Below are 51,864 nucleotides of genomic sequence, written 5' to 3'. Positions count from 1 at the left end.
CGGTGCACGGGTGGCGAAGACTCCGTGCTCCTCATCGTCCATGTACGGCCTGACGAGGAGCTTTCCTGGCTCCGCAAGGTGGAAGTGGTAGATTAGTATGATGTGCGAAAACCCTTCGATGTCCTTCAGTCCTGGCGAGTATTCCGGAAAGACCTCAACGGTCCCTTTAACTCCTCTGGCTGCAGAGGGCTGTATTGGAACGCCCTTCGGCCCCTTGAATGGGCTGTGGATGACTCCGATGAAGCGGTAGGTTACTTCCCTCACTTTCTTCCCCATGTGTGTTTGGCGGGAGAAGTTTAAAACCCTTCCAGCGATACGTTGCATTGAGGGTATAAACAAGGGGGAATGGTATGCGCCTTCTCGTCCTTAACGACAACGCCCCTTCGAAGGGCTTCCTCAACGACTGGGGCTGGAGCCTTCTCGTTGAGGGAAGAACCCGCTTCCTCTTCGATGCCGACACGAGGGGAGGAATACTGCTCCACAACGCTGAAGTTCTCGGCGTTTCCTTAAGGGGCCTTGACTTTGCCGTTCTCAGCCACTGGCACTACGACCACTACGGGGGCCTCTCCCTCGTCGGTGAGTTGAATCCGGGGATTCCCCTCTACGCCCCACCGGGAAACAGAATGAGGGGAATGCATTGGGGATTTCGGGTTAGGAAGGTCACGAAGGCCGGTGAGATCGAAGCCGGAGTTTGGAGTTCGGGACCATTAAATGGGTTCGAGCAAGCGGTTGGGGTGGAAACGCCCTCTGGCCTCGTCGTCATCGTTGGCTGTTCTCATCCGGGCGTTGACAGGCTTACTAGGGTTGTCCTTGATGTCTCCGGGTATGAGAAAGCCCATCTCGTAATCGGAGGCTTTCACGGTCCTTCGGCCAGGACTCTTGATAGACTGGCGAAGCTGACCGAGCTAATAGCCCCCGCCCACTGCTCCGGGGAGGAGGCGAAGGCGTACGTGCGGAAGAAATATCCCGAGAAGTTCGTGGAAGTAAGAACGGGGAGTGTCATCGAGCTTTAAACCCCGAGGATTCCCACAGCCGCCTGAAGAACTCCGTCTTTCTGCCCTTCTCAGTTACGAAACGGAGAACCCTCAGCTCTTCGAGGGTCTCACCGTCAATGCTTACCTTTCTGCCCGCTTCATTTACATCCCTGCTTTCAGCGAGGGCCTTTACGACCGTCCACCCGTTCGATATGAGTCTGTCGAAGTATCGCTTGAGCCACTTCTCGTCAATCGAACGGACGAAGAGCTCCCCCTCTCTGGAGAGGCGGTAGTAGGTGTGGTGCTTGTGAACCTCGAAGGCCTTCTTGAAGCGTGCTTTGCTTCGTTTTACCGCGCTCCCTGGGTCGCGTTCTATCAGGCCAATTTCAAGGAGGTCGTCGATTGCATCCGTTATGAGTTCAAGCGGAAGGCCGCTAATCTTCCCTATCATCTTCGCGTAATCAACGCCCGCTTTTTTCAGGTGGATTAGGACGTAGAGGTGAACCGGGAGGAGCTCAAATCCTCGGTAGGAACCTGCCCGTTCTTTTCGTGTATTCTCGCCATTCATCGCCGAACCTCTCCTCCAGAGCGTTCTCTTCTTCCCCTATAAATTTCACCAATGCGAGCCAGTAGAAGAGTGGTAGACCCAGCATAAAGCCTCCGATGGCGAGCGAGAAGCCTGGCACTATAAGAAAGCCCCAGATTGAGTAGATGGGGTGTCTGACTCTGGAGTAGCATCCCGTTGTGAGCAGCTCGCCCCTTCGGTAGGCCTTCGAAATCTGCCGGTAGCAGAGAAGCCAGAAGACTATGCCGGCTGTGAGAAGGGCAAATCCCAAGGCCGGAAATCTGGGAAAAGAGAAGTTGAGCCTCGAATTTAAGTAGAATGCCAAAACCGCGTAGGGAGCCGTGAAAAGGGAAACCTTGGGAACTATCCCAAGGAACTCCATCGCTCACTCCTCTATCGGGGGCTTTTCGGCCTTTTTCGCCTGGACCTGGCTGTAGAGATCGTCGAAGTTCTCAACGACGCGCTGGAGGGCGAGGTTTAAGTCCCTCGTTCTCGTGAAGAAGGCCACCTTGTTGGTCTTGTCGCGGATTCTCAGGAAGTTCGGCCCCATTCTGAAGGCCGCCAGGACGTCAACGTCGAGGAGCTGGCTCACGACGGCCTTGAACTTCCTTGGATCGCCGTGGCTTTCGTCTTCTTCCTCGAAGTCTTTGGCTTTGTTGTGTCTTTTTTCGAGGAGCTTAACGCTCCCGTCCTCGCAGACCTCGTATATCGCGAAGAACTCCGAGTCCCCGTAGTGGGCATCTATGAGCGTCTCATCGTTCTCCATTCCAAACGCGACCTTCAGGCACCTCATGAGCATCACCGTTTTGAGCGTATGCACAAAGCTTAAAAGCTTTTAGGTTAGCCTAATTCTGGAGGTGAGAGCTTGCAGATAGCGGTGAGTGGTGGAAAAGGTGGCACCGGAAAGTCCACGGTCGCGATTAACCTAGCGATAGCGCTCAGGGAGCGCTACGACCTTGTCTTGGCGGATCTTGACGTTGAAGCTCCCAACGACCACCTGCTCCTCGGCGTGGAGCTGGCCAATGAGGAGCCGGTTGAACTGTTCATGCCGCGCTTCGACTATCAGAAGTGCACCCGTTGCAGGAAGTGTGCGGAGGTCTGTGAGGAGCACGCGATAATAACCATGCGCGATGGGACGCCCTTCCTGATGCCGAACCTCTGCTCCGGCTGCGCCGCCTGTGAGATAGTCTGCCCGGTTCCGGGGGCGATTCTGCCGGGCAAGAAGCTGATGGGGCACACTTATCTTACTGAAACTCCCTACGGCTTCCCGCTTGTCACGGGAAGGCTCCTTGAGGGTGAGGAGAGGGCGATGCCGATAGTTTCCAGGGCTAAGAAGCGCGCCCAGGGGCTTGAGAAGGAGCTTTTGATGGTTGATACCGCCGCGGGAACGAGCAACACCGTCTCGAAGGCCCTTGAGGACTCGAGGCTCATCATAGCCGTCACCGAGCCAACTCCCCTCGGAATTCACGACGGCGAGTTGATTCTCAGGCTGGCGAAGCTGATGGACATTCCCGCGATGGTCGTTGTGAACCGCTCGGACCTCGGCGACGTGGCCAAGGTGCGCGAGATTGCCGAAAAGTACGGTGCGGAGGTAATCGCGGAGATTCCGTACAGCGAGAACATCATAAGGAGCTACGTTGAGGGGAAGCCCATAGTCCTGACGGATTATCCCGAGGCGGGGCTCTTCAGGGAGATTGCTTCCAGGGTCGTTGAGTTCCTCGGAGGTGGTGAGTGATGCAGCTGGTCATAGCGAGCGGCAAGGGAGGCGTTGGAAAGAGCACGGTTACTGCCTCGCTCCTCTACCTGCTGAAGGACGAGTACCGGTTCGTTGCTGTTGATGCTGACGCTGACGCGCCGAACCTCGACCTGCTCCTCGGCGTGGAGCACTGGGAGGAGGAGAGGGAGCTGGTAGGGGCGAAGGTGGCGAGGATAAACACGGAGAGCTGCATAAGGTGCGGCATCTGCCAGGAGCGCTGCCCCTACGACTGCATCAAGGTTATTGATGGGGACTACGTTGTCAGCGAGCTGACCTGTGAGGGCTGCAACGTCTGCGGTCTCGTTTGTCCGGTTCCAGGGACGATAAGCCTTGACGAGGTTCGCTCTGGAGTCGTCAGGAAGACGACCACCCGCTACGGTTTCCCGCTGATTTCGGCCCAGCTCGACGTTGGCAGGCCCAACAGCGGAAAGCTCGTCACAGAGGAGAAGGAGTGGGCGAAGAAGCTCATGGGCGAGCTTGGCCTGAAGCACATGGTGGTTGACAGCGCCGCCGGAATCGGCTGTCAGGTTATAGCGAGCATAGGTGGAGCGGATCTGACGATACTCGTGGCGGAGCCTACGCCTGCTTCCCTCAGCGACGTGCAGAGGGCCTACAAGGTTGTCCAGCACTTCAGACAGCCGGCTTACCTCATCATCAACAAGGCAGACTTCAACCCCGGTTTTACTGCCCTTAGGGAGTGGGCCGAAGCCGAGGGAATCCCGATACTCGGCGAGATACCCTACGACAGGGCCATTCCGAAGAGCATGAGCATGCTCAAGCCCTTTGTCGAGGCCTTCCCCGACTCGAAGGCTGCCGATGCGATGAGGGAGATAGCGGAGCGGATAAAAGAGGAAATCCTGAAATGATTACTACGGATTTCCGAGGGGGAGGTTCACCCCTTCCCCGTTCACCACCACTGCAATCCTCATGGAGATGGGGAGGTTTTCTTCGTCTTTCACCGTTTCGTTGAGGATTATCACGAAGGAACCATAGGCCCCTTTTGCCCAGATTCCAATCGAGTTTTTGTCGTCGATTACCGCAGGTATGAACGTCTCCGTTCCGTCTCCCTTACAGGAGCCTATCTCTGCCCCGTTCTCGGTGTAGTGCCAGCACCTCCAGGCTATCTCGCCGGTAGTCTCGGCGATGCTGAGGTTCTTTGGATAGAAGAATGAGATGCCCTCAACTCTTTCAACAGTCTCGGGATTCGACAGATAATACAGGAACACAACTCCTTTTCCGTCGATCTCCGTGTATATCATGCCGTAGAGGATGTCAAACTCTTTAGTGTTGGGGGGTTATCTCTCTGATCGGAGGGACAACCAGGTAGCGTTCTTCCATATGCCAACCAGAGGAGGCGCTGACGGTCTTGGAACAGCTGGCGAAGGAGTAGGCATACCTCTGATAGACCCTCTCCGCCTTTCCGTCGTCGATCAGTTTTTTCACGAGGGCAATGGGATAATTCGGATCGAGCGAGGCGTTGAATGACTTCATCAGAACAGTCCCGAGGCTTTCAGGGCCGCTCACTTCCTTGGCCAATTCTTTAACGTACGCTGGATTCACGAAGGGGCATACCGTGTACGAGATGTGATTTGGTGGTTGGGTGCTTTCACCATGATTCTGGATGTCTGAGAATGATAAGACGAGTCCGGCTGCAATAACAAGGATCATTCCAACAACCAGTAGCTTCCCGAAGCTCATGTCAATCACATAATTTCGTCTTGCACACGGTAAATAACTTTTTCGCCTGCTTGGTAATCCGGACCCAAACCTTAAAAGCCCCGTTGCATAGTCCCTTCGGTGGTGTAAAATGGCCGAGACCAATGAGATGGAGAGGCTCGCTTACGAGTACCAGCTCCTTCAGGCGCAGGCTCAGCTCCTGGCCCAAAACCTTGAACTGCTCACCCTTGGGAGGAACGAGTTTCAGGCTGTGAAGGAGACACTGGAGGAACTCAAGAAGGTCGAGGAGGAGAAGCCGGAGATACTGGTGCCGATCGGGGCCGGTTCCTTCCTGAAGGCGCACATAGACGACAAGAAGAACGCGATAGTCAGCGTCGGCGCCGGCTACGCCATCGAGAAGAACCTCGACGAGGCAATAACTTATCTGGACGCGCGCATAAAGGAGTACGATGAGGCGATAGCCAAGACCCAGGAGGCGCTCAGAAAGCTGGAGGGACAGCTGGGAGAGCTCGCCCAGAAGGCGCAGGAGCTCCAGCAGAGGCAGGCCATGGGTTTCAGCGTGAAGAAGTGACGGCGATTCCTTCTTCCTCCTTTTCGGGGCGGAAAGCGAAGCCGAGGGGATAAGATTTTAAACTTTTCTCGCGAATGAATTGTTTAATATGAGGCGGCTGAGAATAACCCTCCTCTCACTTGCGCTCTTGCTGCTGGTGTTGACCGTTGGGTTAGCCGTTCCCAGCATCAATGTCAACGTCCAGGAACTCGGTGCTGGAAGCCAGAGGGTTGTGAGTCCCACAGGGGAGGGAGGGTTTTACGTTACAACGTATTTATTTGGCCTCGTGGTGTACGATGTCCATGTGATATTCCCCATCAAACTTGAAGCGGGCACAGTAGTCAACGTTTCCCTCTACAGTTCGAATGGCCGTCTTTTGGGCTCCAAGGGTGTCAGGCTCACGGGCGACCAGCCCGCCAACACGCCGCTCGTCTTTGATTTTTCCTCGGATCTCATATGGAGCAGTAGTGTCGATCTTAGCAAGACCACCGTAAACATTGTTGATGGCTATTACAGCGAGGCCGGTACCGGAAGCATCGAGGTGATAACGCAGAAGATCGGGGTCGGTAAACCGGAGGATTATCCTGAATACGTGAATCCCATCAATATCACGTATTCCGGCTCGACGACGCTCACAGACTGGCCCGTGAAGGTCGTTCTCTCCGGCAGTGATGTTGTATGGAGCGTTCTGGATAGCAATCCCAAGAGCCTCTACTTCATGGATCCGGATGGAAACCTGCTCAACTACTGGATAGAGATACTCGATACCACCAACGACTACGCAGTCGTTTGGGTGAACATCCCCAGGATTCCTCCCGGAGGCACCGTGGTCTGGATGTACTATGGTAACGGTGATTACTCCTCCTACAACGACGGGGGCAGGGTTTTCCCGTTCTTTGACGACTTTGAGGGCTACGGCAGCATAACGGACGGTGGGTGGGAGTGGTACAATCCCAACAATCCGGGTGTGCGGATGGGTTCCGATAATTTTGAATACGGCGGCTCCCAGTCTGCGGAGAAGTACCAGTATTTTGACAGGCAGGATGGGGTTCTGAAGGCTCTGGGCTTCACGGTGGACAGGGCCTCCCAGAGTGTTGTCCTTGAATACTGGGACAAGAGGGTGAACGTCACGAGGGGGTCGCTGGATAGGGTTGGGCTGGTGGACGCATCGGGCAACGGATTCGGGGCCGTTCTCGATGTTCCGGGCGATGATATCCGCATAGACACCAGGACCAGCTATCTTGGGACAACCCACGCTAGGGTGAACAACGTGGGTCTCAGCACCGGAACTTGGTATCTGGTGCACCTTGAAATCCTGAGCAATGGAACCGTTAGGCTGCTCGTCTACGATGAGTCGGGATACCTTACGGACAGCCCCCTGGGGAGCACTGAATACGATGATGATGCGAACTTTCTGTTCAATCGCGTGTACATCAAGGGAGGGAGCACCTACCGTGTGGATGCCCTCAGGGTAAGGCCGTACGCCCCGAATGAACCCCAGGCTCAGGTGGATGAGTGGTACTATCATCTCGTGTTTCATCCGCGGCCGTGATCTCTAGGCGGGACTGATTCTCGTTACCACGTTTCCGTGATCCCGCGGGAGTAAGGTTTTAATCCCTACTCGTCCTAGTATGCAGTGATGAAATCCAGAATGCGAATGCTGGCGGTCTCGGTTATCGGCGTCATGCTCTTCGCGGCCATAGGGTTAGCGGTGCCCAGTATCAACGTCAACGTTCAGGGGGTTGGTGGCGGACTGGGTGGCATCTTCAGTCCAGTCGCCAGCGGTTCCGTGTGTATACCCTACGCCATATACGTGCTCACGTTTCCTTTTCCGCAGATTGTACCCCTCAACGTGACCTGGGTCTATCCTGGAAACTTCACCGATGACCTTTACGCCGGCACCAACCTCTCCGTTTCTGTTTACTACTCCTCCGCGCAGATTTCCTCCGGGGGGATAACGCTCAACAGCACCCTCGCGGCGGGCGGATGGACGTCCGTTGAGATATCACCTCCGATAACCGCCTCACAGGTCCTTGGGGGAGAGTTCCATGTGGTTGTTCAGACTCCGGAATACGTGCAGTCCTCATCGGGGCTTATTTCCGTTTTGACCCAGGAGCTGGGCGTAGGACTCCCGAACGGTAACTACAACGATTATGCTTTCTTGGTCAGCACGTCCCCTCTGGCGTTCCTGCTGGTTAGGTGTTACGACGTGACGTTTACACCGCCCGTATTCTCCGGAAGCGGCGTGGCGGTCGTTGCTCCGCTCATCGCGGAGAACGTTCTCTGGGTAGAGAGTTCCATCCCCGTTGGGCATCGGGGGGTTAGAGTTATCCGGCCAGAAAGATGTCACCGTTTGAGGGGCCTGTACGTTCTCTTGATGAATTCACCGTACGTTAAGGAGATCCTTCCGAAGATACTGGAAGAATTGGAAAATGGAAGCTTTAGCTCTCCGTTTGGGACGAATACCACTCCACCGTTTTCTTCAGCCCTTCCTCCAGGCTCCACTCCGGTTCGAAGCCAAGCCCCTTGATCTCGCTTATATCCGCTAGACTGTGCCTTATGTCCCCGGGCCTGGGCCTGTCGAAGAGCACCGAACTGTTGGCGCCGGTTATCTCGATTACCTTCATCGCCAGCTCTAGGATGGTCGTTTGTTTTCCTGTTGCGACGTTGAAAACCTTTCCGCTGCTCCTACGGCTCTCTGCGGCCAGTATGTTCGCCCTAACGACATCCTTCACGTAGATGAAGTCCCTTGTCTGCTTGCCGTCCCCGTAGATGACGAGCGGCTCGTTCTTCAGGGCGCGGTTGATGAATATACTTATGACCCCCGCGTACTGGTTGGCGTTCTGTCTCGGGCCGAAGACGTTGAAGTAGCGCAGCGCGACGGTTGGAACTCCGTAGAGCTCATTGAATACCCGCAGATACTCTTCGGCGGTCGCCTTGGTCACGCCGTACGGTGAGAGCGGTCTCGGCCTCTCGGTCTCCCTCAGGGGCAGGTTTGGGTTGTCTCCGTAGACCGCCGCGGAGGATGCAAAAATCAGCTTTCCCTGTCCTTCCAGAAGGGCTTTCAGAATGTTGAGCGTGCCGATGACGTTGACCTCCTCGGTGAAAATCGGGTCCCTGACGCTCTCGACGACGCTGACTTGAGCAGCTTCGTGGAAAACGTAATCTGCGTGACTTATCAGCTCGGCTATTGATTCGTAGTCCCTTATATCCACCCTCACGAGCTTCGCTCCCGGTGGAACGTTCTCCTCCTTTCCGGTGTAGAGGTTGTCTATTATAACCACATCGTTGTCCTTGACAAGCTCCCAGGCGATGTGGGAGCCTATGAATCCCGCCCCTCCGGTGACGACTATCAGTTTGTTCCTCATCGCTACCCCCACAGGTAGTGTTTGCCACGGGTTTTAACCTTTTGCCGGCCCGCGGTCCAATCTTTTAACAAATTTATGTTAAATTCGAAACCGTTATAAGCCCCCTATTGACTTAAACCTGGGTAAGGAGCCATGCCGAGCTACATCGTTGTTGGTGGTCAGTGGGGAGACGAGGGCAAGGGCTCTGTTATCGCCTACCTTGCCCTGAAGGACGAGCCTGAAATCATAGCTCGCGGTGGAGTTGGAACGAACGCGGGCCACAGCGTTTTTATCAACGGTAAGAAGTACGCGGTCAGGCAGCTTCCGACGGCGTTCATTCAGAGAAAGGCCAGGCTTCTCGTGGGTGCGGGCGTTCTCGTTGACCCGGGAGTGTTCTTCCACGAGCTTGAGCACCTCAAGGACTTCAACGTCGCCGAGAGGGTTGGCATCGACTACCGCTGTTCCATAATTGAGGAGGAGCACAAGAAGCTCGATAGGAGCAACAGCCACCTCCACGACAAGATAGGAACCACCGGAAGCGGTTGCGGGCCGGCGAACGCCGACAGGGTTATGAGACGGGCGAGACTGGCGAGGGATATTCCCGAGCTTGAGCCCTACCTGACGGATGTCGCCGCGGAAGTGAACGACGCCCTGGACGAAGGGAAGCTCGTACTCGTCGAGGGGACGCAGGGCTTCGGCCTGAGCCTCTATTATGGAACCTACCCCTACGTGACCTCGAAGGACACGACCGCTTCTGCCATAGCGAGCGACGTTGGAATAGGCCCGACGAGGGTTGATGACGTCATAGTCGTCTTCAAGAGCTTCCCGACGAGGGTCGGGGCTGGACCGTTCCCGACGGAGATGAGCCAGGAGGAGGCTGAGAAGCTGGGTCTCGTTGAGTACGGGACCGTCACGGGGAGGCGGAGGAGGGTCGGCTGGTTCGACTTCGAGTTCGCCCGCTACTCCGCGAGGCTCAACGGCGCGACGATGATAGCCCTTACGATGCTGGACAAGTATGACAAGGATGCCTTCGGCGTCACGGACTACGACAAACTGCCGAGGAAGGCCAGGGAGTTCGTTGAGGAAATAGAGGAACGCGTCGGCGTTCCAGTTGGGCTCATCAAGACGGGTCCCGAGCTTGAGCACATAATAGACAGAAGAGACGTGGTATAAATTCTTCAAAACTCCCAGTTTTCTTCTTCCTCCAGCCTGACCTCGATGGGATACTCGAGTATTTTCCTAGCCCTGGGTTTCGGTGACCGCAGCTTTACCAGAAACTGCCCGTGTCCCATGACTGCACCCGTGCGACCGAGGGTTCTGAGGATATTGTCCACGTCGAGGTTGCCGTAGGGACAGAATATGACGGTGCTCTCTTCCGGGAGGAGGGGGTATTCAAACCCCTGCATCGAAGAATCGGCTATCCTGACGTTGACTTCGGGGCTTTCGGGGGCGCTCATGGTCATTTCAAATCTGCCCCTTCCTCCTGGTGGCGTGTAGAACCTGCCGATCAGCCTCCCGCCGCGTCCTTCAATCTCCACGTCAACGTGCCCCTCCGTAAGGGCGGCCGTGAGGAGCCTTTTACCGCTGACCACTCCCCTGCTGGTCATGAAGAGTATCACGGTCCTCTCGTAAGGTCCGCTGAGCACCCTTACCGCCGGAAAGCTGGCGAATCCTCTGCCGACTACGGCTGAGAGCTTGAATTCCTCAGGGGGAAATTCTATGGAGGAGGACCTCTCTCTTTTCAGAATCTGGAAATTCCTCGCCGAACGCCTTTTTTCCGGATGGCTGAGAAGGGTTACCCTGCCGTACTCGAACTCAAGCTCGAGGGGGAACGTTAGGCGGTTTCCTTCGGGGGTGCAGTTCCTTGCAAGCGTGGTGGCCTTCCTGGGTCCCTCTTTCATCTTTTTCAGGCAGAACAGCATGAGGCCTATCACGATCAGGGCGAAGATTAGGTACATGGAGATGCCTATGAACGCCTCCCTGGAGGCGCCACCACTCACGAGGGTCAGAAGGATGAGGATAATGACTGAAACGAAGAGAACCAGAAAGGCCGTGATCAGCTGAGTGAGGAATCTGGTCTCATAGACCTCCATCACCACAATCCTCATCGCCATCATCTTCATTCGCTTTGGCGGAATGTTCCACAAGCCAATTCACTATCACCTCGTGGAGTTCATCCGCCCACTCCGGGTCCTCGAATATCTCGTGGTAGGCCCCTTCGAACTCCTTAATCGCCTTGTCCTCAACTGTAAGCGCTTCCAGGAGCCTTCTTGAGCCCTCTGGGGGTGTTATCACGTCCCCCGTACCGACTATGAGAAGCGTTGGAACCTCTATCCTTCCAGCCTCTTTGTGTGCCAGCTCCATGTTCTCGAAGATGCTCCTTCCGAGCTTTGCGGAAATCCTGTCGTGGACGAGTGGGTCTTCGACGTAGCGCTTCACGGCCTCGGGGTTCCGGGATAGCAGTTCGGGCTTCAGTCCGTTGGAGAGCGTTACGCTTGGGGCGATCTTTCCAAGGAACTTCGCAAGGGTCACCATAAAATCCGGCGTTTCCGGGCTCTTGGCGAGGGCGGGTGAGGACGCTATCACTCCCCTTATTCTATCGGATCTGGTTTCGGCGTAGCGGATTACGGTCAGGCCGCCGAGGCTGTGGCCGAAGAGGAAGGGTTTTTCGCCGATTTCATCTATAATGCCGTCTATTATCGCCATCGCCTCTTCAACGCTTGTATGCCCCCTCCTGCCCGGGCTCTTTCCGTGGCCGGGCCAGTCGAAGGTGTAGACGGCAAAGCCGGCATCGTTGAGTTCTCTTATTAATCTCTCGTACCTTCCGCTGTGTTCCCCTAGGCCGTGGACGAGAACCACCCAGCCGAGCCTCGGTTCGCCGAAGCTGACTTTATAGACATCCATAACATCCACCGCCCTAGAAAATGAATGGAAGGGGCATTTAACGTTTTCCCCGGGGGTAAAAAAGGTTCATGAGGAGAACGGGCTCTCCTTGAGCCTCTCGTTGACGAAGCGCACTATCCTTCTGATGTCGTCCTCGATAGTGTCCGGTTCGGGCTTCATTAGGACGTAGAAGACGTTGGTGCTCGGGGTGAGGGAGACGTGCTTTATGTTCTCCGGCTTTGACATGCTCTCAACCAGGTACTGGAGCATCTCGATGTCGCGTCTCTTCTCGTATAGAGCCTCGTACTTCTTGCCCGCGATTTCGATGATTTCCTTCTTTAGGAGTTCTTCGTCCTCTATCGTGGGCCTCATGCGGTAGTAGCCCTTCTGGATGAGGTGGGCTTCGTGCTTTATATCGTTGAACGGCCTCACGACAACGTAGAGCTTGTCGTGCCTGCTGGTGATGAGGGCTATCGGGAAGTAGAGAATGCTCTGCCTGGGGAGAAGCGTAAGGGTGTACTCGAACTTCCTGATGTTCTCCCTGTTCACCTTGTAGTAGGCGCGGAAGCCGATGTAGCCGCCGAGCCAGACGTATTCCTTATCCTCGGGCTTGACGACGTCCTCTATGGAGCGGAGGTAGTGCTGCATTATCCTGAGGTTGAGCTGTCTGCCCTTGAAGAACTGGAGCGATGAAATGGCCGCGAGAACCATCACCGCAAGGATAAATCCGGACGTTATCTCCATGATTAGACCTCCTCAATCGGATAGTATCGTTGCAACGTCATGTCATCAACTATCTCAAAGTATCCCAGCTTATCCTCTAAAACCTTTACCATGTCTCGGATTATCTTCGCTTGGAGGGGCCAGTTGACGGCCATGGAAAATGGGGTCGAGGGGGTGCTCCTGGCGAAGGCGACGTATATCGTCGTCATCTCCTCCTCAACGACCACCTTGGTCACGAGGCCCTCGCTGACTATGTCCATCTCGGTGAATGGATTCTTCACGTTCCTGAGCAGCTCAAGTACCTCCTCAGCCCTCAATAATCAGACCTCCGAGCATCTCCAGCCATTCCATGCCCCTCGGTTCCTCGGCGAACATGGGTATCTTGATGACCTCTATGCCCTTGAACTTCTTTCCTATCTCCGCGAGGACCTTCTCCTGGGCTTCGAGCTTGACCTTCAGCTCGGGAATGTCCTCCTTCAGCGTTATGACCTTGTTGACGACTATCAGGTTGAACGGTACCTTGAACTTCTTCAGGCTCTCGTGTGCCCTCTCGGTCTCGTATAGCGGGAGCATTTCGGGGTTCATAACCGCTATGACGCTCGTCTTCTCCGGGTCGGTGAGGACCTTCTCGACGAACTCGACTTCCTTCCTGTACGCCTTGAGCTCCTTCATGACCGCGTCTTCCTCCTCGTCCTTTGGCAGTGTGAATTCCTCGCCGTCAACGACGAACTTCTGCTCCCCCTGTATCTTCGCTATGGCGCGCCTCCTGTCGAGTATCTTGCGCCTTATCTCGATCAGCTTGTCGGCCCAGATGAGCGAAATCCTGGGCAGGGCCAGGACGCGGAGTGTGAGTCCCGTCGGCGGCGTGTCGAAGACTATGACGTCCCATTCATCTCCCTCGGCCAGTATTTCCCTCACTGCCTCCAGTGTCGCGTACTCCTCTATGCCCGGCGAGAAGCTGAGCACCTCGAAGTACTTCTCGAGGTTTATGACGGTCAGGTAGCGGTACATGTGCTTCAGGTTCTTCTCGAGGTGCTTGAGGTAGTCCCTGATGAGCTTCTCCATGTCCAGCTCGCTGGCGTAGAGGTTATCGGAGAGCTTCTTCGGCTTGTCATTGAGCTTGACCATGAAGACGTCACCGAGGTTGTGTGCCGGGTCGAGTGAGACTATGAGCGTCTTGTAGCCTTTCTTTGACAGTGCCACGGCCAGGGCGGCGCTCGTGGTGGTTTTTCCAACCCCGCCTTTACCTATGACGAACACGGTTCTGAAGCCTTTCTTCGGAAGGAGGAACTCCCTCATGCTCTCACCTCAGTCTATATCGAACATGCCTGCCACTTCGGCGAAGACGTCGTCCAGGTCAACGGCCCTCTGGTGCATCACCTTGATCTCCCTCACCATGTGGGGCATGAGCCGTATGACCAGCGTCGTCGGTGGGGAGGGTATCCCAACGAAGGCCCCCATCAGCACGAGGGCGAAGACGTTCTCAAGCTCCCTCAGCTCGAACTCGATGTACTCAGTGGACTGGTGCTTGAACGACTCCATGAATCCCCTGAGAAAATGCTTCACGGGTTCCAATGTTTTCACCTCCAAAAGCGAAAGGAAAGAAGGAAAGGGTTCAAGCAGCTGCGTACTCCGCTGCCGGCCTCTTCCAGGCTGCGTACCAGTCGAAGACCAGGAGCAGGTTGAGGAGCAGGCCGACGACGGTGATGAGGCTGACCCAGAACCCTGGCCTGATGACGACTAGGAACCAGACCAGCGCGGCCGTGACGGTGATCCACAGGAACAGTGCCGGAATGACGACAGCCCACTTCCAGGCTCCTGCCGGTCTCTGAACCTTGGCAACCCACAGCGAGGCCGTCATCATTGCGATGCTTGCGAGCATCTGGTTCATGCCGCTGAAGGCCGGCCAGATGATGAGCCAGCTGCCGCCCCAGGCCATGTAGATACCGAAGGCGACGAGGATTATTGAGGCTATCCACTTGTTCTTGAGCATCTCTGGTCCGTGGACCATCTCCATGATCTCCTGCCAGGCGAACCTTCCGAGCCTCGTCGCGGTGTCGAGGGTCGTCAGGGCGAAGGCAGAGACCCAGAGGCTGGCGAAGACCGCTCCCGTCTTGAACGGTATTCCGAAGGCGTCCTGTAGACCGTAGGCGTAGCTCTTGGCGAAGATTCCGACCTTTATTCCGTGCTTGACGACCTGGATGGCGTACTGCTGTCCCCAGTTGTTGTAGTCAACGGGGATGTTCATGCTCTGGAAGACCTGGAGACCGTAGATGGCTATCGAGGCTATGACGATGGTTGAAAGGAAGCCCTCGGTGAACATGCCGCCGTAGCCGACCATCAGGCCGTGGAGCTCGTTGTCGAGCTGCTTGCTCGTCGTTCCTGAACCGACGATGGAGTGGAATCCGCTCAGCGCTCCACAGGCGATAACCAACGGTATCGTTGGCCAGAACGGTGACGGCTGCCCGCCGACGACGTTGGCCGACCAGGTGGTGAAGGCTGGAGCCGTGAAGGTTCCGCCGCCCTTGACGCCGACGACTATGAAGGCCAGGCCACCGAGTATGAGGCCGAACCAGAGGATGTAGGCGTTGAGGTAGTCCCTGGGCTGGAGCAGTATCCACACCGGAAGCGATGAGGCGACTATGATGTAGAGTCCGAGGACTATGTACCAGGTCTGCTTGCTTGCCTCAATCGGGAACTTGAATCCGAGCCACACTGCGATGACGAGGAGCACCAGGCCGATTATTGTTCCGAGCTTGAAGTCTATCTGCACCTTGTAGAGCAGCCATCCGAGTATCACGGCGACACCGAGGAAGAGCAGCGATGCCGTTGCCGCCTCCGGGGTTCCGACGAATATTCCGCCGATGACTGCCGCGAATGCCGCGATGACGAGCACGAGCGCGAACCAGACGTAGAGCTCGAAGGCCATGCTCGTCCTCCTGCTCATGAGCTTTCCTGCTATCCACTGGACGGACTTACCATCGTAGCGAACCGATGACATCAGTGCGAGATAGTCGTGGACGGCACCAATGAAGACGTTGCCGAACCAGACCCACATGAGTCCCGGCAGCCATCCCCATGCCATTGCCACGGCTGGACCTACTATCGGCCCTGCACCGGCTATTGAAGCGAAGTGGTGTCCGTAGAGAACCATCGGGTGCGCTGGAACGTAGTCAACGCCGTCGTAGAGCTTGTGGGCGGGTGTTGGTCTGTTGGGGTCGGCCCTGACGACCTTGCTCTGAAGGCTTCTACCGTAGGTCATATACAGTCCAACGTATATCGCCGCTGCTATCAGGATTATTACAGCGGAGTTCATAGTTGCACCCCCGTGCGGGTTTTCGGCCTAATGTAGATTTGTGTCCATATAAATGCTTTTCGGCAAAAGGCTGAAATTTTTTCGTTTTTAAACTGAACGTTTAAAACTCCGTTGCGCTCCAGCGAGAAGACTTTTTGTGCAGGGAGTTGAAAGAAAGAAGGGTGGAGAAGGTCTTTTCACTCCAGCTCCATCAGTGTTTGTCCGGTGTCGACGGTGTCGCCTTCTTTTACGAGGATTTTCTTCACTACGCCATCCTTTGGTGCTGGAATCTCATTCTCCATTTTCATTGCTTCGAGGATTAAGAGTCCTTGGCCGGTTTTGACTTCATCGCCTTCCTTGACGAGGATTCTTAGAATCTTGCCCGGCATTGGGGCGGTGACTGCACCCTCCCCGGCTGGGGCGGGAGTTGGCGTCGCTGGAGCAACCGGAGCTGGGGCGGCAACAGGTGCGGGCGCAGGCGAAGGAACAGCAGCTGTTTTTGGAGGGCTGGGCGGGACCGAAGTCCCGGCTATCTGGGGCAGGTACCTGAGGGCGCTCAGGTCGACGCCCTCAACGCCGACCTCGAATTCGACGCCGTTAACGTAGAGCTTGAACCTCTGAACCGCCGGCGGTATCTCGGGCTTTCTCCTGCCCTCCTTCCTTGCCCTGAAGAACTCCAGCGCCACCTGCGGGAAGAGGCAGTAGGTCAGAACGTCCTCCTCCTTCTCCAGGTAGCCCAGTTCCTCGAGCTCCTTTCTGCATTTCTCCAGCGCGGGTTCGAGCAGCTCCCCGGGTCTTACGGTTATGGGCTCCTCATCCCCAAGGACCTTTGCCCGCAACTCGGGGTTTATCTCCCCCGGCGGCCTTCCGTAGAGTCCCTTGATGTAGTTCTTGACCTCCTCTGTTATCCTCTCGTATCTTCCAAAGAGGACGTTGAGAACCGCCTGCGTTCCGACTATCTGGCTGGTGGGCGTCACCAGCGGCGGCCATCCAAGGTCCTCCCTGACGCGCGGAATCTCCTCCAGAACCTCCTGGAGCCGGTCGAGGGCCTTCATTTCCTTCAGCTGGCTTATGAGGTTGGAGTACATCCCGCCCGGAACCTGGTACTTCAGAACGTAGGGGTTCACCATGAGGGCCTCCTTGTGCAGCATCCCCGAGTACTTCTCATCGAGGAGCCGCTTGAGGTAGCGTGAGACCTCGTGGATGAGCTCCCTGTCGAGGTGGCTCCCGACGGCCTCAGGTAGGGCGTGCCAGATGGTCTGTATTCCCGGCTGGGCGGTTCCGAAGGCGAGCGGGCTTATGGCAGTGTCTATGTAGTCCGCCCCAGCCTCGACGGCCTTGAGGTACGTTGCGACGGCCATTCCGGTTGTGGAGTGAGTGTGAACGTTGACTGGGACGCCGTAGCGCTCCTTTATCTCGCTCACCAGCTCGTAGGCCTTCCAGGGTGTCAGCAGGGCCGCCATGTCTTTGATCGTGATGACATCAACGTCCAGCGCGAGCAGCTCTTCCACTTTCTTCATGTAGTACTCGAGCGTGAACACTTTGCCCGTCGTGTAGGCTATCGCACCCTGAACCTCCGCCCCGACTTCCTTCGCCTTCCTTATCGCCACCTCCATGTTCCTGACGTCGTTGAGGGCGTCGAAGACGCGGAAGATGTCTATTCCGTTCCTGTGAGCCAGCTCGACGAAGCTTTCAACCACGTCGTCGGGGTAGTGGCGGTAGCCGACAACGTTCTGCCCGCGCAGGAGCATCTGGAGTTTGGTTTTGGTGATGTTCTCCCTCAGGAGCCTCAGTCTCTCCCAGGGGTCCTCGCGGAGGTAGCGGATGCAGACGTCGAACGTTGCTCCTCCCCAGACCTCCATCGAGTAGAAGCCGATTCTATCCATCTTCTCAGCTATTGCCAGCATGTCGTCCGTCGTGAGTCGCGTCGCTATGAGGGACTGGTGAGCGTCGCGGAAGGTCGTGTCAATTATCTCAACGCGCGTCATTCTCTCACCTCCATTTCGGGGCTAATTCATGACATTTAAAAGCCTAACGACGTTCTGTGGGCAAGAATTCGACAATCGTCTATGGAAGGGGTAAAGGGAGAAAAACGCAGGGTCAGAGAAGCCCCTCCGCCTTTGCCGCCTCCTCCGGCTCCTCATTGCGGTGTATGACCCTTATGAGGGCCTTTATGAGGGGCTCCGGGTTCTCGCGCTGGAAGATGTTCCTCCCCACGACGGCTCCGGCTCCGCCAGCCTCAACGACATCGTAGACCACCTCCAGGAAGTCAACAGGGTTTTCGGCCTTTGCCCCGCCGCTCAGGAGAACCGGAACGCCGGCGGCGGCATCAACGACCTTGGCGAAGGTCTCCCTCGAGCCGGTCCAGTAGGTCTTTATCATGTCCGCGCCGCTCTCGACCGCGGCCCTGGCACCGTACATGACGACGCGGTAGTCCTCCTTTTTCCCGTACTTCTCGTTTATGTACGGCCCGCGCGGGTAGGCGAACTGTACAACCGGGAAGCCAAGGTCGTGGGCGTAGCTCGCTATTTCAGCGAACTGGCGCATCATAACGTCTTCCTGCGGGCTGCCCCAGTAGACGGTCGCGGCTATGGCATCGGCGCCGAGCTTTATTGCGTCCTCGACGTAGCCGAGCTGGCTCTGGAGGAGCTGGTCGTCCTTCGGGCGGAGGTTCGTCTTGCTGGTGAGCTTTATCATCAAACCCCTGTCGGGCTTCACGTCGTTCCCGGCTATTCTCGCTAGACCGGGGAGCATCATAACGCCGTCAATTCCGGCCCTCATAACTTTCCTCATGATTATCCTAGGGTTGACGTGCTCCCAGTACTCCTCAAAGTCCGTCGGCCCGTGTTCGAAGCCGTGATCCATGGCGAAGATGAGCGCCCGTCCGTCCCTTCGGAAAAACCTTCCGAGGCGCCTCTTAATGCCAACGTTCTGGTATGCGTCCATACTAATCACCGGGAGTGATATATGATTTGGAGGATTTAAGGTTTTCCTTGACGGAAAGGTGTTTAAGGCTGAGGTCGAGTTTTTGGTGGTGGTTCGATGGATGAGGGCATGGAAGCCACGATAGGCACCAAAGTCATCAAGCTTGATGAGACGGATTCCACGAACGAGTACGCGAAGGGGATAGCCCCGGAGGTTCCGGAGGGCACGGTCGTCATCGCGAAGAGGCAAACTGCTGGGAAAGGTAGAAAGGGCCGCTTCTGGGCTTCCCCGGAGGGCGGCCTCTGGATGAGCGTCATTCTGAAGCCCCAGAAGGTGGACCCCAGACTTGTCTTCGTCGGAGCCTTGGCCGTCGCGGATACGCTCTCTGATTTTGGCCTCGCCCCGGGGATAAAGTGGCCGAACGACGTCTGGGTTGCGGGCAAGAAAATAGCCGGCATTCTGACGGAGGGGAAGGCGGGCGAGTACACGGTTCTGGGAATCGGGCTGAACGTTAACAACCCCATTCCCCCGGAGCTTCGGAGGGATGCGATTTCCATGATGGAACTGATCGGAACCCCGTTGCCCCTGGATAGGGTTCTTGAGAGGCTGCTGTTCCATCTAAACGCCTGGTACAGAATTTTCAAGGAATGTCCGGATATAATGATGGCCAAAGTTCGCGAGAGGACCTTCATCCTCGGGAGAACCGTGAGGATTGTTGAGGATGATAATGTCCTAATAGGTCGTGCAGTGGACGTTTTAGATGATGGATCTCTCCTGCTCGACATTGACGGACAGTTAAGGAGAATTTTATACGGAGATGTTTCGTTAAGAATTCCCTGATTTTTCTGACGTTTTGACACATATTTGCCCGGAAAGTTAATATACTTACAGCCTGTAGCCTTATACTGCTGTCGTTCGAAATCCGGAGGAGGTGCTCCAAATGGGGCTCCTGAGGAAGTATCTGGACTACCCTGTTCTGTGGAAGATACTGTGGGGTTTAATTCTCGGTGCAGTTTTTGGTTTGATAATGGGCTATCTAGGCTACGCAGAGTTCGTCAAGACCTACATCAAGCCACTGGGTGACCTCTTTGTCCGCCTGTTGAAGATGTTAGTGATGCCGATAGTTCTGGCATCGCTTGTCGTCGGTGCCGCCAGTATCAGTCCAGCAAGGCTCGGAAGGGTCGGTGTGAAGATAGTGGTCTATTACCTCCTCACGTCAGCCTTCGCAGTGTTCTTCGGCCTGCTGATGGGCAACCTCTTCAGGGTCGGAACGGGCATAAGCCTGGGAACCGGCGAAGGAAAGGCAATCGAGGCGCAGCCGCCCTCCCTCGTAAAGACCCTCCTCAACATAGTGCCCACGAACCCCTTCGCCTCCCTGTCCAACGGTGACGTTCTGCCGGTGATATTCTTCGCCATAATCCTGGGCATAGCCCTGACGTACCTCATAAACAAGGAGGACGAGAGGCTCAAGAATGCGGGAACGACGCTCCTCAGGGCCTTTGATGGCCTGGCCGAGGCAATGTACATCATAGTCGCCGGTGTCATGCAGTACGCGCCGATAGGTGTCTTCGCCCTCATAGCCTACGTCATGGCCTCCCAGGGACTCAAGGTCGTCGGTCCGCTCGCCAAGGTCGTTGTCGCGGTTTACATCGGCCTCGCGGTGCAGATACTGCTGGTGTACTTCGTCCTGCTCAAGATATTCGGCATCGACCCGGTCAAGTTCCTCAAGAAGGCCAAGGACGCCATGCTCACGGCATTCGTTACGAGGAGTTCCAGCGGAACCCTGCCGGTTACGATGCGCGTCGCCGAGGAGGCAATGGGCATTGACAGGGGAATATTCTCCTTCACCCTTCCGCTGGGGGCAACGATAAACATGGATGGAACGGCACTCTACCAGGGTGTCACGGTCCTCTTCGTTGCCAACGCCATCGGCCATCCGCTAACGCCGAGCCAGCAGCTCATCGTTGTTCTAACCGCCGTTCTGGCCTCGATTGGAACCGCCGGTGTTCCTGGAGCCGGAGCGATAATGCTAGCCATGGTCCTCCAGAGCGTTGGCCTCGACCTCACCGCGGGAAGCCCGGTTGCCCTGGCATACGCCATGATACTGGGCATTGACGCCATCCTCGACATGGGTAGGACGATGGTCAACGTCACCGGCGATCTGACGGGAACGACCATAGTGGCCAAGACGGAGGGAGAGATAGACTTCTCCAAGTGGGAGCAGTAATTTTTGATTCTTTCTGCTCTTTTCTTGCCTTTTGCCAGGTTTTTCTTTCCCTACTTCTGGGATAAAGTTAAATACTCCGATGCGGCGCTAGTTACCAGTACAGATGGAATGGAGGTAGTGTGTAATGAAGAGATTGCTTGCGGTGCTTTTCGCCGCGATTCTCCTGACACCTCTCATCGGCCCGAGCCTGGGCCTTGCGGAGGATTTTCAACCGAAAACGTACAAGCAGAACTTCGTTTTTACAATAGTGGTTATGCCCAACGGGAACGCCAACATAACCATGAAGACCGTCTGGCTTGAACCGAAGGACGAGATTCAGAAGCAGATAGAGCAGATTCTCAACGAGACCCAGAACGGCAACATGACCCTCGAGGAGGCCATAGCGAAGTTCGAGGAGGAGCAGCTCCAGCGTTACATCCAGAGCCTGAGCCAGTCCGGCATGAACCTCACCAACGAGAGCATAAAATCCTACGGCATCGAGGAGGGCAACAACATAACCCTCGTCTTCAACGCCATAGCCCTCAACTTCTCCAAGTACTACTCCTATGGCGACTACTGGGAGGTTCACCTCGACCCGACCCGGGGCTACGCGACGATAAACGTCCCCGACACGGGCCTCCCGTTCGCGGTCGACATAAACAACACTTTCATCATAAAGCTCCCCGAGAACGCAACCCTGATTGCGTACCCGAAGGCCTTCGCCCAGCAGTACAACACGAGCAAGTTCTTCGTAACCTCGCAGGTCGAGGGTGACACCGTGATAGTGAAGTCGTACATTTACCTCGAGCCCTTCCTGCCCCCTGATGGCTACAACGCGCTCTTCGGCAGCTACAAGGACTACTACATCCGCTACAAGGCGCCCTACAAGGGTGAAGAGCACTACCAGAGCAGCGTCATGAACGAGTACGTCACCCTGGACATATACAACAACGGGAGCGTCAGGCTCCACATGAGGGACGAGTACGTGGAGCCCAAGTCGGAGGTCGAGGCCAGAAAGGCCGAGATAATCTCCTACGGCGTCGAGAACGTTACGGAGTACATCCTCAGAACCTACTCGATAGCGCTCGGCTACAGGGGCGCCATCGTTGACGACGGCAAGGTCAAGATACTCGGTCTCAACGAGACCGACTCGCCGCTGATAATAGACGCCGAGTACATGCTCAGAAACTTCACGACCTTCGAGAACGGCTCCTACGTCTATCAGTTCGACCCGACGCTCGGTCTCAGCAACGGGCTCACCGACAGGCTGGAGTACGAGGTTAACCACACGCTCTACCTCACGATAAACCTCCCCGACGGTGGGAAGTTCCTCGAGGTGCCGAACAACATAAGCGAGGAGCTCAACGGCAACCGGCTGGTAATGACCGTCGTGAAGGAGGGCAACAGCCTGAAGATAACCTCCCACGTCTTCCTCCGCTACGGTGCCACGGCAGAGGACGTCACCAAGATGCTCTCCAACCACACGACGGCGACGATAAGGTACACGATTCCGGGCGAGAAGAGCGGGGGTCTGACCGGAACCCAGCAGATGGCGGCTGTGGTAATCGCGGTTCTCCTCATAGCCTTCGCTGTGTTCTTCTGGAAGAGGCGCTGAGTCTTTCCTCTTTTTCGATATTCATTTAAATGTCAAAGCCCAACACTTCTGAGGTGGTAAAGGTGACGCGCAAGCTCTACTACGAGGATGCATACCTTAGGGAGGCGAAGGCTAGGGTTCTTGAAGTCAAGGAGAACGCCCTTCTCCTCGACCAGACGGTATTCTACCCTACCGGTGGGGGCCAGCCCCACGACAAAGGCTGGATAAACGGCGTTGAGGTTCTGGACGTCTACAAGGACGAGGAAGGAAACGTCTGGCACGTGGTAGCCGAGCCAGAGAAGTTCAAGCCCGGCGATGAGGTCGAGCTTAAACTCGACTGGGATTACCGCTACAAGCTCATGAGGATCCACAGCGCGATGCACCTCCTGGAGCACGTGCTGAACGAGGTTCTCCCCGGCGAGTGGGAGCTCTACGGCAGCGGCATGAGCGTCCAGAAGGGCCGCTACGACATAACCTACCCTGAGAACGTGAACCAGTGGAAGGAGCAAATAGTCGAGCTCTTCAACAGGCTCGTCGACGAAGGCGGCGAGATGAAGATATGGTGGGAAGGGGAAACCAGATACACCCAGATAAGGAACTTCGAGGTAATTCCATGCGGCGGAACCCATGTGAGGGACATAAAGGAGATAGGCCACCTGAAGAAGTTCAAGCGCTCCAGCCTCGGAAAAGGAAAGCAGAGGCTTGAGATTTGGCTGGAGGACTGAGGATCAAACGCAGTCTTCTATCTTGGTCTCCATTTCTTTTCCGTACTCGGCAACGTTCGGGGATTTTATGACTCTAATGACGATGGCGTTCTCCTCGAACCTGACGCTGAAGACCCTGCTGGCGTGCTCCCTGAACTCTTTGAGGGTTCTCTCGCTGAAAAGCTCCGTGTTGATGAAGTAGACCGTCGTCCTTCCCTCGTCGCCAAGGTACGGCCTGATCATGTAGCCGAACAGGGACTCCAGGTCTCTTCGGTCCTCTTCGTGCATCGCCAGAACCTTGTCGAAGCCGAGCACGATCCTGATGGTGTAGTCCGCGTTCACCTTCCTCAGGGCTTCCTCGTAGTGCTTCTTCCTTATCGGGAACTCCTTGCTGAGGTCAACCCTGCCGAGGACTTTTCCGGTCTTGAGCAGTCCACCTATTTTTATGACGTTGGCGGTGTCTATGAGTTCGGTGTCAACACCGGCCAGCTTGAGTTGCGTCCTGAAGACGTGGAGCTGGTCCAGTTCGTCCACTATTATAACGGGAACCCCGTTCTCCCGCAGGCATCCCAGGAATAGGTGGAAGAGTATATGAACAGGTTCCCCTGAGGTGTATTCGATTAGAACGTCCTCTCCCGGCTTTATACTCCTGAAGTATTCAACCAGCGGCTCATCACCAGCGCTCGTCATGGCCATCCCCGTTTTAAAAGAAGGATGGTTCAATGTAAAAAGGTTTTGTTGAGTTGCCAGCTGGGGGATTGCTCTGTTCTTTCTCTACTTCTCAAACACGTAGAAGTACCTCTCCAGGCTCTTGTGCACGCGCTGGTAGTACTTTCCTACCAGTTTGAAGCCTACCCTTTCAGCCTCCGCCTCCCCATCAAAGCTCGCCGGAAAGGCTATCGTCAGCCTGCCGCCATCATTAAGAACCCCGTAGATGCTCTCCAGCACCTTCTCGTACAGCTCGTCCCTCTTTCTTCCCGCGAGCGTCGCTGAGGTTCCGTAGGGCGGGTCTGTGGCCACGGCCTCGAACTTCTTCCCCGGAAACAGCTCCTCCAGCTTTGTCGCATCGCCGAGCTTGAGCTCGTAGTCCCTTATCCCGTAGTGCCTGAGGTTCATCTCGGCCCCCTCAACCATCTCCGGCCGTATGTCCACCCCGTAGACCTTCAGGCCGAGAAGGCCCGCCTCCATGAGGATTCCGCCGGCGCCCATCATGGGGTCCAGGATTTCCCGGGTGGCCTTCGTAAGGTTCACGAGCGCGCGTGAAACCCTCGGGTGGAGAGAAATCGGCCTGAAAAACGGCCTGTGGTGGGCTTTTCTGCTCTCGAAGTCCTTGGGGTCGAAGAATCTGAGTCGTATCCCGGCGTAGAGCTTCTCGCCGCAGTAAACCCGGACGAGCGTGTCCGGCTTCGAGAGGTTCACCCTGAAACCCTTGGCGTGAATAACCGCGCCGAGCTTCCTGGGGAGGTCGAGAACATCGTGTCTGCAGTTGGCCATGGTCTCGGTGTCGACCTTAAAGGTCCCTTTAATCGGCCAGTCCACATCTTTGGCCTTCTGGAGGAGCTCCTCTATGGAGTTCGCCTCCACTAGCAGCATCCCGTACTCGTGGGCTAGGCCGAGGCGGTTTAAGTATGGGAACGCCCCCTCATCGGCGTCTATCTTGAGGAAGAGGTAATCCTGGCCGGCTATCCTTCCACCGGCCAGCTCCAGCATGGCCTTTGCCTCATCCCTCGCCATCTCAGGCAGGTTTCCAAGTATCTCGAGGTAGAGCATGGTTGGAGCTTTTCGGGGAGGTTTTTAAGTTTGTTCCCCGGTCAGCAGTTCCACCAGGAACTCGTTAACGTCCCCCACGTCTCGCCCCACCATGACGAAGTTGAACTCCTTTCCGTATCTCCTCCGGTAATTCTCGATGAAAATGCCGTCGTTGATTGTATCGCCGACATAGATTCCAGGTTCGCCCCTTACGAGCTCCCATAACGCCCTGGGGTCCGGCTTGAGGTAGGCCTCCCTCGTGACGGCGTTTTCGAATTTGAACCCGATTATCCTCTCCGCGAGCTCCATCTCGAGGACGCTCCTCCCGGTAACGACCCCAATCTTGAAGCGCTCGGACGCTTCCTCCAGCAGTTTTCTCCTGACGATGGGCGTCTCCCTTTTCCACAGCCCCGGGAAGTCAAAGAGCCTCTCCGGATACTCCCTTCCCAGGTAGAACGTGTTGAAGACCTTCTCTATGCTCCCCCCGTAGACCTGAAAGCCAAACTTCTCGCGAACCCACTCTATGGTTTCCCCCTCCGGAAACTCCTCGATGAGGCCGTCAACGTTTCCTGCGAGGGCGAAGAGTATCAGCGCCTCGCTGACCTTGAAATCATCGCCGAAGGAGCCCTTTCTCCTGAGCTCCCTGACCCACTCGGGCTTTATCTCCCTCTCGATTCCAAAGAGCCTGAGGAAGTACTCCGCGGTGAGCTTCGTGGCGGTGTCGTAGCTCTCCCGCACGTCTATGAGCACGCCGTCAACGTCGAATACTATCCACATCCCTTTACCTCCAAGAATTCTCTGAGGGCCTCTATCAGCTCCCTGTTCTCCCACTTCCTCCCCACGGTCACCCTGATGTGACCATCGAGCCTTCCCGATAGCTTTCTTACGACTATGCCCTTCTCCAATAGGAACTCGTAGGCGTTCAGCCGCATCAGGAGGAAGTTCGCGTCGCTCGGATAGGTGAACTCCCGGAAGGCCTTCCTTATCCGTTCCCTCTCCTCGATTATCTTCGCCACGCGCCTCTCCACAAGCTCGTGATGCCTGAGCACGACCTTCACCGCCGCCATCGTCATGACTCCAACGCTGAACGGTGACTTCACCCGGTAGAGAGCATCCACGATCTCCTCATTCGCCAGGAGGTAGCCCGTTCTGACACCTGCCAGGCTGAACGCCTTGGAAAAAGTCCTCAGCACGATGAGGTTGGGGTAATCCTCTATGAGCCTCCAGAGGCTCTTCCCCGCGAATTCGGCGTAGGCCTCGTCGAGAACGACGGGTCTTCCGGTTTCCAGGACTTTGATTATTTCCGCCTCTGGCTGAAGGTTGCCGGTCGGGTTGTTTGGCGAGGCTATGAAAATCACCCTCGCGTTTTTGGACCTCTCCGCTATGGCGTCGCCGTCTATCGTGAAATCCTCCAGGAGGGGCACTTCAACCACTGGAATTCCGTTCAGCTTCGCGTAGAAGTTGTACATGCCAAAGGAAGGTGGCGTCGTGACTACCTGCTCCCCCTCGAAGAGCCAGACCAGGTAGCTTATCAGCTCGTCCCCTCCGTTTCCAACGGCAACGTTCTCCGGGGACAGGCCGTAGAAGTCGGCTATGGCCTCCCTGACCGGCATCGAAGTTATGTGCGGATAGCGGTTGAAGCTCAGGTCCTTGAGCTCCTCAAAGATTTCCTCCTTCACCCACCCGGGCAGATCGTAGGGATTCTCGTTCTTATCGAGCCATATCCGATAGTTCCCCTCCACAACTTTATACGGCTGGAACGACTTCACAAACTCCCTAATCATCCCCTCCGCCTCCTCAGCTCGGCCATAACTTCGCCGAGGGTAACGTCATTGTAAACCAACAAAACGAGCAGGTGGTAGAGCATGTCGGCCGTTTCGTAGATTAAACCCTCTCTAGTTTCAGCAACGAGAACTTCTATTGCTTCCTCGCCAAACTTCTTGTATATCCTTTCCCGGCCTTCACGGAACAGCCTTGAGGTGTACGAGCCCTCGACGGGCTTCTTCTTCCTCGTCCTTATCAGCTCCTCAAGCTCCCGAAGGATGGTCAGCGAGTAGTCCATCGGCAGAACCCTCTCCGGCTCGCCCAGCTTCCTGTAGAAACAGGAGTAGTTCCCCGTGTGGCAGGCTGGGCCCTTCTGCTCGACGATGAAGAGCAGCGCGTCGCTGTCGCAGTCTATCCTAACCTCCCTCACCCTCTGAACGTTCCCGCTCACCTCTCCCTTCATCCTCACCCTTCTCCCGGAGCGGGAGTAGTAGTGGGCGTAGCCGGTTTGGAGGGTCCGCTTCAGGGCTTCCCTGTCAATGTAGGCGAGCGTCAGCACCTCACCCTTCGTGTCCTGGACGATAACGGGAACGATTCCGCCGTTCTTTTCCCAGTCAACCTTCTCGATGAGTTCCTCCATGCTATCACCTCAGTAGTCCAGCCTGACGGGGATTCCTCTCTCGGCCAGGAATCCCTTCAGCTCGCCGACGGTGTATTCGCCATAGTGGAAGATTGAAGCCGCCAGCGCTGCCTCCGCTCCGGCTTTGAAGGCCTCGTAGAAGTGTTCCGGCTCCCCCGCTCCCCCCGAGGCTATGACCGGTATATCCACAGCCTCCGCAATGGTCCTCGTCAAAGGTATGTCGAAACCCTCCTTCGTTCCATCGGTGTCCATGCTCGTGAGCAGTATCTCGCCGGCGCCGAGTTCTTCCACCCTTTTCGCCCACTCAACGGCATCAATCCCCCTCGCCTTCCTTCCCCCGTGGGTGTAGACCTCCCAGAAGGAGCCGTTCCACTTGGCGTCTATCGCCACGACGAGGTTGGCCGTTCCCACGAGCTCAGCTATCTCCCTCACCAGCTCCGGCCTCTCAACGGCGGCGGTGTTGATGAAAACCTTGTCGGCACCGCGCTTGATTATCTCTCTCGCCTCCTCAACGGTCCTCACCCCTCCCCCGACCGTGAAGGGGACGTATATCTCCCCGGCTATTCTCTCGACGAGCTCCAGCAGGATCCCCCGCTTTTCATAGGATGCCGTTATGTCGAGGAAGACTATCTCGTCTATCCCCTCCAGCTCGTACCTCTTGGCGAGCTCGATCGGGTCGCCCGCATCGCGAATGTTCCTGAACCTAATCCCCTTGACGACGCGGCCCGCTTTGATGTCCAGCGCCGCTATTATCCTTTTGGCAAGCATTTCGCCACCTCCAGCAGTTCCTCAAGGGCCACGTGGCCTTCATACAGGGCCTTCCCGACTATGGCCCCAGAAAAGCCCGCTTTCGAGAGCTTTCTAAGGTCGGCAGCACTCGAAACTCCCCCCGCGTAGATGAACTCCTCGCTTCCCCAGAAGTGCTCTATCTCATCTATACCCGTAAGCGTGCCGTCCCTCTCAACGGATGTGTAAACGAACCTGTCCACGTAGTTCCTCAGCAATTTGTAGGCCTCTTTGACTTCCATCCCGCTCTCAAGCCAGCCTCTCAGGGCCACCCTCCCATCCTTCGCGTCGAGGCTCGCTGTTATGCCCTCGAACTCGGAGGTAACCTTTTCAAGAAACTCCAAGTCAAAGGCCTTGGTTCCGATTATCACGTTTTCCACACCGATTTCGTAGGCCCTCGCAACGGCCCCGTAGGTTCTGAAGCCGCCCCCAAGCTGGATCCTGAGGCCGGTCTCCTCGATGATCCTCGCGACCACGCCGAGGTTCCTTGGGAAACCCTCGAAGGCACCGTCGAGGTCAACGATGTGGATTTTGTCAACCAGCTCTGCAAAACGCTCCGCTATCTTCACCGGATCGCCGTAGACCTTAACGCTGTCCCTCCTGCCCTTGTAGAGCCTTACAGCCTTCCCGCCCATGAGGTCAATGGCAGGATAAACCTCCATTTCAGAGCCCCCTGAAGTTTCTCATAACGGCCAGCCCGTTCCTCCCGCTCTTCTCAGGGTGGAACTGCACAGCGTAGACGTTCTCCCTGCAGACCGCTGATGTGAAGACTATCTTCCACCCCTTTGATTCGTAGTCGGTAACGCCAGCGACAACATCCTCTTCCGGAACTGCGTAGTAGGAGTGGACGAAGTAGAAGTACGCCCCATCCTTGATTCCCTCGAAGAGTTTGCAGTCTCCCCTCTTCCAAAGCTGGTTCCAGCCGATGTGCGGGGTTCTGACGCCCTGGAACCTGACCACCTCTCCCCTGAAAACCCCAAGGCCGGGCTTTCCGGGGCTCTCCTCGCTTCCATCAAAGAGGAGCTGAAGACCGAGGCATATCCCGAGGAAGGGCTTTCCGTCGTTTATCGCGTCGAGTATGATCCCCCTCAGCGGTTCGAGCCTCTCCATGACCGCCCCGAAGTTGCCGACGCCGGGAAGGACGAGCTTCTCTGCTTTTTCAATCTCGTAGGGGTCGCTCGTGACGACTCCTCCCAAAGCTTTCCTCACGTTGGCGAGGTTTCCTATTCCGAGGTCGACTATCGCTATCACCATCACACCTCCAGCAGGCCCTTCGTGCTCTCCAGCTTCTCGCTCTCCCCGATGGCCTTGCCGAGGGCCACGCCGAGCCCCTTGAAGACCGCCTCAATAACGTGGTGCGCGTTAGCCCCGCTCAGCGTTTTCACGTGGATCGTTGCCTTCAGCGAACGCGCCAGCCCCCAGAGGAACTCCCTCACTAAGGCCTTCTCGAAGCTTTCTTCACCCTCCTCAAAGGAGAGCTCAACGCTCGCGTAGGGCCTTCCTGAAATATCAACCACCACCAGCACGAGCGCATCGTCCATCGGCATCACCGCGTTCCCGAAGCGGGCGAACTTCTCCGGGAGCTTGGAGCGCAGCTCCTCGCCGAGGGTTATCCCGACGTCCTCCCACAGGTGGTGTCTGAGGTCGTAGCTGGCCCTAACCTTCGCCTCCCGGCCCATGTAGAAAAAGAGGGCCGTGAGGAGGTGGTCGAGGACTTTGTCGCCAGTCGATATCCCTCCGGCCGCGTCGAGCTCCACGGTTACGTCCGTCTCCCTCGTTTTCCTGTTCATTTCCTCACCTCCATGCTCCTCCTGTGGAAGGCCATCCCCTCTATCTCGGCCAGCCTCAGTCCAAGCTCCCTCTCGGCGAGGAACTCCTCCCTGCTCACCTGGGCGATGCTTATCGGCTTGAGGAAGTCCCTAACCGTCAGAACACCGCTGAATCTCGCCGCTCCCCCCGTCGGCAGGACGTGGTTGACGCCGAGGAAGTAATCTGCTGCCGGAACGGGCGTGTACGGGCCGAGATAGATTGCACCGGCGTTCTCGATCAGGTCAACGAGCTCCATCGGCCGGGCGGTGATTATCTCGAGGTGCTCCGGCGCGATCTCGTTGGCCTTCTCGGCGCAGTCCTCAAGACTTTCGCATAGTATGGCCTCTATTCCCTCGCGCGAGCAGTATTCGGCAAGTTCCTTTGAAGTGGTCAAAAGCCATGCCCTGCTGTCCTCCCCATGCTCAAGCTGGCTGAGGAGGTCCGCTAAGACGTATTCCTTCTCCGCCGTCTCGTCCGCTATCACCGCTATCTCCGACGGCCCGGCGAGGCTGTCTATCCCAACGACGCCGAAGACCTGCCTTTTGGCCTCATTGACGAACTTGTTTCCGGGGCCGAATATCTTGTCCACCTTCTTCATGCCGACGCCGTACGCCATCGCCCCTATGGCCTGAACGCCGCCCAGCTTGTAGACCTCATCGATGCCGAGTAGCTTGGCCACGTAGAGCACGTAGGGGTTCACCTTACCGTCTTTCGGCGGAATCGCTACTGCTATCTCCTTAACTCCCGCTATCTTCGCCGGCACCGCCACCATCATCAGCGTTGATGGCAGAGGCTTCCCGCCGGGGACGTAGATTCCTATCCTCCTTATCGGGCGGTATATCAGCCCGTATAGGGAGCCTTTTTTGAGGAACAGCCTCTCCTTCTCCATCTGCCTCTCGTGGTACTCCCACAGGCGCTCGATAGTGCGGAGGATTATCTCGCGGTCTCTCTCGGGAATCGCTTCCAGCGCCTCGTTGAACTCCTCATCAGTTACACGAAAAGGACCATCATACCCATCGAACTTGAGGGAATACTCCCTGACGGCCTCGATTCCCCTCTCCCTGATGTCCCTCAGCATTCCGGCAACGTAGCCCTCAAGGTCAAAACCCATCCCTAATCACCTCCTTTATCGCAAAGACGAGACCGTTTATCTCCTCGAACTTCGTTTTCTGGGCTATCCTGTTCACGAGGAGCAGGGCAGAGACGTCCATCACCTTCTCCACCTCGACCAGACCGTTGGCGCGGAGTGTGTTCCCGGTCTCTACGATATCCACTATCGCGTCGGCTATCCCTATCTTCGGCGCCAGCTCGATGCTCCCGTGGAGCTTCAGGATTTCCACCTCAACGTCAAGCCCCTCAAAGAAGCGCCTCGTTATCCTCGGGTACTTGGTCGCTATCCTGTAGCCGTCCATATCCTCGGGCTCGACAGTGTCCTCAGCGGGCATGGCCAGGCTCAGCCGGCACTTTCCGAATGGAAGCTCAAGGGGTATGAGAACGTCGCTCCCGCGCTCCTCAACCACATCGCTCCCGGAGATTCCGACGTCGATTCCGTACTCGACGTAAACCGGAACGTCGAACGCCCTCGCCAGAAGGACCTCGTAGTTACCCACACTCTCGATGAGCCTCCGCTCGGCCGGAACCCTCAGCTCGATTCCAGCCTTTTTCAGGACTTCCAGAGAACCCTGGAGAAGCCGCCCCTTGGGGAGAACGAACCTTACTGGAGAGCCGTTGGAACGCTTCATTCACTCCACCTCCACAGGGATGCCCATCCTCACGAGCCTCTTGGCCTCAGCAAAGACCTCCCCCGGTTTCCCGCTCAGCTTCTTCCGGTTCCTGTCTCCTTTTTTCTTGAAGAGCTTCGAGAGTGCCCCCATATCGAAGGCAAAGCCGAAGGCCGCTTTCCCCTTGAACGTGTACTCCCCGCCACCGCCGAGGGGCTTCCCGAGTTCCGGCGAGTAAACCTCGAAGAGTACGTCGCGGTAGTAGGGCAGCGGCCTGACGGTGCCGAAGTCAATGAACAACCTCTCGTCGTTGACGGCCTCGACTATTCTGTCCAGCTTCCGGTAGCCGCTCTCCTTCCCCCAGAAGTTGAAGAGCTCCCAGAGCTCCTCCTTCTTCTCCCCGCTTATCGGGAGGCGCTCGATTATCTCAAAATTCCTCCTCACGAGTGCCCTGTAGACCTCCCCTCTGAACTCTGCTATTTCTTCAGTGGCCTCCTCCCAGACCCTCAGACTTCCGACGTCTACGTAGAACTCATCTATCCCAAGGGCTTCGAGAGCGGTTACGGCGGTTAGGATGACCTCGGCGGCCATCTTAGTAACGTCCCCACCGATGTATTCCACCCCTGCCTGCCACTGCCCCCTGACGCCCCCGTCAAGAACCTCGCTGATGTAGTAGAGCTTGAGCCTCCCGGGGGGCTCCTTGATGTTCTCCAGTATCTGAGACGTTATGTCGGGTTTTATAACGTAGAATCCGTTGTTGTAGGCGAATCTTGTACCCTTCCTCAGATTCTCGCTGTATTCCTCAATGGCGGGCAGGAAAATCTCGCGGTAGCCCCACAGTTCGAAGGTTCTCCGCAGGTACCTGCCAACCTCTGACAGCTTCTCTGACTCCACTAGCAATCCCTTCCTCATGCTAACCCCTCCAGATTCGCTCTCAAAACAGCCCTCACCGGGGTCTCAACAAAGGCATCAGAACAGACGATGATGACAGTAACCCACCGGAAGGGGCACTACATCGGTGCTCGACAGGACAATCTTTCGAATTTCTTTCGGATTCTCTGCGCTCATTCTTGCCACCTCCACCGATGCCCGCTTCTGGTTGAACGTTTAAAACGTTATTCGAAGATTTTCTGTCTAAATTCATTATAATTGCCTTTTAGTTGACGTATGTTCAAGCAACATGACTGGATATGGCTGATATATGCCGAAATGATAACGTTGACCTTCCGCAACGTTAATATCCCCTTCCACCGATGTTCTATCGGGTGATTCTTTATGGAGATAACTGACAAGGAAGTTTTTGAGATTGCCATAAACGCAGAGATTAGGGCCAAGGAGGCCTATGAGAAGCTGGCCTCGCTCGTCAAGAGTGACATCATACGCGACGAACTCATCTTCCTGGCCGGCGAGGAGGACAAGCACCGCGAGATAATATCGAAGATGGCCGAGAAGTTCGAGGGCGAAAGAACGGAGGCGAAGACGATAGACATAGACTTCATGGGCGAGTTCAAGGTCATCGCCGAGAAGATGGGAGAGGTTATCAAGAAGCCAGACGTCAACATAGACGAGATCTACGAGGTATCCATGCAGGCAGAGCTCGTCAGCGAGAAGCTTTACAAGGAGCTCGCCGGCTACGCGGCGACCGACACTACGAGGCTGATCCTAGAGATGCTCGCCGACATGGAAAGGAACCACTACAACATCCTCCGCAAGCAGTACGAATACATAACCCGCTATCCCGACATATACAAAGAGGAGTTCTACGACCAGCTGATGAAGGACATAAACTTCAACTTCTGACCTCTTTCCATTTCAGGACCACGAACTCCTTATAGTCCATCACCTTGACGAAGCCCTTTCTCATATAATATGAATAAGCCTCAAGCTTGGGGAAGGTTATCACGTAGGGCACCTTGCCGAGTTCACGAAGCCTCTCAATCGCAAACTCCAGCAGCCGGGAGCCGTAGCCTCTGCCCTTGTACGAGGGGTCGACCATGAAGAACTCGATGAGTCCCGTCTCCTCGTCGTTGATTTCATCCGGCACCCACCAGACGTCCTTGCCTTCAAGGTTGTAAACCAGCGCCACGGTGCCGATTATTCTCCCGTCACTATCGCGCAGGACGTAGAGCTCGTCGAACTCCTTCCCCAGGCGGAACTCGAGGAACGGCTCATAGACCTCTCTGAATCCATCGAAGTCATCCGTGCTCGGCTTGTTCTCCACCCACTCCAGCGCGGGATACGCTCCGTTCGTGCCCTGGTAAACCCTGAAAACGAAGCGAACCAGCTCATCCTTCAGTGAGAGCGGCTCCCCGACCCTTTCAATACTCATCTCTGTCCACCAAAGGTTATTAGGGCCCGAAACCTAAAACGTTTTGGTGATAGCATGAACGAACTCCAGGCTTTGGCCCTGGCCCTCGAAGTCGAGAAGGCTGAGTTGAAGTTCTATATAAGGCTGGCGAAAAAGGCCGGCGACGAACGGGCTAGGAGAATGTTTCTGTTTCTGGCAAACGAAGAGGCAGACCACTGGGAGCTGTTCGAGGAAAAGTTCGTCGAGAAGCTCATAGAGAAATGCGAACTCCCCGCGGTCGACAGGGCTGCCCTTGAGAGCCTCCTGGTGGAGGCCGACGAAAGGAAGCTGAGCGAGGTGGACGCCGTAAGGATAGGAATGGAGCAGGAAAGGAAGACCTGGGAGTTCTACGAAAGGGCCGCGAAGGAGGCCGAACACGAGGACGTCAGGCGCGTGTTTGAGGAGCTGGCAAAGGTTGAGAAGGGCCACTACGAGCTCCTGAAGGCCCAGTACGATTCGGTGATGAAGACCGGCATCTGGATGGACTACCAGGACTTCAGCCTCGAGGTGGACTGAATCCTACTCTCCATTGCAGGGGCGTAAACTTCAGAGTCCCATAATATCGGGCAGAACTTCGGGTGCTTCCAATAATTGAACATCATGCCTTTTACGAAGCTCCCTGCGCAGCCAGTACGAGTGCTCCGCTCCAACCAAGACCAGCATTTTGCCATCCTTCCTCCCTTCATTTGCCTTGAGGATCTGTTCCAGGAAATGCTGGTTCCATTTTTCCCATGCTATGCTCTCTTTATCACCGAATAACGAGTTCTGGTATTTGCGCTTGATCTCAAAATGGCGGTCCGTCTCGTAAGAGTTAACGTCAAGAACTGAACTCCACCACTGGAAAAGCACCTCGTACAAAGCCTCCACGTAGAGCTTGAAATGCTCCAGAGCCTCCGGATTGTTTTTCTGGAGGTTCTCCATTGATTCCCTCGCTATCTGTAGCAGTTCAGAGTACTTCGGCTCGGGTGGTTCGAGTGGGATGACTTCACACTTCAGTTTGTCAATCAGGGGATAAACGCTTTTCTGGTACTCCTGCTTTATCTTCTGTGGCACCCTGCCTTCAACGTCGGAAGGCCTCAGTTCAACGGCAAGAACGTCCGGTGAAAAACTCAAAATTATATGTGCCAGGTCTTCATAGGTGTAGTAATCCACGTGGCCGTGGAACTGGTGCAAGGTGGAGAGAACTAGAACTTTCATAATATCACATCCTTTATAATGTTAGAGAAACGGTACTATAAAAGATTTTGCCAGAGAACTATCTCTACCCGCTTCTAAGAAATGGAAAGATGACTAATGCGGCCTTTGTATCTGTCTTCATTCCACCAAAACGTTAACGAGCTTAACGTTCCGACCTGTTTTCTCCCGTATCCTTTCGATTATCTCGGGGTCGTTGAAGTCGATAACCTTGCCGCCGCTTATCAGGTTGATGTGCGGCTCCGTGTTGAGCTCCACCCTTGTTTCCCCGTCCAGGGAGAAGAGTTCGAGCAGGCCGAGCTCTCTCAGCGTCAGGACGTTGGAGTAAAGCGTGGAAAAGCTCATGGTCGGAAACTCCGCCTTGATTTCACCGAGGATATCCTTGAGAGAGGGATGTTCGTCCCCGATTCTATCGAGTATCTCCACCAGTTTGAGTCTCTGGGGCGTGAGCTTGTATCCGCTCTCCTTGAGCCGTTCGATGGCTTTTTCCTTCCACATGGTTTAACCTACACGGTCAGGCTTATAAGTCTTTCTAATTAGAAGTTACTTCTAAATAGAAAGCTTTATTAAGTAGGAACGCCAACAGTCTATGGTGAAAACTATGTCTGAACACAACCGAAGACTTGTTGAGAAAGCCGGAATAGACGTGGAAAAACTCCTGGACATGCTCCTTAGGGCCGCGGCCGCGGAGTTTACGACCTATTACTACTACACGGTTCTGAGGAACCACGCGGCAGGTATGGAAGGCGAAACGATAAAGGAGATAGTCGAGGACGCCCGCCTCGAAGACAGGAACCACTTCGAGGCCCTCGTTCCGAGGATATACGAGCTTGGTGGTGAGCTCCCGAGGGACATCGTTGACTTCTCCAAGATGGCCTGGTGCCGCGACGCATACCTGCCAGAGGAACCGACCGTTGAGAACATCCTCAAGGTTCTCCTGGAAGCGGAGCGCTGTGCGGTCGGTGTTTACACCGAGATATGCAAGTACACCTTCGGAAAGGACCCGAGGACCTACGACTTAGCCTTAGCCATACTCCACGAGGAGATCGAGCACGAGGCCTGGTTCGAGGAGCTCCTCACGGGCAAGCCGAGCGGTCACTTCAGGAGAACCAAGCCCGGAGAGAGCCCCTTCGTTTCGAAATTCCTGAGGTGAAAAGGGTTATTAACGTCGGGACGTATTATGCCGTGGTGATACCATGCTAGCCGAAAAACCCTACCTTCTTGGGAGGGAGAAGCCCCTCTCAAAGAAGGAAATAGCCCAGGCCCTGCGCTGGGCCATCGAAGCCGAGCTCGATGCCATAAGCTTCTACGAGCAGCTGGCCGAGCTTATTGAGGATGAAAGGATAAAGCACATATTCTACGACGTTGCCAACGAGGAAAAGGAGCACGTCGGAGAGTTTTTGGCGGCCCTCCTCGAAGTTGACCCCGAGCTCCTCAGGTACATGAGGGAGGGCTTCGACGAGGTTGAGGAAGAGACCGGCATAAAGGTCGAACTGTGACCTTTTCCTTCCCCTTTTCCATTCCTTTCCTTCGATTCTCGTGCACTAGGCAGTGGGTTAATGTACCGTTGCGCTCAATGAAAAACGTTATTAAGGTTCGATGTTCATATAGTTCTGGTGATGTGCATGGTTGAACCCCTTGTTAAGAGGGCGTACGAAACTGAAAAGAAGGCCGCCGCGAGCTATACCGATGGTCTCGCCCTCGTGAGAGGCCAGGGACTCAGGTACACGAAGGTCGAGGAAGTCGTTGGAAGGATAGCCGTTGACACGATAATCCACAAACACCTGATGAAGGCCATCCTCGATGCCCAGAAGGAGCTGGAGAAGCTCGCCGGGGAGGGCCCTGTATCCGAGGTCAAGGATGTCGAGCTCGCACCGGAGCAGAAGGCCCTGGTTAAGCGCTTCGCTGAGATGCACCTTGACATCGAGAAGGACATGATCGAGACCTACCAGAAAATGGCCGAGAAGATGACACATCCGCTGTTCAAGGGCCTTGCGGAGGCGCTTGTTGAGAACGAGAAGGAGCACCACAGGATTCTGGCGGAGCTCATAGCGAAATATAAGGAGTGAGCCCATTATTGGAGTGTCCTGATTAATAGGGTCCACTCCTCTTTTTTCCAGACATCTTTCTCCGTGACGATGATCAGCGTGCCATTGAACAAGACTGCCATGTCCCTGAGTGCTGAGAGCATCTTCAGAACGCCCTTAAAATCATTGTACAGCCTTAGAAATTCTGGGGCTTCGACTATTACAATTCCCTGCTTCTCCACGGTCTTCATCTCATGGAAATACTGAGAGACGAGTTGGGTTATTTTGTAGAGAGACGTTGGGGGGATGGTGTTATGTCCTTCGATGGTCCTTATCCAGTAGGTTATCCATCCATTCTTTGGCTCGATACTCCTTAGAAATGCGAGTACGGGGAATCCCTCGAGCCGGGGACTAATCTCTCGGAGATCCTTGGATGATAATATTCGTACCCCCGCTGGGATGTCAACATTCGATAAGCTGTCCTCTGACCGGATCTTTTCCACAGCTAAGAACCGTTTGCTGTATATAACCTCATAGTATGCGTAGGCTGTTAGAAGAGCCAGAGAAGCTGCCAAGTACACGACTACATCGTCCGAAATAAAGCCGTTGAAATAGGCCAATGGATACATCATGCTTGCTATCCCTGACAGAAGAATAGCCATACCAAAAAGTTTGGCCTTTCCATGATAGTATCTAGAGAGAAACTCTATGAGAACCCCGCCCCCAATTAAGAGCAGAACTCCGGAGACTACATAGGTGCTGGCGCAGCTCTGAGTTGTCAGTGCTTCAAGGACGCCGTATGCGGAGGGGATTATGGGAAGGGTCACGTGCATAGCAAGGGGAGATTTCCTTCCAGTTTCCTCTTCCACTAGGAATAGTATACCCAGGAGTGTGAAGGATGTGGATATGCCAATTAAAACTGACTCCATGTGTATTCCATGAAAGCTCGGAACCCCTGCAGGTAGTGTGGCGCTTGTCATCCATCCGAGGGAAAGAAGAAGGGCGGATTTTCGTTGGCTCTTAATGAACGCTCTCAGGAATACGAGGGTCATGCCGAGTTTAATAGAAACTATGAAGAGTTCGAGGTTCACTGTCATTTGAATCCCTCGCTTTTTACTGCCATTGTGTGGCGTGTTTATAAGCTTTCCGTCCGGAGTATTTCATTCTATCCATGTAGTGGAAACACGAAGGCATTCAAAAATCAAGACAAAGAAGAGGAGTACTCAAGGTCCAACGTGCATCATCTGGCTGTACATCTCCCAGTCGAGGAGGAGTTCGTACTCGGCCCTCAGGGTGTAGTAGTGGCCCTTCTCCATGTCGCTGAGGTAGCGCATGAGCCTCTTCCTGTCCTCGCTGTCAACCATTTTCTCGATCTCCTCGTAGAAGTGGGCGGCGATTTCCTCCGCTCTCATGGCCCAGCGTATGAGGTCCACGATGTCCTGAACGCCCTGAAGTTCGCGGGCAACGGGCTTGAGCTCCGGCCCTATGTGCTCCGCGGGATATACGACCTCCTTTCCGGGGAACATTGACGTGTACATCTTCCTGAGCAGAGCCTCGTGCTTGCCCTCCTCGCCGGCGAGCCACTCTATCTTTTCCTTCAGAGTTTCAATCTCTATCCTATCGGCAAGGCTTTCGTAGAACTTCCTCGCCCCTATCTCGGCCTTTATGGCCATGCCAAGAAGCTCCTCAAGGGAGAAGTCCTTGACCCTCTCGATGGAGAGTCCCTCATCAAGTTCAGGTGGAACCATAAATCATCCCTCCGCTAGCAACAGTCCAATCTCATTGTAAACCTTTATCTTATTAAACCCTTCCTGCCTCAGAACGGAGACTATGTCTTTCAAAATCTTGCTTTGAACGTTCACGGCGAGCATCTGACAGGCGTGGCACTCCGGCGTTGAGCGGGCCATCAGGAGAAAAACCTCAACGTTCCCTTCCTTTACAGTCAAGCCGTAGAGAAGACCCTCCTCCACGATGTTCAGCTCTGTTTCGGGGTCCTTTACTCTCTCCAGGATTCTGACGACCTCGGAGACTTCCGGAGGGAGGTCCTCCCTGGGGCGTCGTTTTGGCGTTTTTTGAGGTTTGAGAAAGTTAAAGAGGCCCAAATCTCAGACCCTCTCGGTGCTGATGTCCTCTATGGTGTAGCCCTTCTTGTTCTCGAAAACTCCAACGGGGTTGTTCTTGAGGTCGTAGACGTAAACGTTCTGGAACTTCACGAGGGCGAAGCGCTCGATTATGTCCCCGATTATCTTTGAATAGGCTATGGCACTCGCACCGGTTATGTTGTACTCCGCGTGACTCTCGAAGTTGAGCCAGACCTTGAGCGTGTCCTCCCCGACCTCCAGGCCCGCAACGACGCCAGAGTCTAGGATGTCCCCTCCTGTGACTGGGTCGGTTATGTTCGCCAGCTCCTCAAGCACAGCCCTGTAGTGCTCCGGCCACTCCCTGCCCGGCATGTAAACCTTCATTTTTCTCACCAAGTGGCCTTTCTCATGTCCGGTTATAAGCCTTCCTGGCCACTTCTGGGTAGAGGAAGGTAGTCCGGGGAGACCGAGAGGTACATTGATATTAGCACCATCACCCACACGACGACTGAGATAAAGTACGGGACAACGATGAGCGCCTTGAGCACTCCCGAGGTGTCGTCCAGCAGGTAGCGTGTCCACGAGAACAGCACCATCATCCAGGAGGCCACCACCAGGAGCCGCCTTCTGTTTCCCTCTGTCACTATTATCTGGGAGTTCATCAGAAGCAGAACCGCCAGAAACGGCCCCACGTACGCTATGTCAACAGCCACCGTGGAGTAATGCCCCGCCCCCAGAAGGCTGAGCAGCAGAACCGCACTCTGGAGGAGCAGCCTCACGCTCACACCCTGGAACCCCATGTCGTAGAGGGCGTAGCCTATCATGGCGGGACCAACGAGAATCAGCGTGAGCATGGTCTGGCTCATGTTCCGTCCGTTTAGCACACTAAGGGAGAAACCCAGCGACGTGAGTAGCCCTCCGATAAGCAGTAGGGCGGACGATGTCCGCGATTCACCAGTAACGCGCTCTATCTTCCTGCGTACCATCCATGTAAGGACAATGCCAACGAGAATCAGAGCACCACTAATGCTCATTATTAAATCGTACCAAAGTTCCCTCATTTTTCCGGCATCCAACCATTGATACATCTAAAGTCATCTTCAACCTAGATAAACCTTCCGGATGTTACTCAGGCGGGATATCAAAAAAGAGGGGGTTGGGGCAGAAAAATCACTCAAGCGTGACCTCGTTCTCCCAGAGGCCGTGGATGTTGCAGTAGCTCAGGGCGTAGAGCTTGCCCTTCTTGCTCGTCTTGAAGAAGAACACCGCCCTCGGCTCGGTCAGCGGGTCGCCGTGGTTGGTGAAGGCAACCCTGCCGACGAGGATCGGGAAGTTCTCTCCCTCTGGGTGGAAGTAGAGCTCTATCCAGGCGATGTGATGCTCCGGTGTGTTCGGGTGCGGTATCTCCTTGCCGACGCTGACCTCGACCTTGACGAGGTCGCCCTCCTTCTCGTACTCTATAACGGGGACGTGCTTCTCCCCCTTCCAGTCTCCACTCTTTATGGTTCTGCTAAGCATCTCAACCACCTCACTCTATTTTTTCAAACATGTCCTTGGGCGCACCGCAGAGCGGGCAGACCCAGTCCTCGGGGAGGTCTTCAAACTTGGTTCCCGGGGCTATTCCGGCGTCCTCGTCACCCTCATCCTCATCGTAGATGTAGCCACAGACTATACACTTCCATTTGGCCATTTCTTTCACCACCCTAATGTTATTAGCCCGCCCTTATAAGGTTTGCGCCTCAAACTTGAGAAACGGAAAAGCGAAAGGTTCACTCAAAGACCACGAACTTGTCCCTGGGGGCACCGCATACTGGACAGTATTCGGGCGCCTCGTCAACGGCGGTGTATCCGCAGACCGGGCAGATGTAGACCTTCTTTACATCAATATCCGTTCCGCTCTCGGCCTTTTCCTTGGCCTCGGCGTACAGCTCGGCGTGTATCTTCTCCGCTTCCAGGGCGTAGTGGGTGGTCCTCACGGCGTCCTTCTCCCCCTGGAACTCGGCGGTGTTCTTGAAGACCGGGTACATCTCCTCGACCTCGTAGGTCTCGCCGTCTATGCCTGTCTGCAGGTTCTCTGGGGTCTTCCCGAGGTGTCCTAGCGCGATGAAGTGGTTCTTCGCGTGAATGAACTCCGCGTGGGCGATAGCCCTGAAAAGCTTGGCTATGTTCGGGAAACCCTCCTTCTCGGCCTGTTCGGCAAAAATCAGGTACTTCATGTGGGCCATGCTCTCGCCGGCGAAGGCATCCTCCAGAAACTTCCGGGTCATTTTTCTTTCCACTACCATCCGTTACCCTCCAGATATCTTCTATAATACCTCGGGGCGGGAGTATATAACGATTTTCCAAACCAAAGGTTTGAGGAAACCTGCACTTCAGTCAATAGGCAGTCCCTCTTTAATGGCTTTTTCGAGCCTGAACGCTTTCTTCGCGTTACCTAGGACAACGGCCCCGACGGGCCTTCCCTCCTCATGGAAGACCTTCGTATCCTCACTAAGCCAGCTCCCGGAACCCTTCGTTTTTCCGATAACCGCCACGCTGAAGTCGGCGAACTTGAAGAAGGCCGACCTGAAGGAGAAGTCGTAGCGATCCTCAACACCCCTCAGGAGGTTGGAGAGAACCTTCGCCTGCCCCACTGCGACCTTTGCCGTTCCCCCAACGACGCCGCCGTGCTCGGCGCAGTCGCCTATCGCGTAGACATCCCGCGCGGAGGTTCTGAAGCGGTCGTCTATGAGTATCCCCCTGCCGGCGTGGATGCCACTTCTCATGGCCAGCTCTTTGTTTGGCACTATCCCGAAGGCGCAGACCTTCAGCCTGCCCCTGATGTAGCCTTTGTCGGTTTTCAGACCCTCCTCGTCAGCCCCAAGGGCGTTCGTGTCCAGATGGAACTCAACGCCCGCCCCTTCGAGCCTCTCCATTATAATCCCGCTCAGCTCCTCGTCAAGGCCGAGAATGGTTCTCCCTCTGTGGACCAGCCGGACCCTATGGCCGGCCATGGCCAGGTCCCCGGCCAGTTCGAGGGCTATGAAGCCCCCGCCGGGGATGGTTATCTCGCCTTCCTCCTCAAGGCGCCCCTTTATCAGCTTCGCGTCGTTGAGGGTTCTGAGCGTTAGAACGTGCTCCCTTCCAGGAATCGAGGGCTCTCTGGCCCTTGCTCCGGTCGCTATGACGAGGGCATCGTAGGACACCTCTCCATCGCTCGTCACGAGAACCCTTCGCAGTCTGTCAATGAGCTTTGCCTCAGTTCCCAGGAGGAGATTTATTCCTTTCTCCTCGTACCATTGCCGGGAATAGGGGAAGAGCTTCTCCTCGGGGATAAAGCCCGCTATGTAGTGGCTCAGCATGGGCTTGGAGTAATGGGGGATGCTTTCCTTTTCCACGAGTGTTACGTCAAACTCCCCGGCCAGGCGCCTGGCCAGCTCGACCCCGCCGGGTCCGTTCCCAACGATAACGACTTTCACAATTCCAGACCTCACGGCCTAGTGTGTGGTGTAAGGTAGAGCTCCAGCTGGTTCACCACGTAGTCAACGGGGGCGTTTATATATTCGGGCTCTCCCTGGGTGATCTCTTCGAGGTACTCCACGTGACTCTTTATTGCGGCATAGTGCGCCTTTTCCTGGGCTGCCAGAAACTTGAATATGCCCCTCTGTTCGGGGAACATATCCGCGAGGTGCGAATAGATTCTTTCGGCGTTTCTCTCGTTTTCTAGGGCTATCCTTGTAGCCTCTATGAGATTCCCGACGGTGTCTATCTTCACAGTCGTTTCCGCGAAGGGTATGTCTTGGGGAACGGGATAGTCCGTGTCCCCGAAGAGCCCCTCGTACAACTTGAGGAGTATTCTCTTGTGGCTCTCTTCCGCCTTGGCTAAATCTCCAAAGAACTCGCCGAGTAGAGATCCACTCTTTGAAGCCAAGTGTTCGTAAAGTTCCCTCGCATCGTCTTCCGAGGCCAGGGCATACCCCAGTATCTCCTTGGGGGAGAGTCTGGCAAGTTTGTCAAGAATATCTTCCATCTGCATCACCATTTTTCATGTTTCACATTGAAGTATTTAAACCCCTATGGGTGGAAAAAAAGGAAAGCCCCTCACGAGATCCACGTCACAAGTTTTCTTACGCCCTCCCGGAGACGCTCCTCGTCCTCCGGCCTCGGCATACCGCGGCTCTCGACGGTGTCAACGTGGTCGAACTTGCTGCGCGTTATCAAGGTCTCAATCTTCTTGCCGGCAACTCCCGCCCAGCCGAAGGCTCCGACGATGAGAACGGGCTTCTCGTAGTTGGCCTTGTCCACTATCTCGTAGAGGGCGTACCTTATGCGCGGGTGTATCTCGGCCTCGTAGGTCGAGGCGCCGATGATTATCGCCTCGCTGTCCGGGACCTCACCCAGTATGTCGCTCACCGCAGGGGCCTCCTTGTCCGTGAACCGGTAAACGACCGGGTTCAGTCCGTTCTTCCTCAGCTCGTCGAGGACTATCTCCATTCTCCTCTCAACGAAGCCATACATGGAGTCGTAGAGCACCAGAACCTTGCCCTTCGTGACCTTTCCAGCCCCGACTGCCTCGTAATGCTCGAATATCCTGGCCGGGTTCTTCCTCCATATGAGCCCGTGGCCTGGAAGTATCATCCTGGCCTCTCCCACTATGCCAAGCCCCTTGAGCTTCTTGATGTTCTGGACGATGTACTTGTGGTAGTGGCCTATGACGGTCACTATGTACTTCGTCACGTGAGGCAGGTAGCGCTGAACGACCTCCTCGTCGCTGTCGTCTATCCTTTCCGGAATCCCGTAGCCTCCCCCGGCGTCGCAGCTAAATATGAGCCTGTCCTCAACCACGTAGGTTATCATAGTGTCCGGCCAGTGGAGCCAGGGAACGGTTATGAAGCGGAACGTCTTGCCCCCTATGCTCATCTCCTCGCCGTCTTTGATCGTGTGAAAGTTCTCAACGACTTTCTCACCGTAGAAGCCCTCCAGGAAGCGCTTCGCGAAGCTCGTGCCTATGAGCTTGGCATTGTATCCGTTGGCCTCAAGAAAGGCCGGCAGGGCCCCGGTGTGGTCGGGCTCGGTGTGGTGGATTACGACGTGGGTTATTTCTTTTGGGTCAACCAGCTTTCCAAGGGCCTCCATGAAGAGGTCTGTGTATTCCCGCTTGCTCAGGTCGAAGAGAACAGTCGCACCATCGAGCTTCATCAGGTAAGCGTTGTAGGTTATCCCCTCGGGGATGTCCCAAGTGGCCTCGAAGTACCTTATCCTGTCATCGTCGACCCGGATTATGTACAGCTCCGGATCGTCGAGAATCTTCTCAACTTTCACATCGGGCATTTCTATCACCGAACCTATTTGGTGCGGAGGGATAAAAAGCCTTTCTTGACCAAAAAGTTAAGGACAGAACTGGGTAGGTTAAAATTTGAAAGGGTCAGGCGAAGGTGACGCTCCTGTCCTTCAGGGAGCGGTTGAGCAGGTCGGCGTGCTCCAGCGTGACCTGGTACTCCGCGAGCTTTTCGAGCTCTATCTCCTCGCCGTTGAGGGTTATCCTGTTGACGTAGACCTTGCCCTCGTCGAAGCCGACGGTGTAGACGAAGAGGTCCTTCTTGCCCAGGTACTCCCTTACCTTCTCGTCTTTGAGGGCCTCACCGAGCCCTCCGGCCGCGAAAATCCTGACGTGGACGACGAACGCCCCCGGAACGTCCTTCTCGGCGAACTGTCTGAGAGTCTCTACGAATATCTCCTTGGTCTCCTCGATGGGCGTCTCACCGCCGAACTGAAGGACCGTAACCTGTGGAGCGAAGGCCTTGACGCGCTCGGCGAGCTCGCTTTCCTTGCCCTTCTCGGCGAGGAAGTGGTAGGTGACGCCGCCGCTGAGGGTCAGAAAGGTTGCCTCGGTCGCGGTCGCGATGCTGGAGCATATCACGTTCCTGCTGGCAACGACGGCGACCTTGTTGAGGCCGAGATCTGCCAAAGCCTTACCAACCAGCCTTCCGGTTAAGGCCCTAAGATAGATCTCCTCCTCGAAGGTCGTCTTGGCCATACCGTCACCTCCCTACCCATTTCTGTGGGTTTATTATCGGTTTTGTGTAATGAAGTCCGGAAATAAAACCTTTTTGGTTTTCCTAACAATATTCTATGCACCTAACACTTCGGGAATAAAACCTGGCTTGAAAAATCCGGTTCAAAGGATAAACTTAAAAGGTTTGAGTTTCAAATATGAATGGTGATGCGAATGCTGAGTGAAAAAATGTTGAAGGCCCTCAACGAGCAGGTGACGAAGGAAATCTTCTCCGCCTACTTCTACCTTGGGATAGCGGCCTACTTCAAGGAGAACGGCTTCGATGGTTTTGCAACCTGGATGGAGGCCCAGGCCGAGGAAGAGCTGGGTCATGCGATGAGGATATACGATTACATATTCGACCGCGGCGGGAAAGTGGAGCTCGGAAAGATAGAGAAGCCCAAACAGGAGTTCGAAAGCCCGCTGAAGGCCTTTGAGGCGGTTTACCTCCACGAGGTCGGCGTTACCGAGTCGATATACAAGCTCGTGGACATAGCCGAGGAGGAGAAGGACCGCGCCACCTACCAGTTCCTCCAGTGGTTCGTCGAGGAGCAGGTGGAGGAGGAGGCCACCGCCAAGGCCATAGTGGACAAGCTGAAGATAATCGGCGACAACCCTCAGGGACTCTTCATGCTCGACAGGGAGCTCGGCCAGAGAGCGCCGAAGCTCAGGGCGCTTCTTCTACAGGCCGGTCAGTGATTCCCTCCCTTTTATGTTTCTTTCGTCTTCTGGCAAAATATGAAAAGGGCGCTCACGCCCTCAGGAGTTCGAAAATCTCCTCCAGGTCGGGCACTTCCCTTATCGGGTAGACCTTGAAGAAGAGAACCTTTCCGTCTTCGTCTATGAGGACGTTTGCCCTCTCTGAAAAGCCCTCCTTTTCGCGGAACAGGCCGTAGAGCTTCGAAACCGCTCCATGCGGCCAGAAATCGCTCAGAATCCTGAGCTTCTTGAGGCCGATGTGATCGGCCCAGGCCTTCTTGCTCGGCACAGCGTCGACGCTTATCCCGACGGGGACGACGTTCAGCCCCTCAAAGCGTTCGTGGTTTTCCTCAATGGCCTTCATCTGCTTCTCGCATATCCCCGTCCAAGCAAGCGGGTGGAAGGACAGCAGAACCTTCTTTCCCCTGAAATCGCTCAGTCTGAAATCCTCTCCGCTCTGGTCCTTCAGAACGAAATCCGGGGCGTATTCTCCAATCTCCATAAGGACACACCTCCAGTGCTCTCAAATTGGAAAAAATGAAAGGTTCCCTTAGAGCCTCTTACTCTCAAAGAACTTCTCAACTAGGTCGAGCTTCGGTTCGCGCTTCCACAGGGGCCTTTTATCGGTTCTGTAGGCCGGAACGCTCTCCTCAAATGTCGGCCTCTCGTTGACGTAGAAGATTCCCAGCGGGAGCGGGTCGGTTTCTATCGCGCGCCTGAAGGCCTCCTCCCTCTCGAGGGGGCCATCCTCCATCCAGTAGGTGTGCTCCCTGTACCAGGCGTAGGTGTTCACCCTGTTGAAGCTGACGCACGGGTGGAGGACGTCGACTATGGCCAGGCCCTTGTGCCGGATCGCCTTCTTGATTATCTCGACGCTCTCCCTGAAGTAGCCCATGAAGGTTCTGGCCACGAAGGAGGCGTTCATGGCTATGGCCAAAGCAACTGGGTTGAAGGGCTCCTCAAAGACTCCCCACGGCTGGGTCGGGGTTTTCATTCCAACCATCGTGGTCGGTGACGCCTGTCCCTTCGTGAGGCCGTATATCTGGTTGTCGTGGATGAGAACCGTTATGTCCGGGTTCCTCCTTATCGCGTGGAGCAGGTGGTTGCCGCCTTCAGCATACATGTCGCCGTCTCCGCCCTCGGCTATGACCGTCAGTTCCGGGTTTGCCGCCTTAACGCCCGTCGCTATGGGTATCGCCCTGCCGTGGAGCGTGTGGTAGCCGTTGGCGTTGATATAGTGGGGCATCTTTGCGGCCTGACCGATACCGCTGATTATCGCCACCTCGCTTGGCCTCAGTCCGAGTTCTGCCAAAGCTGAGATGAGTACCTCCCTTATGCCGAAGTTGCCGCAGCCGGGACACCAGGCGACATCCTCGCTTCCCGGCCTTCTGGGTTCAAAGGCCTCCCTGCCGGTGGGCAGATTCATTCTATCACCCCCTTCAGGGCATCAAAAACCTCTTCCACCGAGAACGGCCTCCCGTCGTACTTCAGAACCCTGTGGTGAACCTCAACGTCCAGCTCCTTTCTCAGAAGGTCGGCAAACTGGCCGGTGATGTTGTTCTCGACGATGATTACCGTTTTGCCCTCGAAGAACCGCTTTGTCTCCGGGTTGAGCGGGTAGACCCAGCTGAAGTGGAGCAGGGCCACATCGTCTCTCCCGAGCTTCTCTATGGCCTCCTCAACGACATGAAGCGTTGAGCCCCACGAAACCACGAGGTATCTGGCTTTTTCACTTCCGAAGAGCCTCGGCAGGGGCGCGTTCTTTCTTATCGTTTCGAGCTTTAGTTTGGCCCTTTTCTCCTGCATCTTTCTCGTAAGCTCGGCGTCTTCCGTTATGTCCCCCCACTCGTCGTGTTCGTTGCCGTTGGCCACCACAACCTCCTCACCGTAGCCCGGAACCGCTCTGGGCGATATCCCGTCTTCCGTAAGCTCGTATCTCCTGTAGCCGGGCCTTGCCTCGACGATGTGCCTCTCGAACCTCACCTTCCCCAGCTCGGGCTTCGGCAGGTTGTAGTAAGTGTCCACGAAGTACTGGTCGGTGAGTATTATGACCGGAACCTGATACCTGTCCGCCAGGTTGAAGGCCTCGGCGCTGAGGTGGAAAGCTTCCTCCATACTGCCGGGCGCGAGGATTATCCTCGGAAAGTCGCCGTGGGCGGCGTAGAGGACGAGGTTTAGGTCGCCCTGCATAGTTCTCGTCGGCAGGCCCGTTGCAGGGCCGGGCCTCTGGGCGAGGTGTATCACTATCGGGTTCTCCGCCATTCCCGCCAGGCTCAGCGCCTCGCTCATCAGCGCGAAACCGCCGCCCGAGGTGCTCACCATGGCCCTGGCCCCGGCGAACCACGCTCCGAGAGCCATGTTTATCGCCGAAATCTCGTCCTCGACCTGCTCGACGATTATCCCGAACTCCTCTGCGTGCTGTGCCGCGAAGGTCGAAACGCCCGTTGAAGGACTCATCGGGTAGAAGCTGAGGAAGTTCATGCCTCCGGCTAAAGCACCTATTCCTACCGCTTCGGTCCCGCTGAGGAGGATTTCTCCCTTAACTTTCTCGTCCCTCTCAATCTCGACCCTTATCGTCCCTTCCTCGCAGAGCCTAACCCCCAGCTCGTAACCTTTCCTCGCCGCCTCGATGTTCTTGTTCACGACGTTCTCTCCTTTGCTCCCGAAGCGCTTCCTTATGTACTCCTCGATGGCGTTAAAGTCGCCATGGAAGAGGCCGACTATCAGGCCTGCCGCGGTCGTGTTGAGGTAGAGCTGGCTCCCCGTTTCGAGGGCCATCTTGGTTAGCGGCACCTCGACGAGGTTCATTCTGTCAAGAAAGCTCTCCTCGACGTTCTCCCTCTCTCCGAGGACGACGGTAGTGTCTGAAATCCTGTCCGCGACCCAGCTCAGAACGCCCTGCTTGAAGGGGACGAGGATATCTATTCTCTTCACGAAGGCCCTGACGCGCCTTGAGGAGACCCTTATCTCGGTGGTGTTTATCCCGCCCCTCACGCGGGACATATACTCCTTGTTGGCATAGACGTGATAGCCCGAGCGCTTTAGCGCGTACGTCAGAATCCCTTCAACGGTCTGGATTCCCTGCCCGGCCGCTCCGCCGAGAACTATGGAAACCTCACCACGGAACTCGGCCATGCGGCACCACTCCCGGGATCGCCCTTTCGGCTGGCTCCACGTTCACCAGCCTCTCCAGAAGTTCGAGCACAAAACGAAAACCCTTTCGGGCAGATTTTGGGACAATTTTGTCCACTTATAATCACCGATAGGTAGTAGTGTGCAAAACTATATAAATGTTTTCGCCCAAGCTGGGTTGGAGATAAGGAATGGCAGGTAACGATTCCGAACCTGAGGTGGCGGTCTTCGCCGGTGGCTGCTTCTGGTGCCTCGAGGAGGCCTTCGAGAGACTGCCGGGGGTGATTGGGGCAATAGCTGGCTACACCGGCGGCTGGGTCGAGAACCCGACCTACGAGCTTGTCTCGACTGGAGAGACCGGCCACCGCGAGGCTGTCAAGGTCATCTACGACCCCTCAAAGATTTCCTACGAGAGGCTTTTGGAGGTCTTCTGGAAAAACATAGACCCGACCGACCCGTACGGCCAGTTCGCCGACAGGGGCGAGCAGTACAGGACGGCGATTTTCTACCTGAACGACGAGCAGAAAACCCTTGCTGAGGAGTCCAGGAGGAGGCTTGAGCTTTCGCGAATCTTCGATGAACCTATAGCGACGGAGATACTGCCGGCCAAGGAGTTCTATCCGGCGGAGAAGTATCACCAGGGCTACTACCTCAGCTTCCCCGAACATTACAGGCGCTACAAGACATACTCCGGGAGGCTCGGCTTCATAAAGGCCGTCTGGGAGGAGAACAGACACTTCCGCCTGTTCCCGGAGAGGGAGCGCTACTGGCTCGGCTGGAGAAAGCCGGCCGATTCAGAGCTTAGGAAACTGCTGACGCCTCTCCAGTACGCGGTCACACAGCTCGGAGCAACCGAGCCGCCCTTCCGGAACGAGTACTGGGACAATCACGAGGAGGGCATCTACGTCGATATAGTGTCCGGTGAGCCGCTCTTCAGCTCCCTCGACAAGTTCGACTCAGGAACGGGATGGCCGAGCTTCACCAAGCCCCTTGAGGAGTGGGCGATAGTTGAAGCCGAGGAGTGCGAGGGCTTCCTCTGCGGGAGGGAGGTTAGAAGCCGCTTCGCCGGTTCTCACCTCGGCCACGTCTTTGAGGAGCCAACGGGGACTGGAAAGCGGTACTGCATAAACTCGGCCTCGCTGAGGTTCATACCCGGGGAAGAACTGAGAAGGCACGGCTACATAGCCTACGAGGGACTTTTCAAATAAAAAAGAGGGGCTCAGAGCTCCTCAATGACTCCCCTGACGACCTCAAGGGGCTCCTTGATGATCTCCAGCACGTCGTCGGTGGTGTTTATGGCGACGTAGGTCTCGCCGTCCTTCCGATAGAAGAGCACCGGGCACGGGGCGAAGGAGCCTATCTCGTAGTCCTCCTTGGTCATCTCGTAGAATATCTTGGGGTTGCAGACCCAGAGAATTCTGTAAGGCTCCATATCGACGCCGACCTTGGACTTGACGACGTCGCTCGGGGTAAACTCAAGAACAACCTTGTAGCCCTTCTCCTCCAACTTTGCCTTAAACTTCTCCTCGGCCTCCTTGAGGCCCAGGCTGAGTTTCCTCCTGTACCTGTACATCAAACCACCTCCTCAGAGCTGTGAGAGCGATTCAAAGAGGGAACTCCAGAGTTTGAGCGGTGTGAGCTCGGTCAGCATCAGCAGGCCGAGCAGGATTAGAATCACTCCGAGGGCTTGCTCCCACCTTGCCTTGCCATTTCCGCTCAGGGAGAGCCTTCCGGAGAGGAACTTCCTGTTAACCCACTCACCGAGGTCTTTCGATGCCGTCAGCAGGTAAACGGTGAGGCCCATTCCGAGGCCGTAGGTCCCCATGACGATGACCCCGCTCAGCGTATCTCCGCTCAGAGCAGCTGTTATCACCGCGAAGCCGACGTAGGGGGCAATGCACCCTAGCCATGTTGCACCCAACGCCGAACCGAGGGCGAAGTCGTAGGCTATGCCCCTCTTTGGGGCTACCCTGTCCGTGGCCGAGAAGCTCAGCAGCCTTTCCATCCTCGTGCTTACCCTCTCGCTCACGAAGCTCGCGCCGATGACCACGAAGCCGACCCCGCCGATGAGGTAGAGCGCCCCCTGTATCTGGGAGGCGTAGCCGCCGAGGCTGCCGACGAGGGCACCGAGCAGGGCAAATGAAGCCACCATTCCGGCTATTATCGCCTCAACCTTCCTCCTCGCGAAGGTCAGGGAGAGTGTTCCGACTATGACCGGCAACACACAGGGCGAGAAGACGCTGACGATCCCGGCGGAGAATATCGGCAGGAGCACGGCCAGGCTGAGGTTGCTCCTTCCGTCGGAGGTTCCCGAAACGTCCTCCGTCGGGGACTTCTGTTCACTGGGCTGGGTGGCGGTTTGGGGTTCCTCCGTGGCCTTTTCTAGGAAGTAAGCCAGCCCATCGGGGTTCAGAGCTCCTACGGCCACTCCCTTCAGAACCATAGTCCTGTTAACGGCCTTGAAAACGACCATGGTTGGCGTTCCCGGGACACCGACGCTTATCTCTTCTCCGGGAGTTTTGGGCCTGTAGTAACCGGCGTTCTCCGGCTGGATGACTATCACCGGGCTGTAAACTTTATACCGGAGCGTCGTTATCGAGCGGCCTTTGTAAACGTCCACTGAAACGAGCACAAACCCGTTGAGTGCCTCTTCGGCGGTGACCGTTGGGAAGACGCTCGTTT

At 55.7% G+C, this 51,864-nt stretch carries 66 protein-coding genes (2 of these 66 cut by a window edge); 18 read left to right on the top strand and 48 right to left on the bottom strand.

Annotated elements, in window-relative coordinates:
* Window positions 1-276, bottom strand: the 5' portion of a protein-coding gene (gene tsaA / locus CDI07_RS05205) for a tRNA (N6-threonylcarbamoyladenosine(37)-N6)-methyltransferase TrmO (RefSeq protein WP_088180599.1). It extends 225 nt beyond the left edge of the window; the window shows 276 of its 501 coding nt (coding positions 1-276); its start codon is at window positions 274-276; its stop codon lies beyond the left edge, outside the window.
* Between the two features lie 74 nt (window positions 277-350).
* On the opposite strand from tsaA, the gene CDI07_RS05200 reads away from it, so the two are divergent.
* Window positions 351-1,013, top strand: a complete 663-nt coding sequence (locus CDI07_RS05200; protein ID WP_088180598.1) for an MBL fold metallo-hydrolase — start codon at window positions 351-353, stop codon at window positions 1,011-1,013.
* Here the strand turns inward: CDI07_RS05200 and CDI07_RS05195 are convergent.
* The 3 genes from CDI07_RS05195 to CDI07_RS05185 are packed head-to-tail and all read right to left on the bottom strand — an operon-like array spanning window position 1,000 to window position 2,332.
* Window positions 1,000-1,542, bottom strand: a complete 543-nt coding sequence (locus CDI07_RS05195; RefSeq protein ID WP_088180597.1) for a DUF2250 domain-containing protein — start codon at window positions 1,540-1,542, stop codon at window positions 1,000-1,002. The two genes, CDI07_RS05200 and CDI07_RS05195, sit on opposite strands and share 14 nt — an antisense overlap.
* The gene (locus CDI07_RS05190; RefSeq protein ID WP_088180596.1) at window positions 1,490-1,921 is read right to left on the bottom strand and encodes an isoprenylcysteine carboxylmethyltransferase family protein; all 432 of its coding nucleotides are present in this window, start codon (window positions 1,919-1,921) and stop codon (window positions 1,490-1,492) included. The genes CDI07_RS05195 and CDI07_RS05190 overlap by 53 nt, the downstream gene beginning before the upstream one ends.
* 3 nt (window positions 1,922-1,924) lie before the next feature.
* Window positions 1,925-2,332, bottom strand: a complete 408-nt coding sequence (locus CDI07_RS05185; protein WP_088180595.1) for a NifB/NifX family molybdenum-iron cluster-binding protein — start codon at window positions 2,330-2,332, stop codon at window positions 1,925-1,927.
* A gap of 72 nt (window positions 2,333-2,404) precedes the next feature.
* On the opposite strand from CDI07_RS05185, the gene CDI07_RS05180 reads away from it, so the two are divergent.
* A complete protein-coding gene (locus CDI07_RS05180; RefSeq protein ID WP_088180594.1) occupies window positions 2,405-3,274 on the top strand; it encodes a P-loop NTPase in 870 nt (289 codons plus the stop codon).
* Window positions 3,274-4,161 carry a P-loop NTPase gene (locus CDI07_RS05175; RefSeq protein ID WP_088180593.1) on the top strand — a complete coding sequence of 296 codons (888 nt, stop codon included), beginning with the start codon at window positions 3,274-3,276 and terminating at the stop codon, window positions 4,159-4,161. Before CDI07_RS05180 ends, CDI07_RS05175 begins: the two co-directional genes overlap by 1 nt.
* A 3-nt stretch (window positions 4,162-4,164) precedes the next feature.
* Here the strand turns inward: CDI07_RS05175 and CDI07_RS05170 are convergent, their stop codons facing one another.
* On the bottom strand, window positions 4,165-4,554 hold the full coding sequence (locus CDI07_RS05170; protein WP_088180592.1) for a hypothetical protein: 390 nt from the start codon (window positions 4,552-4,554) through the stop codon (window positions 4,165-4,167).
* Window positions 4,555-4,576: 22 nt separating this feature from the next.
* Entirely contained in the window at window positions 4,577-5,002 is a 426-nt protein-coding gene (locus tag CDI07_RS05165) for a hypothetical protein (protein WP_145954979.1), read from the bottom strand.
* 100 nt (window positions 5,003-5,102) lie between these two features.
* On the opposite strand from CDI07_RS05165, the gene pfdA reads away from it, so the two are divergent.
* From pfdA to CDI07_RS10110, 3 genes are all read left to right on the top strand, one after another.
* Window positions 5,103-5,543 (top strand): prefoldin subunit alpha, encoded by a 441-nt coding sequence (gene pfdA, locus CDI07_RS05160; protein WP_088180590.1) that lies wholly within the window; start codon window positions 5,103-5,105, stop codon window positions 5,541-5,543.
* Between the two features lie 520 nt (window positions 5,544-6,063).
* Window positions 6,064-7,074 (top strand): DUF2341 domain-containing protein, encoded by a 1,011-nt coding sequence (locus CDI07_RS05155; RefSeq protein WP_168169238.1) that lies wholly within the window; start codon window positions 6,064-6,066, stop codon window positions 7,072-7,074.
* 87 nt (window positions 7,075-7,161) lie between these two features.
* Window positions 7,162-8,052: a hypothetical protein gene (locus CDI07_RS10110; protein WP_145954978.1), complete on the top strand. Its 891-nt coding sequence runs from the start codon at window positions 7,162-7,164 to the stop codon at window positions 8,050-8,052.
* On the opposite strand, the gene CDI07_RS05150 is transcribed toward CDI07_RS10110, so the two are convergent.
* The gene (locus CDI07_RS05150; protein WP_088180588.1) at window positions 7,964-8,890 is read right to left on the bottom strand and encodes an SDR family oxidoreductase; all 927 of its coding nucleotides are present in this window, start codon (window positions 8,888-8,890) and stop codon (window positions 7,964-7,966) included. The two genes, CDI07_RS10110 and CDI07_RS05150, sit on opposite strands and share 89 nt — an antisense overlap.
* 132 nt (window positions 8,891-9,022) lie before the next feature.
* Here CDI07_RS05150 and CDI07_RS05145 point away from each other — a divergent pair, with 132 nt between their 5' ends.
* Window positions 9,023-10,042 (top strand): adenylosuccinate synthetase, encoded by a 1,020-nt coding sequence (locus CDI07_RS05145; protein WP_088180587.1) that lies wholly within the window; start codon window positions 9,023-9,025, stop codon window positions 10,040-10,042.
* 5 nt (window positions 10,043-10,047) lie between these two features.
* On the opposite strand, the gene CDI07_RS05140 is transcribed toward CDI07_RS05145, so the two are convergent.
* The 9 genes from CDI07_RS05140 to fba form a co-directional block, all read right to left on the bottom strand.
* The gene (locus CDI07_RS05140; RefSeq protein ID WP_088180586.1) at window positions 10,048-10,977 is read right to left on the bottom strand and encodes a hypothetical protein; all 930 of its coding nucleotides are present in this window, start codon (window positions 10,975-10,977) and stop codon (window positions 10,048-10,050) included.
* Complete coding sequence (locus CDI07_RS05135) at window positions 10,949-11,773, bottom strand: alpha/beta hydrolase (protein ID WP_088180585.1); 825 nt, start codon at window positions 11,771-11,773, stop codon at window positions 10,949-10,951. Before CDI07_RS05135 ends, CDI07_RS05140 begins: the two co-directional genes overlap by 29 nt.
* A 66-nt stretch (window positions 11,774-11,839) precedes the next feature.
* Window positions 11,840-12,496: a hypothetical protein gene (locus CDI07_RS05130; protein ID WP_088180584.1), complete on the bottom strand. Its 657-nt coding sequence runs from the start codon at window positions 12,494-12,496 to the stop codon at window positions 11,840-11,842.
* A 2-nt stretch (window positions 12,497-12,498) separates the two neighbouring features.
* Window positions 12,499-12,792, bottom strand: a complete 294-nt coding sequence (locus CDI07_RS05125) for an iron-sulfur cluster assembly protein (protein WP_088180583.1) — start codon at window positions 12,790-12,792, stop codon at window positions 12,499-12,501.
* Entirely contained in the window at window positions 12,782-13,774 is a 993-nt protein-coding gene (locus CDI07_RS05120) for an ArsA family ATPase (protein ID WP_088180582.1), read from the bottom strand. Before CDI07_RS05120 ends, CDI07_RS05125 begins: the two co-directional genes overlap by 11 nt.
* A 9-nt stretch (window positions 13,775-13,783) precedes the next feature.
* Window positions 13,784-14,017, bottom strand: a complete 234-nt coding sequence (locus tag CDI07_RS05115; RefSeq protein WP_088181550.1) for a hypothetical protein — start codon at window positions 14,015-14,017, stop codon at window positions 13,784-13,786.
* 73 nt (window positions 14,018-14,090) lie between these two features.
* Window positions 14,091-15,791 (bottom strand): carbon starvation protein A, encoded by a 1,701-nt coding sequence (locus CDI07_RS05110; RefSeq protein WP_088180581.1) that lies wholly within the window; start codon window positions 15,789-15,791, stop codon window positions 14,091-14,093.
* A gap of 176 nt (window positions 15,792-15,967) precedes the next feature.
* Window positions 15,968-17,758 (bottom strand): pyruvate/oxaloacetate carboxyltransferase, encoded by a 1,791-nt coding sequence (locus CDI07_RS05105; RefSeq protein WP_088180580.1) that lies wholly within the window; start codon window positions 17,756-17,758, stop codon window positions 15,968-15,970.
* A gap of 112 nt (window positions 17,759-17,870) precedes the next feature.
* Window positions 17,871-18,716, bottom strand: coding sequence for a class I fructose-bisphosphate aldolase (gene fba, locus CDI07_RS05100; protein ID WP_088180579.1), 846 nt, complete (start codon window positions 18,714-18,716; stop codon window positions 17,871-17,873).
* Between the two features lie 96 nt (window positions 18,717-18,812).
* On the opposite strand from fba, the gene CDI07_RS05095 reads away from it, so the two are divergent.
* The 4 genes from CDI07_RS05095 (at window position 18,813) to CDI07_RS05080 (ending at window position 23,220) form a co-directional block, all read left to right on the top strand.
* A complete protein-coding gene (locus CDI07_RS05095; RefSeq protein WP_226996619.1) occupies window positions 18,813-19,535 on the top strand; it encodes a biotin--[acetyl-CoA-carboxylase] ligase in 723 nt (240 codons plus the stop codon).
* A gap of 100 nt (window positions 19,536-19,635) precedes the next feature.
* Window positions 19,636-20,922 carry a dicarboxylate/amino acid:cation symporter gene (locus tag CDI07_RS05090; RefSeq protein ID WP_088180578.1) on the top strand — a complete coding sequence of 429 codons (1,287 nt, stop codon included), beginning with the start codon at window positions 19,636-19,638 and terminating at the stop codon, window positions 20,920-20,922.
* 124 nt (window positions 20,923-21,046) lie between these two features.
* The gene (locus CDI07_RS05085) at window positions 21,047-22,516 is read left to right on the top strand and encodes a hypothetical protein (protein ID WP_088180577.1); all 1,470 of its coding nucleotides are present in this window, start codon (window positions 21,047-21,049) and stop codon (window positions 22,514-22,516) included.
* Window positions 22,517-22,578: 62 nt separating this feature from the next.
* The gene (locus CDI07_RS05080) at window positions 22,579-23,220 is read left to right on the top strand and encodes an alanyl-tRNA editing protein (protein WP_088180576.1); all 642 of its coding nucleotides are present in this window, start codon (window positions 22,579-22,581) and stop codon (window positions 23,218-23,220) included.
* A 3-nt stretch (window positions 23,221-23,223) separates the two neighbouring features.
* On the opposite strand, the gene CDI07_RS05075 is transcribed toward CDI07_RS05080, so the two are convergent.
* The 12 genes from CDI07_RS05075 to CDI07_RS05020 all read right to left on the bottom strand — a co-directional run bounded on the left by CDI07_RS05075 (window position 23,224) and on the right by CDI07_RS05020 (window position 32,580).
* Window positions 23,224-23,895: a DUF257 family protein gene (locus CDI07_RS05075; protein WP_226996618.1), complete on the bottom strand. Its 672-nt coding sequence runs from the start codon at window positions 23,893-23,895 to the stop codon at window positions 23,224-23,226.
* Window positions 23,896-23,973: 78 nt separating this feature from the next.
* Entirely contained in the window at window positions 23,974-24,969 is a 996-nt protein-coding gene (locus tag CDI07_RS05070; protein WP_088180574.1) for a TIGR01177 family methyltransferase, read from the bottom strand.
* Window positions 24,970-24,993: 24 nt separating this feature from the next.
* Window positions 24,994-25,725 carry an HAD family hydrolase gene (locus CDI07_RS05065; RefSeq protein ID WP_088180573.1) on the bottom strand — a complete coding sequence of 244 codons (732 nt, stop codon included), beginning with the start codon at window positions 25,723-25,725 and terminating at the stop codon, window positions 24,994-24,996.
* Window positions 25,716-26,732, bottom strand: coding sequence for a histidinol-phosphate transaminase (hisC, locus tag CDI07_RS05060; protein ID WP_088180572.1), 1,017 nt, complete (start codon window positions 26,730-26,732; stop codon window positions 25,716-25,718). The genes CDI07_RS05065 and hisC overlap by 10 nt, the downstream gene beginning before the upstream one ends.
* The gene (hisIE, locus tag CDI07_RS05055; RefSeq protein WP_088180571.1) at window positions 26,729-27,352 is read right to left on the bottom strand and encodes a bifunctional phosphoribosyl-AMP cyclohydrolase/phosphoribosyl-ATP diphosphatase HisIE; all 624 of its coding nucleotides are present in this window, start codon (window positions 27,350-27,352) and stop codon (window positions 26,729-26,731) included. The genes hisC and hisIE overlap by 4 nt, the downstream gene beginning before the upstream one ends.
* A 9-nt stretch (window positions 27,353-27,361) precedes the next feature.
* Entirely contained in the window at window positions 27,362-28,120 is a 759-nt protein-coding gene (gene hisF, locus CDI07_RS05050) for an imidazole glycerol phosphate synthase subunit HisF (RefSeq protein WP_088180570.1), read from the bottom strand.
* Window positions 28,102-28,800 carry a 1-(5-phosphoribosyl)-5-((5-phosphoribosylamino)methylideneamino)imidazole-4-carboxamide isomerase gene (hisA, locus tag CDI07_RS05045; protein ID WP_088180569.1) on the bottom strand — a complete coding sequence of 233 codons (699 nt, stop codon included), beginning with the start codon at window positions 28,798-28,800 and terminating at the stop codon, window positions 28,102-28,104. The genes hisF and hisA overlap by 19 nt, the downstream gene beginning before the upstream one ends.
* Before the next feature lies 1 nt (window position 28,801).
* Window positions 28,802-29,392: an imidazole glycerol phosphate synthase subunit HisH gene (hisH, locus tag CDI07_RS05040; RefSeq protein ID WP_394335167.1), complete on the bottom strand. Its 591-nt coding sequence runs from the start codon at window positions 29,390-29,392 to the stop codon at window positions 28,802-28,804.
* Entirely contained in the window at window positions 29,392-29,928 is a 537-nt protein-coding gene (gene hisB / locus CDI07_RS05035) for an imidazoleglycerol-phosphate dehydratase HisB (protein ID WP_088180567.1), read from the bottom strand. The genes hisH and hisB overlap by 1 nt, the downstream gene beginning before the upstream one ends.
* On the bottom strand, window positions 29,925-31,058 hold the full coding sequence (gene hisD, locus CDI07_RS05030; protein ID WP_088180566.1) for a histidinol dehydrogenase: 1,134 nt from the start codon (window positions 31,056-31,058) through the stop codon (window positions 29,925-29,927). The genes hisB and hisD overlap by 4 nt, the downstream gene beginning before the upstream one ends.
* Window positions 31,048-31,689: an ATP phosphoribosyltransferase gene (gene hisG / locus CDI07_RS05025; protein ID WP_088180565.1), complete on the bottom strand. Its 642-nt coding sequence runs from the start codon at window positions 31,687-31,689 to the stop codon at window positions 31,048-31,050. Before hisG ends, hisD begins: the two co-directional genes overlap by 11 nt.
* Entirely contained in the window at window positions 31,690-32,580 is an 891-nt protein-coding gene (locus tag CDI07_RS05020) for an ATP phosphoribosyltransferase regulatory subunit (RefSeq protein ID WP_088180564.1), read from the bottom strand.
* A gap of 363 nt (window positions 32,581-32,943) precedes the next feature.
* Here CDI07_RS05020 and CDI07_RS05015 point away from each other — a divergent pair, with 363 nt between their 5' ends.
* A complete protein-coding gene (locus CDI07_RS05015; RefSeq protein ID WP_088180563.1) occupies window positions 32,944-33,468 on the top strand; it encodes a ferritin family protein in 525 nt (174 codons plus the stop codon).
* On the opposite strand, the gene CDI07_RS05010 is transcribed toward CDI07_RS05015, so the two are convergent.
* A complete protein-coding gene (locus CDI07_RS05010) occupies window positions 33,458-33,997 on the bottom strand; it encodes a GNAT family N-acetyltransferase (RefSeq protein WP_088180562.1) in 540 nt (179 codons plus the stop codon). The two genes, CDI07_RS05015 and CDI07_RS05010, sit on opposite strands and share 11 nt — an antisense overlap.
* Window positions 33,998-34,051: 54 nt before the next feature.
* Between CDI07_RS05010 and CDI07_RS05005 the strand changes: the two genes are divergently transcribed.
* Entirely contained in the window at window positions 34,052-34,531 is a 480-nt protein-coding gene (locus CDI07_RS05005; RefSeq protein WP_088180561.1) for a ferritin family protein, read from the top strand.
* Window positions 34,532-34,561: 30 nt separating this feature from the next.
* Here the strand turns inward: CDI07_RS05005 and CDI07_RS05000 are convergent, their stop codons facing one another.
* Together CDI07_RS05000 and CDI07_RS04995 are read right to left on the bottom strand one after the other, a co-directional pair.
* On the bottom strand, window positions 34,562-35,212 hold the full coding sequence (locus CDI07_RS05000) for a hypothetical protein (RefSeq protein ID WP_088180560.1): 651 nt from the start codon (window positions 35,210-35,212) through the stop codon (window positions 34,562-34,564).
* Window positions 35,213-35,329: 117 nt separating this feature from the next.
* Window positions 35,330-35,707, bottom strand: a complete 378-nt coding sequence (locus CDI07_RS04995; RefSeq protein WP_088180559.1) for a Fur family transcriptional regulator — start codon at window positions 35,705-35,707, stop codon at window positions 35,330-35,332.
* A 103-nt stretch (window positions 35,708-35,810) separates the two neighbouring features.
* Between CDI07_RS04995 and dps the strand changes: the two genes are divergently transcribed.
* The 3 genes from dps (at window position 35,811) to CDI07_RS04980 (ending at window position 37,278) form a co-directional block, all read left to right on the top strand.
* Entirely contained in the window at window positions 35,811-36,362 is a 552-nt protein-coding gene (gene dps, locus CDI07_RS04990; RefSeq protein WP_088180558.1) for a DNA protection during starvation protein, read from the top strand.
* A gap of 43 nt (window positions 36,363-36,405) precedes the next feature.
* Complete coding sequence (locus CDI07_RS04985; RefSeq protein WP_088180557.1) at window positions 36,406-36,708, top strand: ferritin family protein; 303 nt, start codon at window positions 36,406-36,408, stop codon at window positions 36,706-36,708.
* A gap of 120 nt (window positions 36,709-36,828) precedes the next feature.
* Entirely contained in the window at window positions 36,829-37,278 is a 450-nt protein-coding gene (locus CDI07_RS04980) for a ferritin family protein (protein WP_226996617.1), read from the top strand.
* Between the two features lie 5 nt (window positions 37,279-37,283).
* Here the strand turns inward: CDI07_RS04980 and CDI07_RS04975 are convergent, their stop codons facing one another.
* From CDI07_RS04975 to CDI07_RS04920, 12 genes are all read right to left on the bottom strand, one after another.
* Window positions 37,284-38,333, bottom strand: coding sequence for a DUF835 domain-containing protein (locus CDI07_RS04975; protein ID WP_088180555.1), 1,050 nt, complete (start codon window positions 38,331-38,333; stop codon window positions 37,284-37,286).
* A gap of 126 nt (window positions 38,334-38,459) precedes the next feature.
* Complete coding sequence (locus tag CDI07_RS04970; protein WP_088180554.1) at window positions 38,460-38,984, bottom strand: ferritin family protein; 525 nt, start codon at window positions 38,982-38,984, stop codon at window positions 38,460-38,462.
* Between the two features lie 3 nt (window positions 38,985-38,987).
* Window positions 38,988-39,338 (bottom strand): iron-sulfur cluster assembly protein, encoded by a 351-nt coding sequence (locus CDI07_RS04965; RefSeq protein ID WP_088180553.1) that lies wholly within the window; start codon window positions 39,336-39,338, stop codon window positions 38,988-38,990.
* A 3-nt stretch (window positions 39,339-39,341) separates the two neighbouring features.
* Window positions 39,342-39,701: an iron-sulfur cluster assembly protein gene (locus tag CDI07_RS04960; protein WP_088180552.1), complete on the bottom strand. Its 360-nt coding sequence runs from the start codon at window positions 39,699-39,701 to the stop codon at window positions 39,342-39,344.
* A 32-nt stretch (window positions 39,702-39,733) separates the two neighbouring features.
* The gene (locus CDI07_RS04955; protein WP_145954977.1) at window positions 39,734-40,405 is read right to left on the bottom strand and encodes a hypothetical protein; all 672 of its coding nucleotides are present in this window, start codon (window positions 40,403-40,405) and stop codon (window positions 39,734-39,736) included.
* Between the two features lie 82 nt (window positions 40,406-40,487).
* Window positions 40,488-40,835, bottom strand: coding sequence for a class II SORL domain-containing protein (locus CDI07_RS04950; protein WP_088180550.1), 348 nt, complete (start codon window positions 40,833-40,835; stop codon window positions 40,488-40,490).
* A gap of 10 nt (window positions 40,836-40,845) precedes the next feature.
* Window positions 40,846-41,007, bottom strand: a complete 162-nt coding sequence (gene rd, locus CDI07_RS04945; protein WP_088180549.1) for a rubredoxin — start codon at window positions 41,005-41,007, stop codon at window positions 40,846-40,848.
* A gap of 79 nt (window positions 41,008-41,086) precedes the next feature.
* Window positions 41,087-41,602, bottom strand: a complete 516-nt coding sequence (locus CDI07_RS04940) for a rubrerythrin family protein (RefSeq protein ID WP_088180548.1) — start codon at window positions 41,600-41,602, stop codon at window positions 41,087-41,089.
* Between the two features lie 87 nt (window positions 41,603-41,689).
* Window positions 41,690-42,775: an NAD(P)/FAD-dependent oxidoreductase gene (locus CDI07_RS04935; protein WP_088180547.1), complete on the bottom strand. Its 1,086-nt coding sequence runs from the start codon at window positions 42,773-42,775 to the stop codon at window positions 41,690-41,692.
* An 11-nt stretch (window positions 42,776-42,786) separates the two neighbouring features.
* Window positions 42,787-43,332 (bottom strand): ferritin family protein, encoded by a 546-nt coding sequence (locus CDI07_RS04930; RefSeq protein WP_088180546.1) that lies wholly within the window; start codon window positions 43,330-43,332, stop codon window positions 42,787-42,789.
* 65 nt (window positions 43,333-43,397) lie between these two features.
* Window positions 43,398-44,627, bottom strand: a complete 1,230-nt coding sequence (locus tag CDI07_RS04925; RefSeq protein WP_088180545.1) for an FprA family A-type flavoprotein — start codon at window positions 44,625-44,627, stop codon at window positions 43,398-43,400.
* A gap of 94 nt (window positions 44,628-44,721) precedes the next feature.
* Window positions 44,722-45,333 carry a hypothetical protein gene (locus tag CDI07_RS04920; protein ID WP_088180544.1) on the bottom strand — a complete coding sequence of 204 codons (612 nt, stop codon included), beginning with the start codon at window positions 45,331-45,333 and terminating at the stop codon, window positions 44,722-44,724.
* A gap of 192 nt (window positions 45,334-45,525) precedes the next feature.
* Here CDI07_RS04920 and CDI07_RS04915 point away from each other — a divergent pair, with 192 nt between their 5' ends.
* Window positions 45,526-46,050 (top strand): ferritin, encoded by a 525-nt coding sequence (locus CDI07_RS04915; RefSeq protein WP_088180543.1) that lies wholly within the window; start codon window positions 45,526-45,528, stop codon window positions 46,048-46,050.
* Between the two features lie 52 nt (window positions 46,051-46,102).
* On the opposite strand, the gene CDI07_RS04910 is transcribed toward CDI07_RS04915, so the two are convergent.
* Genes CDI07_RS04910 through CDI07_RS04900 form a run of 3 tightly spaced genes read right to left on the bottom strand, consistent with a single transcriptional unit; the run spans window position 46,103 to window position 49,185 of the window.
* Entirely contained in the window at window positions 46,103-46,552 is a 450-nt protein-coding gene (locus tag CDI07_RS04910; protein WP_088180542.1) for a peroxiredoxin, read from the bottom strand.
* 48 nt (window positions 46,553-46,600) lie between these two features.
* Window positions 46,601-47,476 carry a thiamine pyrophosphate-dependent enzyme gene (locus tag CDI07_RS04905; protein WP_088180541.1) on the bottom strand — a complete coding sequence of 292 codons (876 nt, stop codon included), beginning with the start codon at window positions 47,474-47,476 and terminating at the stop codon, window positions 46,601-46,603.
* Window positions 47,473-49,185, bottom strand: coding sequence for a 2-oxoacid:acceptor oxidoreductase subunit alpha (locus tag CDI07_RS04900; protein WP_088180540.1), 1,713 nt, complete (start codon window positions 49,183-49,185; stop codon window positions 47,473-47,475). The genes CDI07_RS04905 and CDI07_RS04900 overlap by 4 nt, the downstream gene beginning before the upstream one ends.
* Before the next feature lie 188 nt (window positions 49,186-49,373).
* On the opposite strand from CDI07_RS04900, the gene msrA reads away from it, so the two are divergent.
* Window positions 49,374-50,390, top strand: a complete 1,017-nt coding sequence (gene msrA, locus CDI07_RS04895; protein ID WP_088180539.1) for a peptide-methionine (S)-S-oxide reductase MsrA — start codon at window positions 49,374-49,376, stop codon at window positions 50,388-50,390.
* Window positions 50,391-50,401: 11 nt separating this feature from the next.
* Here msrA and CDI07_RS04890 read toward each other — a convergent pair whose 3' ends face one another.
* Complete coding sequence (locus tag CDI07_RS04890) at window positions 50,402-50,755, bottom strand: DUF302 domain-containing protein (protein ID WP_088180538.1); 354 nt, start codon at window positions 50,753-50,755, stop codon at window positions 50,402-50,404.
* A 12-nt stretch (window positions 50,756-50,767) separates the two neighbouring features.
* On the bottom strand, window positions 50,768-51,864 hold the 3' portion of the coding sequence (locus CDI07_RS04885) for a cytochrome c biogenesis protein CcdA (RefSeq protein WP_088180537.1). The gene runs 199 nt beyond the window's last position; 1,097 of the gene's 1,296 nt are visible here — the last part of the coding sequence; the start codon falls outside the window, past its right edge; it ends in the stop codon at window positions 50,768-50,770.

Source organism: Thermococcus sp. 5-4 (assembly GCF_002197185.1).
Taxonomy (GTDB): domain Archaea; phylum Methanobacteriota_B; class Thermococci; order Thermococcales; family Thermococcaceae; genus Thermococcus; species Thermococcus radiotolerans.
Note: the sequence above shows the minus strand (reverse complement) of the source record. Positions and strands in the feature narration are given on the sequence as shown.

Excerpts from the sequence above, each read along its gene's own strand:
- msrA (WP_088180539.1), top strand. The coding sequence starts at position 49,374 with ATGGCAGGTAACGATTCCGAACCTGAGGTGGCGGTCTTCGCCGGTGGC.
- CDI07_RS05070 (WP_088180574.1), bottom strand. The coding sequence starts at position 24,969 with ATGCTCTACCTCGAGATACTTGGAAACCTGCCTGAGATGGCGAGGGAT.
- CDI07_RS04910 (WP_088180542.1), bottom strand. The coding sequence starts at position 46,552 with ATGGAGATTGGAGAATACGCCCCGGATTTCGTTCTGAAGGACCAGAGC.
- CDI07_RS04940 (WP_088180548.1), bottom strand. The coding sequence starts at position 41,602 with ATGGTAGTGGAAAGAAAAATGACCCGGAAGTTTCTGGAGGATGCCTTC.
- CDI07_RS04905 (WP_088180541.1), bottom strand. The coding sequence starts at position 47,476 with ATGAATCTGCCCACCGGCAGGGAGGCCTTTGAACCCAGAAGGCCGGGA.
- hisIE (WP_088180571.1), bottom strand. The coding sequence starts at position 27,352 with ATGGAGGAACTCATCGAGAAGGTTGACTGGGAAAAGAACGGCGGAATC.
- hisD (WP_088180566.1), bottom strand. The coding sequence starts at position 31,058 with ATGGGTTTTGACCTTGAGGGCTACGTTGCCGGAATGCTGAGGGACATC.
- CDI07_RS04890 (WP_088180538.1), bottom strand. The coding sequence starts at position 50,755 with ATGTACAGGTACAGGAGGAAACTCAGCCTGGGCCTCAAGGAGGCCGAG.
- CDI07_RS04960 (WP_088180552.1), bottom strand. The coding sequence starts at position 39,701 with ATGAAGGTTTACATGCCGGGCAGGGAGTGGCCGGAGCACTACAGGGCT.
- CDI07_RS04980 (WP_226996617.1), top strand. The coding sequence starts at position 36,829 with ATGTGCATGGTTGAACCCCTTGTTAAGAGGGCGTACGAAACTGAAAAG.
- pfdA (WP_088180590.1), top strand. The coding sequence starts at position 5,103 with ATGGCCGAGACCAATGAGATGGAGAGGCTCGCTTACGAGTACCAGCTC.
- CDI07_RS05020 (WP_088180564.1), bottom strand. The coding sequence starts at position 32,580 with ATGAGGAAGGGATTGCTAGTGGAGTCAGAGAAGCTGTCAGAGGTTGGC.
- CDI07_RS05145 (WP_088180587.1), top strand. The coding sequence starts at position 9,023 with ATGCCGAGCTACATCGTTGTTGGTGGTCAGTGGGGAGACGAGGGCAAG.
- CDI07_RS05110 (WP_088180581.1), bottom strand. The coding sequence starts at position 15,791 with ATGAACTCCGCTGTAATAATCCTGATAGCAGCGGCGATATACGTTGGA.
- CDI07_RS05000 (WP_088180560.1), bottom strand. The coding sequence starts at position 35,212 with ATGAAAGTTCTAGTTCTCTCCACCTTGCACCAGTTCCACGGCCACGTG.
- CDI07_RS05140 (WP_088180586.1), bottom strand. The coding sequence starts at position 10,977 with ATGAGGATTGTGGTGATGGAGGTCTATGAGACCAGATTCCTCACTCAG.
- CDI07_RS05005 (WP_088180561.1), top strand. The coding sequence starts at position 34,052 with ATGAACGAACTCCAGGCTTTGGCCCTGGCCCTCGAAGTCGAGAAGGCT.
- CDI07_RS05065 (WP_088180573.1), bottom strand. The coding sequence starts at position 25,725 with ATGTGGATAGTATTCGACGTTGACGGCGTGCTCATAGACGTGCGGGAG.
- CDI07_RS05130 (WP_088180584.1), bottom strand. The coding sequence starts at position 12,496 with ATGGAGATAACGTCCGGATTTATCCTTGCGGTGATGGTTCTCGCGGCC.
- CDI07_RS05085 (WP_088180577.1), top strand. The coding sequence starts at position 21,047 with ATGAAGAGATTGCTTGCGGTGCTTTTCGCCGCGATTCTCCTGACACCT.
- CDI07_RS04925 (WP_088180545.1), bottom strand. The coding sequence starts at position 44,627 with ATGCCCGATGTGAAAGTTGAGAAGATTCTCGACGATCCGGAGCTGTAC.
- CDI07_RS04950 (WP_088180550.1), bottom strand. The coding sequence starts at position 40,835 with ATGCTTAGCAGAACCATAAAGAGTGGAGACTGGAAGGGGGAGAAGCAC.
- CDI07_RS05185 (WP_088180595.1), bottom strand. The coding sequence starts at position 2,332 with ATGAGGTGCCTGAAGGTCGCGTTTGGAATGGAGAACGATGAGACGCTC.
- CDI07_RS05090 (WP_088180578.1), top strand. The coding sequence starts at position 19,636 with ATGGGGCTCCTGAGGAAGTATCTGGACTACCCTGTTCTGTGGAAGATA.
- CDI07_RS04975 (WP_088180555.1), bottom strand. The coding sequence starts at position 38,333 with ATGACAGTGAACCTCGAACTCTTCATAGTTTCTATTAAACTCGGCATG.
- hisC (WP_088180572.1), bottom strand. The coding sequence starts at position 26,732 with ATGATTAGGGAGTTTGTGAAGTCGTTCCAGCCGTATAAAGTTGTGGAG.
- CDI07_RS05105 (WP_088180580.1), bottom strand. The coding sequence starts at position 17,758 with ATGACGCGCGTTGAGATAATTGACACGACCTTCCGCGACGCTCACCAG.
- CDI07_RS05135 (WP_088180585.1), bottom strand. The coding sequence starts at position 11,773 with ATGGATGTCTATAAAGTCAGCTTCGGCGAACCGAGGCTCGGCTGGGTG.
- CDI07_RS05150 (WP_088180588.1), bottom strand. The coding sequence starts at position 8,890 with ATGAGGAACAAACTGATAGTCGTCACCGGAGGGGCGGGATTCATAGGC.
- hisF (WP_088180570.1), bottom strand. The coding sequence starts at position 28,120 with ATGCTTGCCAAAAGGATAATAGCGGCGCTGGACATCAAAGCGGGCCGC.
- CDI07_RS04985 (WP_088180557.1), top strand. The coding sequence starts at position 36,406 with ATGCTAGCCGAAAAACCCTACCTTCTTGGGAGGGAGAAGCCCCTCTCA.
- hisH (WP_394335167.1), bottom strand. The coding sequence starts at position 29,392 with ATGGTGATAGCGATAGTCGACCTCGGAATAGGAAACCTCGCCAACGTG.
- CDI07_RS05120 (WP_088180582.1), bottom strand. The coding sequence starts at position 13,774 with ATGAGGGAGTTCCTCCTTCCGAAGAAAGGCTTCAGAACCGTGTTCGTC.
- CDI07_RS10110 (WP_145954978.1), top strand. The coding sequence starts at position 7,162 with ATGAAATCCAGAATGCGAATGCTGGCGGTCTCGGTTATCGGCGTCATG.
- CDI07_RS05010 (WP_088180562.1), bottom strand. The coding sequence starts at position 33,997 with ATGAGTATTGAAAGGGTCGGGGAGCCGCTCTCACTGAAGGATGAGCTG.
- hisA (WP_088180569.1), bottom strand. The coding sequence starts at position 28,800 with ATGGAGGTTTATCCTGCCATTGACCTCATGGGCGGGAAGGCTGTAAGG.
- CDI07_RS04995 (WP_088180559.1), bottom strand. The coding sequence starts at position 35,707 with ATGTGGAAGGAAAAAGCCATCGAACGGCTCAAGGAGAGCGGATACAAG.
- hisG (WP_088180565.1), bottom strand. The coding sequence starts at position 31,689 with ATGAAGCGTTCCAACGGCTCTCCAGTAAGGTTCGTTCTCCCCAAGGGG.
- CDI07_RS05015 (WP_088180563.1), top strand. The coding sequence starts at position 32,944 with ATGGAGATAACTGACAAGGAAGTTTTTGAGATTGCCATAAACGCAGAG.
- CDI07_RS05095 (WP_226996619.1), top strand. The coding sequence starts at position 18,813 with ATGGATGAGGGCATGGAAGCCACGATAGGCACCAAAGTCATCAAGCTT.
- CDI07_RS04915 (WP_088180543.1), top strand. The coding sequence starts at position 45,526 with ATGCTGAGTGAAAAAATGTTGAAGGCCCTCAACGAGCAGGTGACGAAG.
- CDI07_RS04955 (WP_145954977.1), bottom strand. The coding sequence starts at position 40,405 with ATGTATCAATGGTTGGATGCCGGAAAAATGAGGGAACTTTGGTACGAT.
- CDI07_RS04970 (WP_088180554.1), bottom strand. The coding sequence starts at position 38,984 with ATGGTTCCACCTGAACTTGATGAGGGACTCTCCATCGAGAGGGTCAAG.
- CDI07_RS05175 (WP_088180593.1), top strand. The coding sequence starts at position 3,274 with ATGCAGCTGGTCATAGCGAGCGGCAAGGGAGGCGTTGGAAAGAGCACG.
- hisB (WP_088180567.1), bottom strand. The coding sequence starts at position 29,928 with ATGAACAGGAAAACGAGGGAGACGGACGTAACCGTGGAGCTCGACGCG.
- CDI07_RS04900 (WP_088180540.1), bottom strand. The coding sequence starts at position 49,185 with ATGGCCGAGTTCCGTGGTGAGGTTTCCATAGTTCTCGGCGGAGCGGCC.
- CDI07_RS05115 (WP_088181550.1), bottom strand. The coding sequence starts at position 14,017 with ATGGAGTCGTTCAAGCACCAGTCCACTGAGTACATCGAGTTCGAGCTG.
- CDI07_RS05170 (WP_088180592.1), bottom strand. The coding sequence starts at position 4,554 with ATGATATACACGGAGATCGACGGAAAAGGAGTTGTGTTCCTGTATTAT.
- CDI07_RS04930 (WP_088180546.1), bottom strand. The coding sequence starts at position 43,332 with ATGCAGATGGAAGATATTCTTGACAAACTTGCCAGACTCTCCCCCAAG.
- fba (WP_088180579.1), bottom strand. The coding sequence starts at position 18,716 with ATGGACGCATACCAGAACGTTGGCATTAAGAGGCGCCTCGGAAGGTTT.
- CDI07_RS05075 (WP_226996618.1), bottom strand. The coding sequence starts at position 23,895 with ATGGCCATGACGAGCGCTGGTGATGAGCCGCTGGTTGAATACTTCAGG.
- CDI07_RS04920 (WP_088180544.1), bottom strand. The coding sequence starts at position 45,333 with ATGGCCAAGACGACCTTCGAGGAGGAGATCTATCTTAGGGCCTTAACC.
- CDI07_RS05190 (WP_088180596.1), bottom strand. The coding sequence starts at position 1,921 with ATGGAGTTCCTTGGGATAGTTCCCAAGGTTTCCCTTTTCACGGCTCCC.
- rd (WP_088180549.1), bottom strand. The coding sequence starts at position 41,007 with ATGGCCAAATGGAAGTGTATAGTCTGTGGCTACATCTACGATGAGGAT.
- CDI07_RS05195 (WP_088180597.1), bottom strand. The coding sequence starts at position 1,542 with ATGAATGGCGAGAATACACGAAAAGAACGGGCAGGTTCCTACCGAGGA.
- dps (WP_088180558.1), top strand. The coding sequence starts at position 35,811 with ATGTCTGAACACAACCGAAGACTTGTTGAGAAAGCCGGAATAGACGTG.
- CDI07_RS05200 (WP_088180598.1), top strand. The coding sequence starts at position 351 with ATGCGCCTTCTCGTCCTTAACGACAACGCCCCTTCGAAGGGCTTCCTC.